Below are 57,671 nucleotides of genomic sequence, written 5' to 3' on the forward strand. Positions count from 1 at the left end.
ATCGCAGGTGGCGTCGAAAGTATGTCTCGTGCACCTTTTGTCATGGGTAAATCAGAAACAGCTTATGGCCGTAGCCAGAAGATTGAAGACACCACCATGGGCTGGCGTTTTATCAATCCGAAGTTGAAAGCCATGTATGGTGTCGAAACCATGCCACAGACTGCAGAGAACGTGGCGCAACAATTTAATATTGATCGCGCAGATCAAGACCAGTTTGCCTTGGCGAGTCAACAGCGCACCGCAACCGCGCAAGCTCAAGGCTTTTTTACACATGAGATCATCCCAGTGAGCATTCCTCAGCGTAAGGGTGATCCAATTGTGGTGGACACGGATGAACATCCGCGTGCATCGACCACATTAGCAGGTTTGGCGAAACTGAAGCCAGTCGTCACAGCAGAAGGCACCGTCACAGCGGGAAACGCGTCAGGCATCAATGACGGTGCGGCTGCTGTACTGATCGCTTCGGAACAAGCGGTTGAACAGTACCGACTTAAACCGCGTGCCAAGATCATTGCCTCTACAGCTGTGGGAGTTGAACCGCGCATCATGGGCTTTGCTCCAGCACCTGCGATTAAGAAATTGCTGAAACAAGCCAATCTCAGCATTGAACAAATGGATGTGATTGAGCTGAATGAAGCCTTTGCAGCACAGGCACTTGCCGTCACGCGTGATCTGGGTCTGGCGGATGACACGACACAAGTGAATCCAAACGGTGGCGCAATTGCTATTGGTCATCCACTCGGTGCATCGGGCGCACGCTTAGTCACGACGGCTCTAAACCAGTTAGAACAAACCGGAGGGACTTATGCCTTATGTTCAATGTGTATTGGTGTCGGTCAAGGTATTGCAATGATTATTCAGCGGGTTTAAAGCAGAGTTAAGGATAGCGATCATGAGCCAGTTATATGCCAGCTTATTTTACCAAAACGAGGTGACTGAAATTTTCAGTGACCGTGCGTTGGTGTCTTACATGATTGAGGCGGAAGTTGCCTTGGCACAAGCGCAGGCTCAGGTCGGTGTTATTTCAGAATCTGCGGCAACAGCAATTTCAAACATTGCAGCAACTGCAATTGATCAGGTTGACTTTGATGCATTAGCGATTGCAACAGGTTTGGCGGGCAATATCGCGATTCCTTTTGTGAAGCAATTGACTGCGATTGTGAAACAAAGCGATGAAAATGCTGCACGTTATGTGCATTGGGGCGCAACCAGTCAAGACATTTTAGATACAGCTTGTATTTTGCAATGTCGTGCTGCGCTACAACAGGTGGAAGCTTTAATTCAACAATGCTACCGCACTGCATTGACCCAGGCTGAACAATATCGTGCACAAGTGATGATTGGACGCACATGGTTGCAGCAAGGGTTGCCGATTACTTTGGGGCATAAATTCGCGCGTTGGGCTTCGGCATTTCATCGTGATTTAGCCCGTATTGAAGCCATGAAAGCGCGTGTTTTTACTGCGCAATTGGGTGGTGCGGTTGGTTCATTGGCTTCTTTGCAGCATCAAGGTACAGCAGTGGTTCAGGCATTTGCAGTACAGTTACAACTTTCTGTTCCAAGCTGTACTTGGCATGGCGAGCGTGATCGTATTGTTGAAGTGGCGAGTGTCCTCGCAATAGTGACGGGCAGTCTGGGCAAAATGGCGCGTGACTGGTCATTGATGATGCAAACTGAAATTGCAGAAGTGTTTGAGCCTGCAGCGAAAGGGCGTGGAGGATCATCGACGATGCCACACAAGCGTAATCCTGTTGCTGCGGCATCCGTTTTGGCAGCAGCCAATCGTGTACCTGTACTGATGTCGAGTTTGTACCAAAGCATGGTTCAGGAACATGAGCGTAGTCTAGGTGGATGGCATGCAGAATGGTTGGCATTGCCTGAAATTTTCCAACTCTGTGCGGGTGCTTTAGAACGGACTTTAGACGTATTACAAGGCATGCAAGTCAATGCTGAAAATATGCAACGCAATTTGGATTGCACGCAGGGTTTGATCATGGCGGAAGCTGTAATGATGGCATTGGCACCACACATCGGACGTTTACAGGCGCACCATGTGGTTGAAGCAGCATGTAAAACAGCCGTTGAAAAAGGTGTGCACTTAAAAGATGTGATTGCGGAATTGGATCAAGTCAAAGACTTGTTTAGCGCTGCTCAGATTTCAGAAATTTTTAAACCTGCGTCATATCTAGGCAATATTCAAGACCAGATTGATGCGGTGTTGCAAGAAGCAAAAGGAGAGGCAAAGTGAATATCACGATGACCAATCGTCAAGGCAAGACTTTATCTGTTGCAATCAGTGGGCAAGACCATGCACCTGTGATTGTATTTTCAAACTCATTGGGTACAGATAAAGGCATGTGGCAGCCACAAGTTGCTGCCTTCGAACAACAGTTCAAAGTCGTGACTTATGACACGCGTGGTCATGGTCATAGCGATGTGATTGAGCAGACCACTGTACAAAATCTTGCAGAAGATGTGATTGATATTCTGAACGGTTTAAACATTGAAAAAGCGCATTTTTGCGGGATTTCAATGGGCGGCATGACGGCTTTGTGGCTCGGTATTCACCATGCAGATCGTTTTCATAGCATCACTGTGGCGAATTCAGCAGCCAAAATTTGGACTGAAGAAGGTTGGAATGCGCGTGCAGATGCTGTGACAGCCAATGGCTTAGCAGATTTGGTCGCGACCACGCATACACGCTGGTTTAGTGAGCAGTTTGATTATCAACACGATGCTTTGGCGCAGCGCACCATTCAGTCTTTAGCGACTACACCAGCACTGGGCTATGCAGAATCTTGCCGAGCGCTCGCGCAAGCAGATCTATCTACTCAAATTCAACAGATTCAGATTCCAACTTTAGTAATTGCAGGCGCACTTGACCCAGTTACCACAGTAGCAGATGGCGTCTTTATGCAACAACAGATTCAAAAGAGTGAATTAGCGGTGATTGATGCATCGCATCTTTCCAATATTGAGCAACCTGAGCTGTTTAACCAAACTCTCAGTCAGTTCATTGGATCGATTCAATAGTTTAAGGATTTTTAAAAGGACTTTCAGCCCAAGGAGGCAGGTATGGCGTCTCAGGAATACGCTACTCAAAAAACGAGTATAGACGCACAAGCACTGATTAATGATGCACCGATTAGCAAATATCAGTGGTTGATCGCAATTGTATGTTTTCTCATTGTTTTTGTTGATGGTATTGATACTGCGGCAATGGGTTTTATTGCTCCAGCCTTGGCACAAGACTGGGGGATAGACCGCTCGCAACTGGGTCCAGTCATGAGTGCGGCTTTAGGTGGCATGATCATTGGTGCTCTAGTGTCTGGTCCAACCGCTGACCGCTTTGGGCGAAAGATTGTTTTAAGTGTTTCGATGCTGATTTTTGGTGGCTTTACTTTAGCATCAGCATATGCGGCTGATTTAAATACCTTGGTGGTACTGCGCTTTTTAACCGGTATTGGTTTGGGTGCAGCGATGCCGAATGCAACCACGCTATTTTCTGAATATTGCCCACAACGCTCTCGCTCGCTACTCGTGACTTGTATGTTCTGTGGTTACAACTTGGGGATGGCGACAGGTGGTTTCATCAGCAGTTGGTTGATCCCAACTTTTGGTTGGCACAGCTTATTTTTATTGGGCGGTTGGTCGCCACTGATATTGATGATCTTGGTGATTTTCTTCTTGCCAGAATCTTATCGTTTCTTGATTGTGAAAGGTCGTGATAGCGAAAAAGTTCGCAAAATTCTAACGCGTATTGCACCGACGCAAGTACAGGGTGTGACTGAGTTTCATGTACCTGAAGAAAAAACCGAAGGTGCAGAGAAGAAAGGTGTGTTTAGCATGCTGTTCTCTCAAAAATATGTCAAAGGTACAGTTTTATTGTGGCTAACTTACTTCATGGGTTTGGTGATGATTTATCTACTCACCAGTTGGTTACCAACCTTAATGCGTGAAACTGGCGCAACCATGGAACGTGCTGCATTTATTGGTGGTTTATTCCAGTTTGGCGGTGTACTCAGTGCTTTATTTATTGGCTGGGCAATGGACCGTTTCAATCCGAACCGCATTATTGCAGGCTTCTATTTTGTTGCTGGGATCTTTGCTTTTGCCGTTGGTCAGAGCTTAGCAAATCCAACCTTACTTGCCATTTTAGTGCTTTGTGCAGGTGTTGCAATTAATGGTGCACAGTCGGCAATGCCAGCATTGAGTGCTCGTTTTTATCCAACCCAATGCCGTGCAACAGGTGTGGCGTGGATGTCTGGGATTGGACGTTTTGGTGCGGTATTTGGTGCATGGATCGGCGCAGTTTTACTGGGTAATGACTGGTCATTTACTGCCATTTTAAGTCTGCTGTTAATTCCAGCAACAGCAGCAGCGGTCGCTATTTTTGTTAAATCACTGGTCGCACATACCGATGCGACCTAATTGAGGTTTCTCCCATGAATGATGAACAACGTTATGAACAAGGAATCACCGTACGCACTGAAGTGCTGGGTGAAAAGCATGTCGGTCGTTCACTTGAGAACTTGAATGATTTCAATGCTGACTTCCAAAACTTTATTAGCCGTTTTGCGTGGGGCGAAGTCTGGTCTAGACCAGGCATGCCGCGCCATACCCGTAGCTTAGTCACCATTGCTGTTTTATTAGCATTGGGCCGTGAAGACGAACTACGTATGCATTTACGTGCTTGTTTTAACAATGGTGTGACCAAAGACGATTTAAAAGAGTTGATTTTGCACTGTTCTCTGTATGCCGGTTTACCCGCAGCCAATGCAGCCATGCACATGGCAGAAGAAGTTTTCGAAGATTTGGGTATTGCCCCGCAAAAACTGAGCGAACAGCAGCTTAGCCAAGAACAAACGAATCAAGAGTAATGGAACAAGATTAAGAGGGACGTCACATGTCGCAACTTATTTTAGGTGCTTATGCACAACGCAATACCGATGATCATCCGCCAGCATATGCACCTGGCTATAAAACCAGTGTATTACGCTCGCCAAAAAATGCGTTGATTTCGATTGCAGAAACTTTAACTGAAGTGACTTCACCGCAGTTTAGTGCGGAGCAGTTTGGGCCTAAAGATAACGATTTGATTTTGAACTATGCCAAAGAAGGCCTGCCGATTGGCGAGCGTATTATTGTGTATGGTTATGTGCGTGATCAGTTTGGGCGTCCAGTTAAAAATGCTTTGCTCGAAGTGTGGCAAGCCAATGCTTCTGGTCGTTATCGTCATCCAAATGATCAGTTTATTGGTGCGATGGACCCGAACTTTGGCGGCTGTGGCCGCATGATGACGGATGCTAATGGCTATTTTGTGTTCCGTACCATTAAGCCGGGCCCGTACCCTTGGCGTAACCGTATTAATGAATGGCGTCCTGCGCATATCCATTTCTCTTTGATTGCTGATGGTTGGGCGCAACGTCTTATTTCTCAGTTCTACTTTGAAGGCGATACGCTAATTGATTCGTGTCCAATTATTAAAACCATTCCTTCGGAAGAACAACGTCGTGCATTGATTGCCTTGGAAGACAAGAGCAACTTCATTGAAGCAGACAGCCGTTGTTACCGCTTTGACATCACTTTACGTGGTCGTCGTGCGACTTATTTCGAAAATGATTTGACTTAATTCAGGGAGAACAACATGAACAATTGGAACTTTCAAGAATTGCATGAAACTCCATCTCAAACAGGTGGACCATACGTACACATTGGTTTGTTACCACAACAAGCCAACATTGAAGTCTTTGAAAATAACTTTAACAACCAGCTAGTTAAAGAAAATACTTTAGGCGAACGTATTCGCTTAGAAGGTCAAGTGTTCGACGGTTTAGGCTTGCCGTTACGTGATGTATTGATTGAAATCTGGCAGGCGGATGCCAACGGTGTGTATCCAAGTGCGGCTGATATTCAAGGCAAAGTGGTCGATCCGAACTTCCTCGGTTGGGGACGTACAGGCGCAGACTTCGAAACTGGTTTTTGGAGTTTCAATACCATTAAACCGGGTTCGGTTCCGGGACGTAAAGGGACAACTCAGGCACCGCATATTGCGCTGATCATCTTTGCTCGCGGAATTAACATTGGCTTAAACACACGTGTTTATTTTGATGATGAAGCAGAAGCGAATGCGCAAGACCCAGTGCTGAAAGGCATTGAGTGGGCACCGCGTCGTCAGACTTTAATTGCCAAGCGTGAAGAACGTGATGGCGAAGTGGTGTATCGCTTTGACATTCGTATTCAAGGTGAAGATGAAACGGTCTTCTTAGACATCTAATTGTCAGAATTGGCAAGCGCAGCTATTTGATTGCTGCTCTTGCTGCAATGATCCAAGTTTATACGTGGTGATGGTATGACCCATTTCATTCATCCCACGTATGTTTACCATTGATGACAGAAGTCAGGCAATAGTTTGAAAATACAAGGAAATGTAATGATTACCATCAAAAAATTAGCAATGCAACTCTGCTTAAGCAGTGCTGTTTTAGCGGCAATGCCTACGGCATTTGCAGTCGAAATTGCCCCTGCGACACAACACTATATGGTGAAAAACCTCAATATTGGTGACTTACCTGTCAAAACCATTGTGCCGATTACTGCAAAGACAGCAGAGCAAGCGATTGCGCAAGCGCAAGTGATTGCTAGCAACTCAAACGCAGATGTGGCTGAGTTTCGCATCGACTTATTGGAATTTTCTGCCGACACTAAAAAAGTGATTGCACTGGGTCAGCAGTTGAATCAAATTTTAAAAGACAAACCGTTGATTGCGACCATTCGTACCCATAACGAAGGCGGGAAAATGACGGTGTCTGACCAAGACTATGAAAAGATTTATCGTGAATACCTGAAAAAGCCATTTATGCAATTGCTGGATATCGAAATGTTCCGTGATGCAGGCAGTGTAGCGAAATTAACCAAATTGGCACATGACAAGAACGTGTTGGTGATCATGTCAAATCATGATTTTGCCAAAACACCTGAGCAACAAGACATTGAAAACCGTCTGCTCAAACAAGATCAGATGGGTGCCGACATTCTAAAAATTGCGGTGATGCCAAAGTCAAAACAAGATGTCTTTACCCTTATGAATGCCACGTTGGCTGTGAGTCAAAAAAGTCAAAAACCACTTCTCACCATGTCGATGGGACAGTTGGGTACGATTTCTCGTGTCGCGACTGCCAACATGGGCGGCAGCCTAAGTTTCGGCATGATTGGTGAAGCCTCTGCACCGGGTCAAATTGATGTGACTCAACTTAAACAGTTGCTGAAAACAGTACAACCGACCCCTTAATGCACTGTGTTATTCATCTTCAAGGATAGAAAAGGATTTAAAATATGAAACCATCAATTTTACGTTTGACCACATTGGTTTTGAGTTTAGCGGCATCAGGTTTGGTCAGTGCAGAAACTTATATTGTGGATCGCTATCAGGACGATAGTGCAAAAGGTTCACTGCGTTGGGCAATTGAACAATCTAATGCCAATGCGACACAAGAAAATGAAATCCAGATTCAGGCAGTCGGCAAAGCGCCTTATGTGATTAAGCTGAATCAAGCTTTACCGCCGATCAAATCTTCAGTGAAGATTATTGGGATGCAATGGGACAAAACGGGCGAGTTTATTGCGATTGATGGTTCAAACTATATTAAAGGTGAAGGTGCGAAAGCATGTCCGGGGGCAAACCCTGAACAGTACGGCACCAATGTCCGTACCACGACTTTGCCGGGTCTGGTTCTGCAAGATGTGAATGGTGTGACGCTAAAAGGTCTGGATATTCATCGTTTTTGTATTGGCGTTTTGGTGAATCGTTCAAGCAATAACTTGATTCAACATAACCGTATCAGTAATAACTACGGTGGCTCAGGCGTGATGTTGACGGGTGATGACGGTAAGGGCAATCCGACCTCGACCACCACCAATAACAACAAAGTCTTGAACAACTTGTTTGTCGATAATGGTGATGGTTTAGAGCTGACGCGTGGAGCGGCATTTAACCTTGTGGCCAACAACTTATTTACTTCAACCAAAGCCAATCCAGAGTCGTCTCAGGGTATTGAAATCCTGTGGGGCAATGACAATGCGGTGGTGGGGAATAAATTTGAAAACTACTCTGATGGTTTGCAAATTAACTGGGGTAAGCGCAATTACATCGCCTATAACGAACTGACCAACAATTCGATAGGCTTTAACCTCACGGGTGATGGCAACATTTTTGACAGCAATAAAGTGCATGGTAACCGTTTAGGGATAGCCATTCGTTCAGAAAAAGATGCCAATGCCCGTACCACCCTGACCAAAAACCTAATTTGGGGCAATGGCAAAGATATTAAACGCTGTGAAGCGGGTGGCTCGTGTGTACCTAATCAGCGTTTAGGTGCCATTGTGTTTGCTGTGCCTGCGCTTGAACATGCTGGCTTTGTCGGTTCTCGTGGTGGCGGCGTAGTCATTGAAGATGCCAAACTGCAAAAAACCTGTACACAGCCAAATGAACAAGGCTGTAATGCGATGCCAAACCAAAATATCCAAGCTCCACGTTTAAGCTATAGCAAAGGTCAAGTCACCGCTGTAGTTCAAGGGCAACCGAATCAGCGTTATCAGGTTGAATTCTTTGCCAATCATCAAGCGAATAGTCAAGAAGCTGAACAGTATTTAGGGACTCAAGTTGTGACAACCAATGCACAAGGTCAAGGTCGAGCAACGTGGAAAGCATTGAATGGTGCTGCAAGTGTGACAGCGAATGTGACCGACCATTTGGGTGCAACTTCTGAACTGAGTCCAGCCGTTCGCATTAAATAATAAAAACCGCATGGAAAGCTCACCTGAGTTGAGCTTTCCTCACTAAAAAGGATGTTTGGTATGCAACAACGATTATTAAGAATCGGCACACTTTCATTGGCATTATTTGGTTGCCAATTGGCTTCAGCCAATGAATTTTATTCAGCAGACCGTCAATGGTTATTCGGTGATTGGAATGGTGAGCGGAAGCTACTGGAAGATCAAGGCTATAAATTTACAGCTTCGATTATGAGCCAAGCAGCGACCAATTTGGCGGGTGGTTATAACGATGACAGAAGTTTTGACAATGCCGCGCAGCTCACACTGGGTGCTAATTTTGATTTAAATAAAATTGCAGGTTGGGAAAATACCACAGCCGGCTTAATGATTACCAAACGTGATGGTAACGCCCTAACGCTTGAACGAATTAAAGACCCTCGTGCCAGTACCTTGGGCAACAGCCAAGAAATTTATGGTCGTGGCAAAATTTGGCGCTTAACTCAGGCTTGGATCAAAACAGGATTTGACGACAACCGTGTCCAATTCAAAATTGGTCGTATGGGCATGTCTGATGACTTTAACAGCTCGCAATGTGAGTTTCAGAACTTACTTTTGTGTGGTGGGCAGTTAGGTAAGTCCATCGGTTCGATTTGGTATAACTGGCCTGTCAGCTTATGGGGCACCAATGTTAAATACCAATTTGCACCAGACTGGTCACTTGGCGCTGGCGTCTATGAAGTCAACCCAGACAATGTCAAAACAGACTCAGACAGTGATGGCTTTAACCTCGATATGGACAATGTCGAAGGGGCGACCATTCCAGTTGAACTGGCGTGGAAACCAAAACTTGCCACATTTAATGGCTTACCGGGTGAATATAAACTCGGTGCACTGTATTCCACAGCAGAAGCTAAAGATGTGGGTACATCAGGAGAAATCCACGATGGTAAATATAGTTTTTGGTTGAATGCTCAACAACAACTGACTCAACACGGGGCTGATCCGAAGCGCGGTTTATATATCAGTTTCAATGGGGTCATCAATGACCGAGACACGACCGCTGTAGAAAGTACACAACAACTGGCACTTTGGTACAAAGGTCCTTTTGATAGCCGTCCAAATGATTCCATCGGTTTTGGCTTAGCCAATTATGTAGTGAATGATCGTGCGACGGACAAGCAAATCTCCATCAATGAAGGTCGTGGTTATTACAGTTATGACGCGCTCGCCAGCGATTATGTCCCAATTCAACATGACGAACTCAATGTCGAGTTGAACTATACGTATCAATGGTCTCCTGCGGTGATGCTCAGACCCAACTTGCAATATATCTATCAACCTTCTGGGGTGAAAGAAGTAGATGACGCATGGGTGGCGGGCCTTAGCGTTAAGGTGAATTTTTAATCGTATTTGAAGTGGAAGAGTGTTTAAAATATCAGTGATGTGATTGCTGAATTTAAATGCTCTTTTTTTCATTGTTGAAGCAAGTTAATTGTGGATGCTCAAAGTTTGGATGTGGTGTGAATGATGCTCAAAACAAAGTAGGCGAGATCATTTAAAACACAGCATTTGGAGTAAAAAGTATGTCCGAAGCGCAATCTCAACCCATATTTAAAATATGGTGCTTTATATTAGGCTTAGCTTTATTGCTGACTGGCTTATTTTATTTAATCGGTGGTGGAAAACTGATCAGTTTAGGTGGTTCATGGTACTTCCTTATTGCAGGTTTATTGACCACCATTTCCGCAATATTTATTTTTAGAAAAAAAGCACTGGGTGTCTGGATTTTTGCACTGGTTTTTCTTGGAACCGTGGTTTGGGCACTGTTTGATGCAGGTTGGGATTTTTGGGCACTCCATTCACGTTTAATGTTTCCTGCGGGTTTATTTGCCGCACTGTGTTTTACCTTACCTGCTATTCGTAAGTACCAATTTCAAATTGCGCCTTCAGCACCCGCTTATGCCTTAGGTAGTTTAACGGTGTTAGGTATGCTCGGTGGTTTGTATGGCATGTTTATTCCACATCCAACGGTAAAAGCCAGTGGTGAAGAACTACCCCTAGTGCCTGTAACAGCTCAAACCCAACAAGTGAATTGGTCGCACTATGGTAATGATGCCGGTGGTAGTCGTTTTGCTGCGTTGGATCAGATCAACCGAAATAATGTATCTAAGTTAAAGGAAGCATGGCGCTTTCAAACAGGCGATATGACCACAGGTACGGGTAATGGTGCAGAAGACCAGCTCACCCCTTTACAGGTGGGCGATAAAGTCTTTTTATGTACACCGCATAACAACATCATTGCTTTAGATGCAGATACAGGTAAACAAGTCTGGAAGGCTGAAGTGAACTCTAAAGCGGATGCTTGGGAGCGTTGCCGTGGTGTGAGTTACTTTGACTCGACTCAAGCCTTGGTACAACCGACTTTAGCCGGTGCAAGTGCGGTGACAGCGGTGGCAAACAATACCGCATGTCCACGTCGTGTTTATACCAATACACCTGACGGTCGTTTAATTGCAGTCAATGCCGATACAGGCGAACGCTGTAAAGACTTTGGTGTCGATGGAACGGTGAACTTACTGGAGGGTCTAGGTGCGGGCACGCAAGCGCCTCGTTTTGAAGTGACTTCGGCGCCAACCATTGCAGGCACCAGTATCATCGTTGGAAGTCGTATTGCTGATAACTTTGCAGCGGATATGCCCGGTGGTGTGATTCGTGCTTATGATGTGATTACTGGGCAGCTACGCTGGGCTTTTGATCCACGTAACCCAAATCCAAACTATGTCCTGAAACCGGGTGAAATCTATAAACGTAGCTCGGCAAACTCTTGGGCGGCAATGTCCTATGACCCACAAATGAACACGGTGTTTTTACCGATGGGAAGTTCATCGGTCGATGTCTGGGGTGGAAACCGTCAACCTGTAGACCATAAGTACAATTCTTCTGTTTTGGCTTTGGATGCAACCACAGGTCAAGAGAAGTGGGTTTATCAAACCGTTCACAATGATCTTTGGGACTTCGATTTACCTATGCAGCCAAGCTTGGTCGATTTTCCGATGCAAAATGGGCAAACCAAACCTGCTGTTGTCATTGGCACCAAGTCAGGGCAGTTCTTTGTACTCGATCGTGTTACGGGTCAGCCATTGACTAAAGTCATTGAACAGCCTGTAAAAGCTGCAGATATTCCTGATGAGCAATACAGCGCAACTCAGCCACGTTCAGTTGAAATGCCACAAATTGGCAATCAAACTTTGACTGAATCGGACATGTGGGGTGCAACGCCATTTGACCAGTTGATGTGTCGTATTAACTTTAAATCGATGCGTTATGACGGTCTCTTTACTGCACCGGGTTCTGATATATCTTTAAGTTTTCCGGGTTCGTTGGGTGGGATGAACTGGGGCAGTATTGCATTTGACCCAACGCATCGTTATATGTTTGTCAACGACATGCGCCTAGGTTTGTGGATTCAGCTAATTAAACAAACGCCTGAAGACTTGAAACTTGAAGCCAGTGGTGGAGAGAAGGTCAACACAGGTATGGGCGCAGTGCCAATGAAAGGTACACCGTATAAAGTGAATAAAAACCGCTTTATGTCGGTATTGGGCATTCCATGCCAAAAACCACCTTTCGGAACCATGACGGCGATTGATATGAAAACCCGTCAAGTGGCTTGGCAGGTGCCTTTAGGTACGGTTGAAGATACTGGTCCAATGGGTATTAAAATGGGCTTAAAAGCGCCGATTGGTATGCCAACCATTGGTGGTCCAATGGCGACTCAAGGTGGTTTAGTGTTTTTTGCTGCAACACAAGACTTCTACTTGCGCGCCTTCAATTCATCTAATGGTGAAGAGTTATGGAAAGCGCGTTTACCCGTAGGTAGCCAAGGGACACCGATGAGCTACATTTCTCCAAAAACAGGCAAGCAATATGTGGTCATTTCCGCAGGTGGGGCGCGTCAGTCGCCTGATCATGGTGATTATGTGGTTGCGTATAGCTTAGCCGATTAAAACGTTTTATTGTATGGAAAGCCTGTCGAGATGATAGGCTTCCCATTTTTATGGTAATAACAAGCAAGGAAATATTGTGCGATTAACTTATTTGATGCATGCGCCTTTTAAACAAGCCTTATTGACTGCGGTTATTTTACAATCTATGCATGCTTATGCAGAAACGACAGAATATCAACTTCCTGTCATCACCGTCCAAGCGGTACATACCGATAGCGAGTTGTTATCGACTTCTGCATCCATTCAAAAAGTCCAAGCTGCTACAGTACAAAACAATGCCAATGTAAACCTATCGGAAGTTTTACAAGGGGTTGCAGGCTTACAAATTAATAACCGTGAAAACTATGCGCAAGACTTACAGATTTCGATGCGTGGCTTTGGCGCTCGTTCGACTTTTGGCGTGCGTGGCATTCGGATGTATGTCGATGGTATTCCTGCGACCATGCCTGATGGTCAAGGGCAAAGTTCCAATATTGACCTCAATAGTTTGGATCATATCGAAGTGCTGACAGGGCCATTTTCATCTTTATATGGTAACTCATCAGGGGGAACCATTTTGGCTGAGAGCAAAGAAGGACAAGGGAAAGACTCAATCCAATTGGGACTCAATGCAGGCAGCCATCATAAGCAACAAGCCAATATCCAATTACAAGGGGGTTCCGAACAGGCCAATCAACCCGCTTATGTGATTAGTTCTTCTTATTTTGATACCGATGGTTTTCGAGACCATAGTGCAGCACAAAAAGTACTGAATAATGCCAAACTGACGTGGAACTTAGAGGATGGCAGTAAAATCAACTGGGTGATGAACCGTGTCGATATTGATGCCGATGATCCACAAGGTCTTAGTCGTGAGCAGTGGAAAGCCAATCCGAAGCAAGTGAATGACCATACCAATACCTATAATGTGCGTAAAGAAATTGAACAAACCCAAACAGGACTGACGTGGACTAAGCCGCTGAATGACCAGCAAGAGTTGTATAGCATGTTCTATTTGGGCAACCGACAGGTCGTACAATATCAGTCGATTCCAAAGGGGCCACAAGAGAATGATCGCCATGCAGGTGGCGTGATTGATTTTGACCGAGATTACTATGGTGCAGACTTCCGTTGGACAGGAAAAGCACTTTTGCCGAATACAAGTTTGGTTGCTGGTGTGGCTTTAGACCGAATGGTTGAAGACCGTAAAGGCTATAAAAATTATGATAATAAAAGCAACTTTGGCGTGAAAGGTGATTTACGCCGTAATGAAAATAATACCCTGTGGAATTTAGATCCATATGTGCAGGCCTCATGGCAATTCTTACCCACGTGGCATCTTGATACAGGCTTACGCTATAGCAATGTACATTATGAGTCAGATGATCATTACATCATTGATAAAAATGGTGATGACAGTGGTTCAACGGATTATCAAAAATTATTGCCTTCTGTGGCTTTAGGCTGGGAAATTTTACCGGAACTTTATACCTATGCCAGTTATGGCAAAGGCTTTGAAACACCAACCTTTACTGAAATGGCTTATAACACTGATCCTTCGAAATCGGGTATGAATTTTGCGTTAAAAGCAGCAAGTAGTGATAACTATGAGCTGGGTCTAAAGTCGCAGAATCCATTCGGGCTCTTCACTTTTGCTATTTTCCAGACAGATACAGAAAACGATATAGTGACAGCGGGAACACGTGATGGTCGTGCGACTTTTCGTAATGCAGATCAAACCACACGACAAGGTTTAGAGCTTTCATGGCAACAAACGATTTGGAAAGAACTCAACATTCAATCTAGCTTTAGTTATATTGATGCTGAATTTGATAGTTATACAGCAGAAATAGCGAATCCAAATAACCCAACTACTCCATATGCAAAAGCAATTGATAAAGGAAATAAGATTCCCGGAATTGCTAAAAATCAAGCATTTACTCGTATTGCATGGCAACCTGAACAGGGCTTTCAAGCAGGCTTAGAAGCACGCTATATGGATAAAATTTATGTCGATGATATCAACTCAGATATTGCGCCAAGTTATACCGTTGTGGCTGCAAATGTCGGCTATTTATGGGTAAACCGTAACTGGAAAGTAAACAGCTATGCCCGAGTCGATAACCTGTTTGACCGTAACTATGTTGGCTCAGTGATTGTGAATGATGGCAATAGTCGCTTCTTTGAACCTGCCGATGGTCGAAACTTTAGCGTTGGCATGAGTGTGACTAAAGCCTTTTAATGGAAATGGTTTGGCTAGGCAAAAAATGCTGCATAGCCAAACCAGATGAATCGCGCCATACAACTGCAAAAGAGGCTTTTGTATGGCGCATAATCTATTTATGAATTGCTTTGATATTCCTGAATCACTTCCAGCGCAGCACGGAACGCCTCTTGAGTCGCAGGTGCGCCGCAATAAGGCAAACTGTGCAAAAGGACTTCTTGAATTTCTTCAACCGTTGCACCGTTATTCAACGCACCGCGAACGTGACCTTTCAGCTCAGTTGGACTCTTTTGTGCCGTCAAAAATGCAATGGTAATTAACGAGCGATATTTACGCGGTAAGACACCTTCACGTTGCCATGTTGAGCCCCAAGCATGTTCATTAATCCAGTCCTGCAAAGGTTGGGTGAAAGGTACAGTATTGTCCTGAGCACGTTTAACAAAAGATTCGCCCATGACTTCTGTGCGAACTTTTAAACCATTTTCATAATCTTGTTGTGACATGGAAACCTCTGAATGTGGAGTGCAAATATAGTAGCCGAGCGGTTTGGTTTTTCATCCGATATTTAGGTTGAAAAGATGTGCGCAGGAGTCATCCTTCAATATATTTGGAAGTATAGAGATACTCTTGATCAAGCTGATGATGGTTTTTATACTTGATTGAAAGGCTATAAAAATGCCTATTGGAACTGAAAACCTTTTTGATTGAACTCAATAACAAAGCAGCCGAAGCTGCTTTGAATGATATCGTTTTGTACTAAGCGGCTTTAAAATCACTGACAATCAGTGTTAAACCAGTCGCTTTCTGGATTTGTTCTAGGCTTACATCGCGTGCCAATTCAACCAGTTTCACACCTTCAGTAGTGATATCCATCACGCCTAAGTCAGTAATGATACGGCTGACGACAGCTTTACCCGTGAGTGGTAGGGTACATTGAGGCATGATTTTTGGTGTGCCATCTTTGGCACAGTGTTCCATCAGAACCACAACTTTTTGTACACCAGAAACCAAGTCCATTGCACCGCCCATGCCTTTGACTTTTTTACCCGGAATCATCCAGTTTGCCAAGTCGCCTGTTTCAGAGACTTCCATTGCACCTAAAATAGCAATATTGACATGTCCACCCCGAATCATGGCAAAAGATTCTGAGCTTGAGAAAAATGCAGCACCTTTACGTGCGGTGACGGTTTGTTTTCCTGCATTAATCAAGTCTGCATCGACTGCATCACGGGTTGGAAATTCATCAATGCCGAGTAAGCCATTTTCTGACTGTAACCAAACATTGATCCCTTCTGGCAGATAATTGGCCACTAAAGTCGGCAAGCCAATACCTAAGTTGACATAAAAACCATCTTCGAGTTCAAGGGCAGCACGCTGCGCCATTTCATTACGTGTCCAAGCCATGATTAAGCTTCCTCTGCTTTAATGGTCAGTTGTTCGATCTGCTTTTTGGGGGTGGCATTTAGCACAACACGGTTGATATAGATACCCGGTAAATGGATGTCATCTGGATCGATTTCACCAATTTCAACCACCTGTTCAACTTCGGCAATCGTGAATTTGCCTGCCATTGCACAGTCAGGGTTAAAGTTACGTGCTGTTTTACGGAATACCAAGTTACCGGCTTTATCGGCTTTGTAGGCTTTCACTAAAGCAATGTCCGCAGTGAGAGACATTTCTAAAATATGTGGACGACCATCAAAGTCGCGGGCTTCTTTGCCTTCGGCAATGAGGGTGCCTACACCTGTTTGGGTGAAAAATGCAGGAATACCTGCGCCGCCTGAACGTAGTTTTTCTGCGAGTGTACCTTGCGGGGTGAGCTCAACTTCAAGTTCACCATTGAGATACTGACGCTCAAACTCTTTGTTTTCACCGACATAAGAGGCAATCATTTTTTTAATTTGTTTGGTTTCTAATAATTTACCTAAACCAAAGCCATCCACACCTGCATTATTCGAAATACAGGTTAAACCTGTGACACCTGTATCTTTTAAGGCATCAATTAATGCTTCTGGAATACCACAGAGGCCAAAACCACCCACGGCAACGGTTTGATTATTGGCAACCACATCAGCCAATGCTTCGGCTGCATTTGCGACGACTTTATTCATCTTTTATTTCCTGATCTTCCTTGCTTGTTATTTTTTTAGCATTGCGCTGCACTTTTTAGAAATTGAATCTTTCTAACGTATAATAAGAAAAACTCATTAATGCAGAATATTTACGAAGAAAAATAGATAAAAGAATAGCCAAAGCTATGCAAATAATCGTACTGCTTATTTTGAACTATCAAGGTTTAGCTTCAGTTTCGCTTAGAGAAAGGGAGAACTTAGCTTAGAAATGATGCCAAAGTGTGGTTTCAATAAATTGGGATGAAATGTTAGACAGTTCATAATCTTTTTTATAAATAATGCCCACTGCGAGTTGTGCTTGATTGTCCTCAATTTCAACCAACACATTTTTTTCAAGGTCGATGAATTTTTGGAAATGCCGTGGAATAGCACTGACGCCCATACCATAGGCGACAAAGTGTGAAAGGGAACTGATTTGGTGACATTCGACTTTCAAATCCAACACCACTTGAAGCGCAGCACAATGTTCCTCAATCACATGCCGAATAATTGAGGGGTTTTGTAAGGTCACAAAAGGACAAGAGCAGAGTTCAAGCCATGTCACGCTTTTTTGTTTGGCTAAGACGTGGTGTTTGGGCAAGAGAGCCAAAAAGTCTTCATTGAATATAGGCTGAAAAATCAGTTGGTCATTGGCCTTGGGTTCAAAACAAATACCAATCTCAAAAATGCCTTCTTGAACCTTTTCAATGATTTTTTCATTGGTGATGTCATGGATTGAAAAACTGATGTTGGGATGCTGCTGTGCAAAATCATGCATCACTTCGGGGAGTACCGCATGGGTTGCAAAGGGCATTGAGGCAATATTTAAAGTGCCACGGTTGAGTTTAAAGCGCTGTTTGACATCTTTTTCCATATCCTCCCAGTTGGCCAAGAGCTTTTTGGCATAGGGAATGAGGGACTGACCTTCAAGGGTGATTTCTACCCGACGTGTGTTGCGTTTAAACAGTTTTCCACCGAGTTCTTCTTCTAATGTTTTAATGCTTAAGCTGAGAGCGGATTGGCTCAGACACAGCTCATTGGCTGCATTGGCATAATTAAGCGTACGTGCAAGGACCAAAAAGGCTTTTAATTGTTTGAGTGTCATGAGCTTCCCTGAGCAATGATGCAACACGATGTTGAATGAAAATGAACGTGTTGTTCTCAAATGGTTTACATAAAAAATACAACAGACGGTCAAAACAGATCAAGTGATGGAAGTGGATGTCATTTTTATCAAGTCGTCAAAGAAGTATAAGTCGAAGAGCATGATAGTGTGTAAAAATATGTTTTAACTGAATGAAAAATATAAAAAATAGTCATTTCGTGCGATTGTGAAATTTTACCTTTAACTTGATGCAATTAGTTTTATCAGTCTTACTAGGGCTTGGATATTAATCAATTTTTCTTCTTACTCAATGATTATTTTCAAACAATGCATGGGTTTATATGCATTATAGTCTGACCCATAAGCTGAAATATTAATGCTCTGATGGATAAATATAGTACATAGATCAGAGTGCAAATAGACATCTCGTCATGAGGGAAATAGACGGTCTATGAATGCGTATTCGGTCTTTCTACACAGGCTGATTGCACTGTGACTCAACTAGATTTGACATCATTCGCCATTAATATCACAGCACATCAAGACATATTTTCTTTAAGGATGGAGTAAAAAATATGTGGGATTTGGGTGTAATTTTATTGTCTCTTGGGCTACTGATGTATACAGCCTACAGAGGTTTTTCTGTCATTCTTATGGCACCAATTTGTGCCCTGTTGGCGGTTTTACTGATAAACCCTGCTAACGTTTTGCCTTTTTATTCAGGCGTATTTATGCCCAAAATGGTTGGGTTTATTAAAGATTATTTCTTGGTGTTTTTACTCGGTGCCATCTTCGGTAAAGTGGTTGAAATGTCAGGGATTGCAGAATCCATTGCCAAAACCATTGTGAACCTGATTGGTTCTAAAAATGCGATGTTAACTGTTGTACTTTTAGGGGCGATTTTAACCTATAGCGGCGTCAGTCTCTTTGTGGTGGTCTTTGCAGTTTATCCATTTGCAAATCAACTCTTTAGACAAGCCAACATTCCAAAGCGTTTGATTCCGGGAACCATTGCCCTTGGTGCATTTACCTTTACCATGGATGCCTTGCCGGGAACCCCGCAAATTCAAAACGTTATTCCGACGACCTTTTTTGGTACAGATATTTATGCAGCGCCTTTTCTTGGTTTGATTGGTGGTGTATTTGTTCTAGCAACGGGCCTGAGCTATTTGGAATGGCGTCGCCGTGTAGCTGCTCGAAATGGCGATGGTTATGCCACAGGTATTGAGCTGACAGAAGCCGAGCAACAACAACTTAAACAGAACTTAGATACAACCTCGAATGGTTCTACCGCGCGTCAATGGTTGGCTTTTGTACCTCTTATTTTAGTTGCTGTGACCAATAAGTATTTATCCACTGCAATTAAAGAATGGTATCCAAACGGTTTTGATTTCAATGCCATTGGACTTGCAGCTTACACTGTCGATGTTGCGAAAACCTCTGCCATTTGGGCCGTGGGTTTAGCCTTAATTGTGGGGATCATTGCGGCAATTTCATTTGACTTCCGTCGTGTCTATACGGGCTTCAAAGATGGCGTCAATGCCAGTATTGGCGGGTCTTTACTTGCCGTGATGAATACCGCATCTGAATATGGTTTTGGTGCGATTATTGCGGCCTTACCGGGCTTTGCGATTATTAGTCATGCATTGGGCAATACTTTTACCAATCCACTGGTCAATGGTGCGGTTACCACGACAGTCTTAGCGGGTGTGACGGGTTCAGCCTCTGGCGGTATGAGTATCGCTTTAAGTGCGATGGCTGATCAGTACAATGCTGCGATTTTAGCCATGGGAATTCCACCTGAAGTCATGCACCGTATTGTTGCGATGGCATCAGGCGGTATGGATACCTTACCGCATAACGGCGCCGTGATTACCTTGCTTGCTGTGACAGGTTTAACCCATAAACAATCGTATAAAGACATTTTTGCCATCACGATTATTAAAACCATCGCGGTATTTGTTGCTATTGCTGCCTTTACTTGGTTTGGTATTGTTTAAGACTTTGGAATGAAAAAAAGAAGCCAACGGAGTACATCATGAGTCAACTGTTAAAAGATAAAGTGGCATTTATTACAGGTTCAGCCAGTGGTATTGGACATGAAATTGCAAAGAAATTTGCCAGTGAAGGTGCCAAAGTTGTCATTTCTGATATGAATGCCCAGAAGTGTGCTGAAACTGTGGCGGCACTTCAAAAGCAAGGTTTTGAAGCATTGTCTGCGCCTTGCGATGTGACCGATGAAGAGGCATATAAAACAGCGATTGAACTGACTCAGAAAACCTATGGGCGGTTGGACATCCTCATTAATAATGCGGGTTTTCAGCATGTTGCAGTGATTGAAGACTTTCCAACCGCGGTCTATCAAAAGCTGATTAATGTCATGTTGGTGGGGTCGTTCATTGGCATTAAGTACGCATTTCCAATCATGAAAGCACAGCAGTTTGGTCGTGTGATTAATATGGCTTCGATTAATGGATTAATTGGATTTGCTGGCAAGGCTGGTTACAACAGTGCTAAGCACGGTGTGATTGGTTTGACCAAAGTGGCCGCTTTAGAGTGTGCGCGCGATGGCATCACCGTGAATGCTCTGTGTCCGGGCTATGTCGATACACCGTTGGTACGCGGTCAAATTCATGACTTGGCTAAAACCCGAAATGTCAGTGAACAAAGTGCATTAGAAGATGTGATTTTGGCGATGGTGCCGCAAAAACGCTTACTCAGTGTCGAAGAAATTGCGGATTATGCAATCTTCCTTGCCAGTGATAAGGCGGGCGGTGTAACGGGTCAAGCCGTGGTGATGGATGGTGGTTATACCGCGCAATAACTTAGCTCAGCACCCGTTTAAAAATTGAAAGCCTCGGATGTTCGCATCTGAGGCTTTTTTATAGCGAGAAGTTTTGCAGAAAGACCTAGGTTTAAATAAGTGGTGAGCTTGGTGAATGACTCGGTAAATATAGAGTTATAGACTGAAGATTTTCAAATCCTTTCTCTTTTTCTGATTTATAGTTCAAAGTTTTACTTAACAAGGATGAAGGGTTTAATGTAGATCAATTAAATCAAGAGATTAAGGATAAAATGGATGCATAACGACGATACAAATGAGCCCGAGAAATCACAAAATCAATAGGTACAGAGAACTCTCAGCACGGTATTCATTTGCTGATTGGGTATAAAAAACTAAATTTTAATAAAAATAACCAGTTTTAAATCAATAAAAAAAGATGGATTTTTATTTTTATCTTATTGAATGGATTATTCTTTTATTAAAGAGCATTGCAAATTACAGCTTCTGCCACACTTGATTTTCATCATCAAAAGACACCGTAAAATTAAAACGAGAATCTGCCGTTACCAAGTAACCAGTAGGTGTTTTCATGAGAACTTTGAGCACAGTGCCTTCTTCAAAGTTAATGGGTGGAAAGTCTTCTTTTGTCAGTGTGAGTGGTTTGATCAGTTCAAGTACTAGGGTTTCCATGTCATAGATCCAATAGTTTTTAATGAAAAGATAGTAGCATGAAGTCATTTTAAAATGTGCAAACTTCATTCTTTTATACATAAAATCAACAAGTAATCGTATGGTTGTCAGATAAATACCGTCATTGCACTCGCTTTAAATCCTAAGCAATTTTTCAGTTTGAAGCCCAAAAGTTGTAAGCAATAAAATATCATTTTAAATCTGAGGCCAAGTCCTTTCCTATTTTATAAGTTATTGAAAATAATTAATTTTGATTGCGATGTGACTGATCAAGTCGGAAAATAATGTCCTGAGCTCTTGTGAAGGGGCATACAAATCAAATAACGTATAACCCAATAAGGATAAGTAAAGTGTACAAACTTGCTGTAATGCGATTGTACTAAATTAAGAAATAAGGATTAGTATGCACGGATTGCATACCTGAAACATAAAAGGGATATATATCGTTCATGTTTAAGTCATTTTTCCCAAACCCTAGATGGTTCTTCATTTCGGTATTACTTTGGTCAGTGATTAATGTCGTACTGTGGTACACAGGGGGAAATACATGGGGAAGTGCCATAGGTTGGCCGCAAGGTTATGCAACGGCTGAACTGCCTATTGGAGTGAGCCGTTTTTGGTCTCCGTCTTTTCTGTGGTTCTATCTCTGGTTTTTTATAGCGACAACACTCTTTGCCTTATTTTGGCGTTTTGTCTCAGACAATAAATGGCAACGCTGGTCGATTTGGGGCTCCGCATTTATTCTGTTTAACATCTGGTTTGGTGTACAGGTCAGTGTTGCCATCAACGCATGGTATGGACCATTTTGGGATCTCATTCAAAGCATGCTTGGCAAAGGGGGGAGCATTAAAGACCTATATATGGGTACTTTAACTTTCTTGTATATTGCGATGGTTGCGGTCACTTTCGCAGTGATCAATGCCTTTTTCACCAGCCACTATGTATTTCGGTGGCGTACTGCAATGAATGAATACTACACCCAACACTGGGAAAAATTACGTCATATAGAAGGGGCATCACAACGTGTGCAAGAAGACACTATGCGCTTTGCTACTATTTTAGAAGATTTGGGCGTTGAGTTGATCAAGGCTGTGATGGTGTTGGTGGCTTTCTTACCAATTCTATTTGAGCTTTCAAAGCATGTTCCTGAATTGCCTATTGTGGGTGAAGTAAAGCATTCCCTAGTTTGGGCTTCTATTATTTGGGCTATTTTGGGTACGGTCTTGTTAATGGTAGTGGGAAGTAAACTACCAGGTTTAGAGTTTAATAATCAGAAGGTTGAAGCGGCTTACCGTAAAGAGTTGGTGTATGGGGAAGACCATGCAGACCGTGCCCAACCTGCAACATTGGTTGAATTGTTTAGCAGAGTAAGAAAGAATTATTTTAGACTTTATTTTCACTATGCTTATTTTAACTTAGTCGCGACATGGTATCGACAACTGGATATTTTATACAGTTTGGTGGTGTTATTTCCCGCAATTGCAGCAGGGAAAATGACTCTAGGTTTAATCAACCAAATTGGTAATGTGTTTGATAAAGTACGAGAGTCATTTCAATATCTAATTTTGTCATGGAAAACCATTATTGAACTGCTCTCAATTTATAAGCGTCTAAAAGCTTTTGAATCGACTTTGGATGACTAAATATTTTTGATGTATCTCACCTGCCTTTCACGGCAGGTTTTTTATGTGCTCAAGCATCGTTTTGTCTGTAACTTTTGTTGTGCGGTTCAAACTAAATTTATGAAATGTTGTTGAGGTTATCATAAAACAAAGCAGAATGATGTGTGCGTCAAGCTAAAATAAATAATAAAAACAGTTGTTTAAGTTTGTTATTTTATGAGCTTTCCGCTAATGTTTTTATGCGGGTGTTTAAGAGTAAAGTCGTAGTGAATTATAAAATTTTATGTGTATTTGGTGTTTTGGGGAGTGTGTTGCAGGGCTGTACCAGTCTGGGAAATATAGCACAAACAGCTTTTACAAATATTGCATCACCACAAGAACTAATCGTAGAACGAAAAATTAATGATACCGATAAAAACAGCAAAGAATACGTGTATCACACGGTAGGCGTAAAAAATGAAAAAGATATCGAAGCACTATATCCACGGAGCATGTTCAGTCAGTATTGCCAAGCACATGGTGGCCGTTTTAGTCAGACACAAAAAAGTAGTTTTAGCTTAGTGAAAGATCCGTGGGCGAAAAAATTACTTCGCACTTATAATAGTTTAAAACAGGGCACGGGTGCTTTTCGTTGCCAGCTCAATAATGGCGAACAGTGGTTGGTGAGTATTGAGGCCTTGTCTGAACGCAAACTGCCTAATTCAAATGATACTCGTGTAGTGAATCTACAAAGCAAAGTACTGACTGAGTCAGTACCACGAAGTATGACCCCTATTACGCCAAGCAAAAAAACGGTGACGAAGGCACCTGCGATCAAGGCAGAGGTGAAGAAAGAGGAAGAAAGCAAAAAAGAAGTAGAGCCTAAAAAAGAAAATAAAGTGGAAGTACCACCTAAGGCTGTCAAAGCTGTAGAAACACCGCAGCAGCAACAGGCCAAACTGTATGTGGCTGCACGCCGTGATATTAACAGTGGACGCAACCAAGTCGCTGCCTGTAACAGTGCACAACGCGCATATAACTATGGTCGTTTGCCGGGGTCGGATGCCTCAAATGTCTATACCGAATCGGGCATATTAGTTGCACGTTGTTTAACGGGTATTCCAAGCTATAGCAGTCGTTTTTCCAACCCTAAAGGGCAGGCAAAATATGTTTTGCAGAACTTAGCCAAAAACCATAACCATACAGGTGCTAAAAATATGCTCAAGCAAATGAAGTAAGATTTTCGGCTGTTTGCGACCGAACTTCATGTGAGCACCTCAACCTAAGGAATAACATCATGAGTAATGTCCAAACACCAGCCACATATTTTACTGCGCCTTTGCTGGATCAGACCGTGCAAGAAATAGACGTTGATATTTCAGCTCAGCCTTATTTTTACAACAATGGCGGAACACCCGAGTATTTAGCCGAAGTATCAACTGGTATTGAACTGATTCAAGTATCCTCAACTAACGCCCATATGAGTATGGGACATGTTTATAGTGTGCCTGAAGAAATTGCGACGATCCAAACCCATTGGGGAGAGCAGACCCAATTAGCGTTCGCAGGAAACTTTTTTGAGTTTATGCCACTCAAAGCCACGCCTGAAACAGCTGCTGCATTTGGTATGACTTTGGTGAAAGCTGGACAGGCGATAGAGGTGCAGGCCACGCAGAAAAAGTTGTCTCAAATTAAATATCAATATGGCATGTTGGCCGGTCATTTTTTCCCTTATGACCCAACTCAAATCAATCTAGACGCAAAAACCTTATACCCCTTTGTCGTCACAGACTTAGAGCATCATGACTTTCCGCATGTGTTTGCTTCGACCGATCCAAATCAATTGCCGTTGGTGATCTCAGCAGGACGATATTTTCCAAAAAACCAAAAAATTTACTTGGCTGATTTGTGGGTAGAACATGGTGACGCACTTTATATTCCTGAAATGCCGAAGCAAGTCGCTCCTGAATTTATCGATTTACACAATAATCGTAATGCTGCTTTAGCGTGTTGGAAGGGCGAAAGTAGTCAATCTACGATTCAGATGCATACTTTGCTTGACCCCAACGGTTATTTTTATTGGTTTTGGAATGGCTGTCCGACCATACACCCACAGCTCACTGCATTTGAAACTGTTGAGTTAGATAGGGAAATCGCTTGAATTGGGCGATTTAATTTTCTCCAACTACACGGTAATTTTACAGTTCCATAACAGGCTGATTGACGGGCTTTGTGATACAAAGAATGCAATTGTTGATTGGAGTTGAGTTTATGTCACAGCCTGTTTTAAGCGTTTTACGTGGTCGGTCTTCTGTTATTTTTCGTCATGCTTTTTTGGCAGCAGCCTTGTGTGGTTCAGTCCAAGTTGCAACGGCCAGTACCACAGTCGACCAACTGAGTAATTGTTTGGTGAAGTCAACGACAGCAACAGATAAAACCACCGTGTTGCAGTGGACGTTTGCGGCACTGGCTGCACATCCAGATCTGAAGGTATATAGCAATGTCACCGATACACAGCGGACACAGCTAGATAAAAACCTAGCACAGGTTTTACAACGTATTTTGGTAGAGCAATGTTCAGCGCAGACCAAAGCCGTGATTCAAGCCGAAGGCTTACAAGCGGTTGGAGACAGTTTTCAGGAACTTGGACAGATTACGGGTGAGGAAATTTTAAAGAACCCTGAAGTGAAAGGGCAGTTGCAAGGCGTACTGCGTTATGTGGATTTGAATAAATTGGTTACGACTTTTTTAACCCCAGAAATTTGGAATAAGTTGGGTGTAACGAGGTAGTTCGGTCTTTGAAGATTATGAATAGTGAGAGCGATTTATAAACTGAATCGAAAGCATTAATGTTATAAAAAAGCCATTAAAAGAGCTCCTTGAATCGAAGGAGCTTTTTTATTTTTGAATCTAAAGGTTGATAGGCCATCTCATAAAAGATTCATTTGAGGAACAACACAATTAAATCGTCACAGTCGCCCCTAAAGCTTGAATAAACTGTGCCATCCAAGCAGGGTGCGCAGGCCAAGCCGGCGCTGTGATCAAGTGCCCATCAGTTACAGCTTCAGTCACTTCAATGTTTGCATAAGTCCCACCTGCTAGTTTCACCTCGGCTGCGCAGGCAGGATAAGCTGAACAAGTACGACCTTTGAGTACATCGGCTGCCGCAAGAATTTGTGCACCATGACAAACCGCTGCAATTGGTTTTTTCGCAGCATCAAACTCACGTACGATCTCAAGGATACGTTCATTCATACGTAAGTATTCGGGCGCGCGACCACCGGGAATGACTAAGCCGACATAGTCCGCAGTGTGTACCGCTTCAAAGTTGTAGTTGATGGCAAAGTTATGACCGCGTTTTTCACTATAGGTTTGCTCGCCTTCAAAGTCATGAATAGCTGTGGCGATGCTTTCACCTTCATTTTTATCGGGGCAGACCGCGTGTACGGTATAACCAAGACCTGTTAGAAACTGAAAAGGCACCATCGTTTCATAGTCCTCGGCATAGTCACCGACGAGCATTAAAATTTGTTTTGACATTTTTAAACCCTCTTTATTGTTTGTATATATTTATGTTCAATTTTGATCTAAATTAGCACAGTTCAGATGGCATTTTTAAGTCATTCAGTGCTCTTTAGTCGTATAGCTGAGGTCATTTTTATAAAAAAGCCCCAAGTAATTGAGGCGTTATCACTGTCTGTAAAAGCTTGTTAAATCAATCAGTTTATATATTTATTGATATGCAATTTACTATGCTGACATGTTAATAGTTTAATGTGCAGGCTTTGCCCTGATATTCATAACGGTTGACATCATATTTTTGACCATTCCAGCGGTAAACAGCAAAACAAAATCCAGGGCCGCCATTTTCAATATCTGGCCAGCCGTCTTTTCCTTTGGTTTTTAGAAAAGTAGGGATACCCATATTTTCAAAAATGAGTTTCCATGTTCCGTTTTTTTGTTGAGCGACGATGTGATAGCCGACACCTGTATTGCCATAGCACATGGTGCTGTAGTCTGAAATGACCGCGTCTTTTAGCCCGTCACCATTTAAGTCTTTGTATGTGGTGATTTTACCTGTGTCGCAGCTACCTTCCCAGCCATGTTTGGTTTTTGAAAAGCCTGCGGCTTTAAATATTTGGTTAGCTTCTATGGTAGGAACATTGGGTTTGGTTTCTGCAAAGGCAGTGGTGCTGAAGAAGGCAAGGGTAGAAAGTGTGAGAATGGTTATTTTCATTTTTGTCCTTTGATTTCTTAAAGTGGTGAATGTTTTTAAAGTAATAGAATACGTTTAGTGTAGTAATTTGGGGGAATTAAAAACTACTTCATGTAGAAATCCTCTCCCTAGCCCTCTCCTTTATTAAAGGAGAGGGAACTTCGCGTACCAAATTAATCACATGACAAAGTTTCCTTTTTTTAAAGGTGAGAAGCGAAGCTTCGCAAGGAGAGGGATTCAGAAATCAAGCATAAAAAAGGACTTGGATAGTTGGATGCATCCAAAGTCTTCGAGTTTGCTGATTGAGAATATTTTTTAGTGACCATGTTTTCTTCAATGTTATGTCTTCGGAGGTTTTTTAGCTTTATATTTTAAATTTTAGGTAAAACTTAAGCTGTTAATTATTAGGAATAAACCAACCTTTATATAGTATTATTGATTGAAATTTATATAGCTTATTGATGATGAAAGATTTTATAAAAAAACATAATGCACTAGGTTGGGTACTTGGGATTTTAGGTACTTTAATTGTAGGTGGTTTAGGAAGTGGTGTTTGGGAAGTAGTATTGAAACCCATATTTAGCTTTCTTGGAAATGGAATTATTAATTTTTTAGTGCAGACTTCATCAAGTTTTAGTGATGAGATTTATCAAAGTATAGCTTTACGTAGTTTAGATAGATTTCAAGCTAAGACTTATAGTCTCATTGTGATGATGCTTGGCTTAGTAACCATTTTTATGTGCGTAATATTATTTTCGAAAGTAAAGAAGAAACTTGATGACGAGCGAGATGGAGTTGAATGTGAAGAAAAAGAGAAAAACTGGGTCTTAAGAAATCATAAAAACTTCTACATTTTTATGGTGTTTTATTTCTTATTAGGTTGTATTCCTTTCTTTATTTATACTTATGATGGCATTAAAACAAATTTTATTGCCAGAAAAGTAATTACTTTTGAGTATCTTTTAAAAATAAATAGTGATGTTATAAGTGAGTTTGATCTTAAAAAAATTGAATCTCAATTTGCGCAAATAAATAATGTTAATGACTACGAGAAAATCATAAGAAACTTGGAAAATATCGCTCAAAAAAATAATAAACATATAAATAAAAAACCGCTCTAAAGCGGATTTTTTATTCCAAAACTAATCAGACCAATCAATTTCTTCATCAAATCATTCACTTGGGTAGGGGGGAGCTTTACCCTTAGGCGCTTTCATCAAGCAAACTACAAAAGCATCGAACTGTTTTATTTTAACTTTACATACAAGTGCTTATGCCCATTTTCTAGAGTACGTTCATCACATTCGAAAATTTGCGGAAAGCCTTTAATTAAATCATTAAGGCGTTTAAATCCATAAGTTCTTGGATCAAAATCAGTTTTCATTAATTTTAGTTGAGAGCCTAAAGATGCAACAGTAATCCATTCAGCATCTTGATTATCAAAAACTTGCTGTATAGTGGATAAGGGGAGTTCAGTATTAGAATTGGAGGTTGTTATAGTTTTTGATTCTATTTTAGTAGTTTCTTTAGTTACTGTTTGGGTGTTTTTCTGTTGTTTAATTGGTTGAGGTATTGTTGCAACTTCTTCATCACTTAAGTTTTCCACATAAGTAAAATGTGAGCAAGCATTTTTAAAGGCATCAGGAGTTTGCATTTTTCCAAAACCGTAAACGGTTGCTCCTTGTTCTTTAATACGAATAGCTAAGGCAGTAAAATCGCTATCACTAGAAACTAGAGCAAAGCCATCAAAACGATTAGTATAGAGTAAATCCATCGCATCAATAATCATAAAGCCGTCAGTGGCATTTTTTCCTGTGGTATAAGCAAATTGTTGCATGGGTTTAATCGCTAAATCATTTATAGCTTGTTTCCAGCTACCATTTTGGCTAACAAAGTTCCCATAAATACGCCTTACTGTTGTTTCTCCGTATTTGGTAAGTTCATCTAAAATATTTTTTATATCCTTGGCTGATGCGTTATCTGCATCAATGAGTACTGCTAGTTTCGCTGTTTTTTCTTCAGAAATATTAAAAATAGTTTTTGATGCCATAACCTACTCGTAAAAAACCCCACATTTGTGAGGTTTTTATAACATGAAATCAACTAATTAGCGAATAAATCAACCAATCAATTTCTTCATCAATTCATTTACTTGCGCAGGGTTAGCTTTACCCTTAGACGCTTTCATTACTTGACCCACTAGACCATTGAAAGCTTTCTCTTTACCAGATTTAAACTCTTCAACCATCTTCTCATTGGCAGCAAGCACGTCTTTGATAATCGCTTCAATCGCACCCGTATCAGTTTCCTGCTTCAAACCTTTTTCCGCAATAATTTCGTCCGCAGTTTTGCCTTCATCCCACATAAAGCCGAATACTTGCTTCGCAATCTTGCCGCTAATGGTGTTATCCACGATACGTGCAACCATGCCACCCAGTTTTTCAGCCGAAACAGGAGAGTCTGCGAGTTCCAAGCCTGCTTTATTTAAAGCACCTGAGAATTCGCCCATCACCCAGTTTGCAGACACTTTACCTTGTGCAGCGCCGCCAGCAGCAGCCACAACCACTTCATAAAAGTCTGACATTTCACGGGTCAGTGTCAAGACATGCGCATCGTACTCAGTGACACCAAAGTCCGCTACGAAACGCTCACGACGTGCCGCAGGAAGCTCAGGCAACGCAGCACGAGCAGTTTCAATTTGCGCATCTGAAATAATCACAGGCAGCAAGTCAGGGTCTGGGAAGTAGCGATAGTCGTTCGCTTCTTCTTTCGAACGCATCGAACGTGTTTCCATCTTCACAGGGTCGAATAGACGCGTTTCTTGGTCAATCGTGCCATCCCATTCCAAAATTTCCATTTGGCGTTCAATTTCAACATTGATCGCTTGTTCAATGAAACGGAATGAGTTGAGGTTTTTCAACTCGCAACGTGTACCAAACGGTTGACCCGGACGACGTAACGACACGTTACAGTCAGCACGGAACGAACCTTCTGCCATGTTACCGTCAGAAATACCCAACCAACGCACTAAAGTGTGAATCGACTTGATATAAGCCACGGCTTCTTCAACCGAACGCATATCGGGTTCAGACACGATTTCAAGTAAAGGTGTACCTGCACGGTTGAGGTCGATGCCTGACATCCCTTCAAACTGGTCATGGATAGATTTACCTGCATCTTCCTCAAGGTGGGCACGCGTTACGCCAATGCGCTTCACCGTACCATCTTCAAGTTGAATGTCGATATGACCCAAGCCCACAATCGGGTTGTCCATCTGGCTAATTTGGTAGCCTTTTGGAGAGTCAGGGTAGAAGTAGTTTTTACGTGCAAAGACAGATGCTTGGTCAATATAAGCATCAATACCCAAACCAAAGCGAATGGCTAAATCGACCACTTCTTTGTTCAATACAGGCAGTACACCCGGCATTGCCAAGTCAACGAGGCTGGCTTGTGTGTTTGGGTCTTGACCAAATTCAGTCGAAGAACCTGAGAAGATTTTAGATTGGGTCGCAAGCTGAGTGTGAATCTCGATCCCGATCACGACTTCCCAACCATCAATCAATAATGATTTTGGTTTCTTTTGAGCTTGAGCCATTATGCATTCTCCTCAGCAATTGCCGCACGTTTCGTATGCCAATCCGTTGCTTGTTGGTACTGATGTACCACAGACAACAGTTGAGATTCTGACCAATAGTTACCAATCAGCTGTAAGCCTACAGGTAAGTTGTCTTTGTCAAAACCAACAGGTGCGTTAATCGCAGGAAGACCCGCAAGGTTAACCGCGATGGTGTAAATGTCACCTAAGTACATTTCAACTGGAGACAAGTTCGCGCCAATTTTATAAGCCGTGGTTGGTGCAGCAGGTGCAGCAATCACATCAACCGATTCAAATGCTTTTAAGAAGTCTTGTTGAATTAGACGACGGACTTTTTGTGCTTTCACGTAGTAAGCATCGTAGTAACCCGCAGACAACGCATATGTACCAATCAAGATACGACGTTGTACTTCTGCACCAAAACCTTCAGAACGTGAACGTTTGTATAAGTCCATCAGGTCAACAGGGTTCTCTGCACGGTAGCCATAACGTACGCCATCGTAACGAGACAAGTTTGATGATGCTTCAGCAGGCGCAATCAAGTAATAGGTCGGAACATAAGCTTCAGTCATGTTGAGATCAATCTCAACCAAGGTCGCGCCCATGTCTTCTAACTTTTTCAATGATTCTTCAACGCGTGCTTTTACGTCTGCGTCTAAACCAGCAACATTGAAGTATTGCTTTGGAATACCAATACGTAGACCTTGAATCGCTGTGCCGTTTAGGTTTGCCACATAGTCATCAACGTCTTTTTCAACCGATGTTGAGTCTTTCGCGTCATGACCTGCCATGACATTCATGAGGTAGGCACAGTCTTCAGCCGAACGCGCCATTGGCCCGCCCTGATCCAGTGATGATGCATAGGCAATCATCCCGAAGCGAGAGACACGGCCATAACTTGGCTTAAGGCCCGTTAAGCCACAGAACGATGCCGGTTGGCGAATTGAACCACCCGTGTCCGTACCTGTGGCAAATGGAGCAAGGTCTGCTGCAACCGCTGCCGCAGAACCGCCTGAAGAACCACCTGGCACATGACCTAAGTTCCAAGGGTTTGCTGTAGCGCCGTAGAATGAGTTCTCAGAGGTTGAACCCATTGCAAATTCGTCCATGTTCACTTTACCCAAAGTGACCAGACCAGCGGCTTTGCCTTTCGCTACAACGGTGGCGTCGTAAGGAGAGATAAAGTTATCCAACATTTTTGAGCCCGCAGTAGTTTTAATGCCTTGGGTACAAAAAATGTCTTTGTGTGCAATTGGCACGCCTGTCAATGCGGTTGCTGTGCCAGCTTTAATTGCAGCATCGGCAGCATCGGCTTGTGCAAGCGCTTGTTCTGCCGTCACGGTTACATAAGATTTAACTTGTGTATCCAGTTTTGCAATGCGCTTTAAATAATGTTCGGTCAGTTCGCGAGATGAAAATTTAGCCCCAGCTAAACCCTCAGAGAGTTCACGAATCGATAAGCGATGTAAATCTGTCATGAGAAATGTCTTTACGTTAATTTTTACAAAATAATGGTTTAACTGAATAGAAATTATTCAATCACGCGAGGAACAAGGTACAAACCGTCTTGCACTTGCGGTGCAATGGCTTGATATTCATCACGATGATTGGTTTCTGAAACCACATCTTCACGTAAGGGTTGTGGGTGATCAAATGGGCTTTTAAGCGGCTCAACACCATCGGTGTCGATGCCTTTTAAGGTTTCCATCATGCCTAAAATTTTATTTAGACTTTGAGCATATTCAGCAGATTGCGTATCATCTAGCGACAATCGAGCAAGATTGGCGATTGCTGAAACTGTTTGTGCATTTAAATCTGCAGAATGCTGTGCATCCGATGTAGACATAACATCACCTGAGTCAGTATTAAAAAATTTCAAAATATCGTGCGTTATAATAAGCGATTGACTTGTTCAAATCATCACATTTAGTTAAAGTTGCCACCTTGCGTCCACATAAAGTTTAATCGAGAACGTCTCCGTGATTCTAAAAAGACTAATTGGCTTGTTTTCGCCCGATCTAGCCATTGATTTAGGTACAGCAAATACACTTATTTATGCACCAGGACGAGGCATTATATTAAATGAACCGACAGTTGTGGCAATTCGTCACAGTGGTTCACAAAAAATCGTTGCCGCGGTAGGTCTTGATGCAAAGCAAATGCTGGGCCGTACACCTGCAAATATCTCTGCCATTCGTCCTATGAAGGATGGTGTGATTGCCGATTTTGAAGTGACTGAAACCATGCTGAACCAATTTATTGGTAAAGTACATGAAAAACGTCTGTTCCCACCTGCACCGCGTGTTGTGGTGTGTGTGCCTTGTAAATCAACTTTGGTTGAGCGTCGTGCTATTCGTGAAGCTGTATTTAATGCAGGCGCGCGTGATGTTCGTTTGATTGAAGAACCAATGGCTGCTGCAATTGGTGCGGGTATGCCAGTTGAACAAGCATGCGGATCAATGGTGGTCGATGTTGGTGGTGGTACAACTGAAATTGCGATTATTTCGCTTCAAGGTTGTGTCTATGCTGACTCACTACGTATTGGTGGTGATGTATTTGATGAACAAATCATTAACTACGTACGTAAAGCACATGGTTGCGTGATTGGTGAAACCACCGCTGAAATTATCAAGAAAGAAGTGGGTATGGCTTTACCAGAACCTGATTCTAAAACACTTGAAATTGAAGTTCGCGGCCGTAACCTTGCTGAAGGTGTGCCACGTGCGATCACTGTGACTTCGGACGAAATTACTCAAGCGATTTCTGATCCATTACAAAGTATTGTTTCAGCTGTGAAATCTGCACTTGAGCAAACGCCTCCTGAGCTGTCTTCAGACATCGCTGAGCGCGGTATAGTGTTGACAGGTGGTGGTGCATTACTACGTAACCTCGATAAACTTCTTGCGCAAGAAACAGGCTTACCTGTGGTGGTTGCAGAAGATCCTCTAACTTGTGTCACTCGTGGTGGTGGTAAAGTTTTAGAATTCTTCGATAATCCAAATCACGACATGTTATTTGTAGGCTAATAAAGGAATCGGCGGGTGCAAACAAATCTGTTTTCCAGACAACCGCCATCTTTTCGCTCATTTATCATTGCAGTGATCACATGCTTGGTCGTGCTGTTTTTTAACTGGCGCATGCCGCATGTGATTCAACCTGCAAGAGATGTCTTGTACGCCGCTTATAATCCAATTTATGCCGTAGCAAGTTATCCCGTGTTATCGCGAGAGTGGCTGAATCAACAAACCAAGTCTGAAGCTCAATTGCGCCGTGAAAATACCGCGATGCAAGCCGAGTTATTGCAGGCGCAGGTGCGTTTACAAAAATTATCTGAATTATCTGCGGAAAATACGCGTTTACGCGGTCTGTTAGATACCCCGTTGATCATTGATGGTCGTATGGAGATTGCAGAAGTCATTGGGACAGATGCCGATCCATTGCGCCATATTATTGTGGTAAACCGTGGTGCCAACAGTCAGTTAAAAGTCGGGCAAACTGTGCTCGATGACAAAGGTATTATGGGACAGATTATTAATGTCTATCCGCATAGTAGTCGTGTCATGTTGCTTTCAGATAAAGAACATTCTCTTTCGGTTCGCTTAGAGCGATCTGGAATGCGTGCCATTGTTTCAGGGACTGGAGATTTGGGTCATTTGAAAATGGAATACGTGCCGACCAGTGCCGAAATCAAAGTGGGTGAAAAAGTGTATAGCTCTGGTTTAGGTGAGCATTTTCCAGCAGGTTATCTGGTGGGCACCATTTCAAAAATCAGTCGTCATAATTCAGGCGAGTTTGCTCAAATTGATGTTGTTCCTGCTGCACAGTTAGCGGGTGGGCATCATGTCGTTGTGTTATTTTCCGATTCTTTAGCGATGGAGCAACCACATGCCGATCGCTAAACTTCGTGCTGCCAAACAGCGTGACCCCTTATTTCCGATCATTTTTTCAGTGATCATTGCTTCAGTGTTGATGGTTTATCCCTTGTCTTATGCGCTCTCTGGATGGCGTCCACTGTTTATGATGATGGTGATGCTGTTTTGGGTGCTGTGCCAGCCGACATGGAGCGGGATTTGGTTTGCCTTTGCAGTCGGGATTTTCACCGATTTACTGCTCGATGCACCTTTGGGTTTAAACGCACTCAGTTTTGTTCTGATTACTTTTGTGTCCCGTTTTTTAACGCGTGAACGTCGGATTATGACCTTTGCCAATATTTGGGTCATCGCGACCTTGGCTGTGGTCGCGCATCTGTTTATTACGTGGATCGCGCAAATTATGATTGGGGCACAGTTTTCCCTTGCACGTCATTGGCAACCGCTGTTGAGTAGTGTGCTGACTTTCCCGATGGTCTATTTCATCTTGAAGAAATGGCGCGTTTAATTTTAGCGTCCAGTTCGCCCCGTCGCCGCGAGCTGCTTGAGCAGCTCGGTCTAGTCTTTGATATCTATAGTCCAGATATTGATGAGTCTGTACAAGCAGGCGAGTCGGTAGCCGATTATGTAGAGCGGCTGGCATGTGCCAAAGCTGAGGCAGTACAGCTTCAATATCCTGATGCAATTGTGATTGCTGCGGATACCAGTTTAGGGGTCGACCAAGAGATTTTAGGCAAACCTGAATCTAAGCAGCATGCGTTTGAAATGTGGGAAAAAATTTCCGGGCGTAAGCATGATGTATATACTGCGGTTTGTGTCCGTACAAATAAGAAAATTTCAAGTATAGTAGTTCGTACTGAAGTCGAATTTCAGCATTTAAGCCCGAATGATATGGAAGCATATTGGGCTACATCTGAACCCATTGGCAAGGCGGGAGCCTATGCCATACAAGGCATTGCAGCACGTTATATTCCACGTATAGAGGGAAGCTATAGCAATGTCGTGGGGCTACCGTTGCATGAAACGGTACAGTTATTACAGGCAGTTAAGGCACTAAATTAACTGTCTCAAAAGATTTTTTATAATGTTTTGAGTTTGTTATGTCTGACGAGTTATTAATTAACGTCACGCCTATGGAATGTCGCGTCGCGTTAATTGAAAACGGCACGGTCAATGAATTATTTATTGAGCGTACGGTGAAACGTGGTTTAGTAGGCAATATTTATAAAGGTAAAGTGGTGCGTGTTCTTCCGGGAATGCAGGCTGCTTTTGTCGATATTGGACTGTCACGAACTGCTTTTTTACATATTAATGATATGGTTTGGTCACGTAATCAACCCACCCCGAATGTTTTTGAGCTCTTACAGCCGGGACAAATTCTTACCGTTCAAGTCATGAAAGATATGCTGGGAACCAAAGGGGCTCGGCTTTCAACCGACCTTTCCATTCCTTCGCGCTATTTAGTGATGATGCCTTATGGCAATCATACGGGTGTGTCTCAACGTATTGAGTCTGAAGCTGAACGTGATCGTTTACGTTCGATGATTGAGCGTATTCAAGCAGAACATAAACTTCCGGGTTCAGTGATTGTTCGTACCGCCGCTGATGGGATTGCGGAAGCTGCTATTGCACAAGATATGGCTTATTTGGCAAAACTTTGGGAATTTATTCAGCGCAAACAGATCAGTATTGCAGTGCCATCGTTAATTTTTGAAGAACTGCCTTTACCCCAACGTATTATTCGCGATCTTGCGAGTGAAAAGACCGCTAAAATTTCAGTCGACTCGCGTGAAATACATGGCAAGCTCCAAGAGTTCGTAGAAGAATTTGTCCCAAATATTAAAGAACGTCTCATTCACTATCCGGGTGAGCGCCCAATTTTTGACTTGTATAATGTCGAAGAAGATATTCAAAGAGCGCTGCAGACACGCGTTGCGTTGAAGTCTGGCGGTTATTTGATGATAGACCAGACTGAAGCTATGACCACTATTGATGTCAATACAGGGTCATATGTGGGTGGCCGCTCTTTAGAAGACACTGTGTTTAAAACCAATATGGAAGCGACACAGGTCATTGCGCGCCAGCTGAGACTACGCAATTTAGGCGGTATTATTATTATCGACTTTATTGACATGCAAGAGCAGGAGCATCGAACTGAGGTCATGACTCAGTTTGAACGGATGCTTGAGCAAGACCATGCGAAAACCAAAATTACGCAGGTTTCTGAGCTTGGTTTGGTCGAAATGACACGTAAAAGAACGCGTGAATCATTAGAGCACTTATTATGTGAATCTTGCCCGACCTGTCAGGGACGAGGTTATGTGAAAACAGCTGAGTCTGTATGTTACGAAATCTTTCGAGAAATCATGAGATATACACGTGCGTATCAATCTCAGACTGGCTTTACTGTCGTTGCACATCCATCCGTGATTGACCGCTTGTTAACTGCAGAAGCCCCAGCAGTCGCGGATTTAGAGCATTTCATTGGTCGTGTGATTAAATTTCAGGTGGAAAATTTATATACGCAAGAGCAATACGATATCATTCTGAGCTGAAATTGTAACAATATATGGTTAAATAGTTGTTACAACTGAAATTTTACTTTCGATCTTAGATTTTTAATACTAGAAACACGGAAATAGCCAAAGCTTATTCTCCCAAATAGGTTTAGCAAATGAGGTGTGATATGGGTGTTAGAGAAGCAATTATTCAACCTAGTTTGAAACATTTATTAGATGCGAAAGTAACGCATAATGCGTATATCGTGGATGATCAGGGTAAAGAAGTACAAATTACAACTGCCATGATTCGTACTGCATGTCATCAATTATTAAAACAATGTCGTAGCATTAAAAACTAAGGGGCTTATCGAAGCCCCTTAGTTTTATTGATTATTCTTGTATTTCTGATTCGTTTTGCGGCATCAACTGACCGCTTGCAACTTTGGGACTTCGCCCCCCACAATCGCTTCAAAGCGTTGAATCTCTTCTTCTAAGTGCGTGAGTAGATTCTGCATCTTCGGCAGTGCATTTCGACAAGCCGTCAAACCAACTTCAAGTTTATCTAAATAACTGGTCATAGTGATGTTGAGTGCCTGACCATCCAAAATGATTGAGGCAGGGTATAGCGCATCGAGTCGTGCCCCGTTCCAATACAATGGTTCACGTGGGCCAGGAACATTTGAAATCACCAGATTAAACGCTTGGCGCTTAGGCAGTAAGCCTGAGGCAATGTTGAGTCCAGCAGCACTATAAACAAACGCACTATAGTTTAGAATTTGGTTTGAGTTCATGCGTTTGAACTTTTCTTTGGCATTTTGCACACTGCGACGAACAATTGCGAGGCGCTCTAGTGGATCTTCTTTATGCGTGCCTAAATTTGCCAAAATCATGGTGATACGATTCGACATAGACGAATCATCATCGCGAACTGATGCAGGTACCATGGCTATTAAAGGCTTTTTAGGAAGTGCGTCTTGGGACAATAAATATTCACGCAGGGCACCTGAACAAATCGCCAGTACGATGTCATTAATCGTGACACCCAAACTTTTAGAAATATGACGTAAACGGTCAAACTCAAAAGACTGTGCTGCAAAACGGCGGGAGGAGCTAACCCGCTGGTTAAGAATAGAGCTGGGTGCTTGGAAGCTGGAAACATAATCAGGATTACGTCCCATATCTTTCATGACGGTTTGTGACAACTCATACATGACACGTGGTGTTGACTCAAGCTGGCCCATTACGCCATTCATTATTTTCTTAAAGCGACTAACATTCGGTTCTTTTAAACGCTTCGCACGAGGGCCTTCAACACACCATGGTGGTACAATACTTTTTGCGTTTGGATCTTGTGATAATGATTTTTCCACCAAACGCATACCCGCAATACCATCCACCATCGCATGGTGAATTTTGAAGTACATGGCAAAACGATTCCCTTCAATCCCTTCAATAATATGACAGGTCCATAACGGTTTAGCGCGGTCAATTAAACTACTGTGTTCCTGTGAAATGTAGGTGAGCAGTTCAAGAATACGACCCGGTTGTGGGAGTGCGATATGACGAAAATGGTGATCAAGATCAAACTCTTCATCTTCATCCCAAAATAAACCGTTGAGTTTGTTGTTAAATGGAGGAATAGGAATAGATTTGGAGTTACGAATATCTGCAACTAAATTTTGAATGAAGCTGGCAGGTGCATTTTCAGGGATTTGAAATAAGAATAGTCCACCGACATGCATGGGTTGTTGGCGTTTTTCAAGCGATAAAAAAATAAAGTCAATCGGATGTAATGGACGCATAGTCTGGATTGCCTCACTGCAATATCTGACCGCTCCTATGTGAGCAATCTTGTTAGAATTATAGAACTTAAACCTAGTATATCGATTTTTTTTAACAATGGGAGCGCTTTGTGTGTATCCATTGGTTGCGAAAAACCACTGCTTTGCAGTGGTTTTGGTCTTTACTTTTTCAAATTACCTGCATGCAGGCCACATTCTTTGTGTGTCGCTTCCTCCCACCACCAACGTCCTTCACGTTCATGTTGGTTTGGTAGCACTGGACGTGTACATGGTTCACAGCCGATAGAAATAAAACCGCGTTCATGTAATGGGTTATAAGGCACTTCCATCATGCGGATGTAGCTCCACACATCGGCACTGGACCAGTTGGCAAGAGGATTGTATTTAATCAACTGTTTGCCTTCACCTGAAAATCCTACATCTGCTTGAACAACTGGAATTTCAGTTCGTGTGCCGGGACTTTGGTCTTTACGTTGACCCGTAATCCAACCATCTAAAGTCGCCAATTTTTTACGTAAAGGCTGAACTTTACGGATACCACAACACTCTTTATGATCATCTTGATAAAAGCTGAATAAACCTTTTTCATTGACCAGTTGTTGAACGGCATCTGCTTCTGGGAAACAAATTTCGATATTAATGTTGTAGTGTTTACGTACAGTCTCGATAAATTGATAGGTTTCTGCATGTAAACGTCCAGTGTCTAAGCTAAAGACACGAAAGGGTTTACCTAAGTTAGCAGCCATATCAATAAGTACGACATCTTCTGCACCTGAAAACGAGATGGCAATTTCACCCGTTTGATTTAGTGCGAGTGCTAAAATTTCACTTGGCGATTTATCAGCATATTCAGCTGCGAGAGCATCAACAAGATCAATAGTTGGAATGGTTGTCATGAGTATCCTGGCAATAGGCTTGGAATCTAACAAGACCTATATTACGTTATTTGCTGCGTATTTTAATAGAGTTGAAATAAGCCACTTATCACTAAAAAATAAATGCTTATGAAAAAAATAGATTTAAAAAACATCAATGAATTAGACAAATATTAAGCTATGATAGTTCAAAATTTTTCCACGTAAATAAAAGGGAGTATTCATGGAAGTTGTTTGCCTTGATCTAGAAGGGGTGTTAGTTCCAGAGATTTGGATTAACTTTGCTAAAAAAACAGGCATTAAAGCGCTTGAAGCAACCACACGTGATATTCCTGATTATGATGTGCTCATGACACAGCGTTTGAATATATTAAAAGAACATGGTTTAGGCTTAAATGATATTCAAGAAGTCATTGCTGAGATGGGCCCATTTCCAGGCGCAAAAGAATTTGTTGAATGGTTACGTACACATTTTCAGCTGATTATTTTGTCAGACACTTTCTATGAGTTTGCACACCCATTAATGAAACAACTGGGCTGGCCAACGATTTTTTGCCATAAGTTAGAAACTGATGAAAAGGGTATGATTACAGCCTATAAGCTGCGCCAACCTGACCAAAAACGTGAAGCAGTTAAAGGATTGCATGGACTAAATTACCGTGTGATTGCCGCAGGTGATTCTTATAATGACACGACTATGTTAGGTGAAGCGGATAAAGGTTTTTTGTTTGATGCACCAGAAAATGTGATTAAAGAGTTCCCGCAATTCCCTGCAATTCATGGTTATGAAGCTTTAAAAGAGGCAATTCGTAATGCTTCAGTTCGTGATATCCCGGCTTAAAACTAACAAGCCATATCCACGAAAATAAAAAGGCGCATCTCAATAGATGCGCCTTTTTATTGGATCTGATGCTACGGTTTAGAATTTATAACCAAATTTTAAACCATAAGCGATAGCATCATTATCGCTAAAGTCGCCAACAACTGTACCGCCAGTTTGAGCTTTTGCATCACCCAACCAGAAGTATTTTACACCTGCTTGTACGAAGTAGTTTTCGGCTGGGCTGTATTGACCGCCTAAACCTATGCTCCAGAAGCCTTCAACAGGGCCTAAAGTGGTTACAGGGTTACCGGCACCAGAATCCCAACCTACAGATGCAGAACCAGACCATTTGCTAGTAAATTTATGACCTACACCAACGGTTGCAGAAATTTGATCATCTGAGTAGTCAATTAAATTTTGAGCTTTACCTTTAGCGAGTTTACTGGCACTTGCTAAAGCTGCTGGGCTTACGGCAAACTGATCCCAATGTACCCAACGTACATTAGCAAAAGCTAAAGTATCTTTTGCAATACCTGTTTGGAAATCAAGGTTCACAGATTGTGGTGTAACCACTTCTGTTTGGCTTGTCACAGAACGTAGATCAATACCGTATGATGGAATATAGATATTTGATGTTTCAGTTGTATCTAATTCATGTTTAATTTCAGAACGGTAAGTAACAGCAGCTTTTAGTGCAATTTCAGGGATTTGGTAAGCTGCACCAGCTAACCAACCAACCGCATCATCTTCTTTTAGGTCAATGTTGTAGCCAGAAAGTAATGAGTAGGCTGTACCGCGTAAAGATACATTACCTTTAACTGTTTGGTAAACAGGACCTGCGTAGATGTTCCAGTTTTCGGTTGGCTGGTAACCTACAATTAATGAAAGATTATTGGTGCGTACTTTTACACTTGTTCCTTCAGTACCATCACCAAAAGCGCCTAGATCTGATGAATATTGTGAGTCAGCACCATAAGGTTGGTCATAAAGTAAACCGAAAGAAAAATGGTCGGTTGCTTGAACTTTAAGTGCAGCAGATGGGAAATAATAGTCATCCGCCATGTCAGTAACAGTTGCGCCGTTATTGCTTTTGCCACTTACACTTGGGTCGAGCACACTAATCGATGCTTCTGCATAATTTCCAGATTGTAGAAATGGCAGAATAGATTGACCTGAACGATCAAGACCTGCAGCAAATACTGAAGTTGTTGGGATTAAGCTGAGCAAAATAGCAGAGCGAAGAGCTGTAAGCTTCATAGGGAACATTCCTTGTTGTAGCTTTATGTAAGTGATTGGCACGAAAAGTAACATAAATACAAAAAGAGTAAATGCTCAACTACGGTTGTAAAATGAACTGAAAAGTTAAAAATTGTACTTGTGTAGAGTAAAAACACTAAAAAAAAATATTAATTTTATGATTTATATGGATTTATTTTTAGATGCTGAGTGGCTGATTGAATATTATGCAAAATGTTTAAGTGTTTATTTGTTGCTCAAATGAATCACAAGTGTATAAAAAAGAGCGTAGATGTCATTGTTGAAAATGAAAAAACCATCTTTGCAGATGGTTTTTTCAGCATCGAGAATTAGAACTTGTAACCGATTTTTAAGCCATAAGCTAAAGCATCGTTGCCTTCAAATTCTGCAACATAGTTTGCAGTATCGAATTGAGCACCAGACTGAGCTTTAGCATCGCCTAACCAGAAGTATTTTACACCACCAGCGATAAAGGTTGCAGGTGTTGGGCTATATTGAACACCTAGGCCTACGTTCCAGTAACCTTCGGTTGGGCCTAGTGTAGTTACAGGGTTACCTGCACCAGAGTCCCATCCTACAGAAACGTTACCTGCCCATTGGTCATTTAATTTACGACCCACGCCTACATTTGCTGACCATTGGTCATCTGTATAAGCGACTAAATCAAAACCATCTGGTTTTCCAACAGCTGGTCCAGCAAGTTTTGATGCTACGCCGAACGCATAAGGACGGATAGCGAAATCTTTCCAGTTCACCCACCGTACATTAGCAAATGCAACTGTATTTGCCATGATCCCTGTTTGGAAATCTAGGTTAACAGATTGAGGAGTGGTAATATCTGTCTCACCAGTAGCATTCGCTCCAGCTAAGGCAGGGTTATTCATAACAGCTGTAAGTTGACCTGTACCAACTGATGATTCATCTACTGCGACACTATGTTCAACTTCAGAACGATATGTAATCGAAGCTTTTAAAGCAATTTCAGGAATTTGATATGCAAAACCAGCTAACCAACCAGCAGCAGAATCTTCTTTAATGCTAGCGTTATAACCACCAAAAGCTGCAGCTCCGCCATATGCAGCACCACGAAGTTTTACATTTCCTTTAATAGTTTGGTATACGCCACCACCATAAATGTTAAAATTTTCAGTAGGTTGATAGCCTAAAATTACAGCAAGGTTTTGAGTGTCAACTTCAACTTCCGTATTACCAAGCGTTGGACTTGTAAAACCTACAGTTGATTTGTACTCAGCATCAGCACCAAATGGTTGATCGTAAATTAAACCAAAAGAAAAATTCTTTGTTGGTTGTAATTTTAGTGCAGCACTTGGGAAATAATAATCTCCAGCCATATCTCCAGTTTTTTGACTGCCTAAGGCTGCGATCGTTTTACCAGATACATCTGGATCTAATACAGAAATACCTGCTTCAAAGTAATTACCAGGTTGCAAGAATGCAGAGATTGACTGACCTGAACGATCTAGAGCAGCGGCAAATGCCCCCGTCATTGGTACAGTTGCTAAAATCATTGCTGTCGTTAATGTCTTTAATTTCATTCTACGTCTTTCCTTGAGGTGCAAATGCAAATGTTTGTTGCTCATTTTGTGTTTATGTTTTTTGGCTTTTGGAGAAGTCGGTTAACCGAAATCATTTGTTACTCCGTGTCACAAAAATAGCACAATTAAAATAAGAGTAAATGCTCTAGACATAACTAATCAGTTCAAAAAGTGATCACAATAGAGTTTTTATACTAAAAAAACATATTTTTTAAACTTAAGTTAATGAAAAATATAAATATATAATTTGAAATATAAAATTTATTTTTTGGTTAAAAATTACCCAATTAAGCGTAAACATAAATCCTTTTTGCGATGCGTATCACTGTTTTTCTTTGCTGTTTTATAATACAAAATTATATTTTTTAAATCATTTATCGATTATTTTTATATAAGATCAAGTTATTGCTTTTTACATGATTAATATTGTCTACAGCAGCAATGATAATTGTTGCGGAAATATTGCGCTGTGTTATAAAAAATATATAAAAGTTGAATCAAATATTAAGAGCAAAAATCCTTAGTTTTAAATATAGATGAATGAAGACAGATGGTCATTAAGCGGTGTAATCAGCACTCTATCTTGGCTTAAATAAGTTATCGTTTTGTTATACCGTTAAAAGCATAATTTATTAAAAAAGTGAGAGTTTTAGTTCGCTATCGCTCTACTGTGAACCATAAATGATTAGAAGGATGGGCTTTGTTGTACAAGCCTATTCTTAAAGCCATCTTTAGCAATATAATTTCCGAATGAAGAAGCCAGCACTTAAAATTGACCGTATAAGCAATTGCTCCTCATATAACCGAGTTCTCATTAATCGTGGAAATATTGCCATTTGGTTTGATCTTGAAACTCAGAGGTATGCTCATTATTGAACAAAGTAACAAAACCAGAAGTTAAACAATGTGGCTTCGACTTTTGTCTCTTAACTCGGTTGGAGGAACGCCAAACCAACTTTTAAAGTTGCGACTAAAAATAGATAACTCTGCATAGCCCAACTGTAGAGCAATATCCGTCAAATTCACATTGCCTGCATCAAGCATACGAAGCGCTTCTTTCTTTCGGACATTTTCAAGTATATCTCGATAGGTTGTTCCTTGCATTTTTAAAACGCGCTGAAGCTTTTTCGGATGCATGCCCATACAGAGTGCGATATTTTCAATGCTGCAGTCTCCTGTTGCCATCAGCATGCGGACTGAACTCTCTATCAGTGCCGTATTATCTTCAGTTTTGGTACTGCTTTGTGTTTCAAGCTGTTGTACGATCAGTTGATTGATGGCATCTTCATTAAAATTATAGGGTTTATAGTTTAAAAAGCTTGCAGGAAAATAAAGCGCATCCTCATCGGTTTCAAATTCCACTGGACATGAAAAGTGATCCTGAAAAGTTTGAGCCCCTTTTTGCGGTGTTTTTTGCTTGAAGTAAATTTTTTCTGCATGCCACTGTGGGCCAATCAAATCTTTTAAAATATTTGCGACAAGGCAAATGGCCAGTTGTGATTTTTGTGGTACATCGGTGTTGTATTCACTTAATCGAACAAAGTTCAACTTACAGAGTAGAGCATTATGTTGCGAGACGTGGAAGACAATGCCTTCAGCATGTAAATAGACATACTTTTGCGCCACGCTTAAGGCTTCAAGTATGCTCGTTTGTCGGGACATGTAGACGCCAATCAAACCGATTGTGCTAATATTTTGGAGTGCGCCGAGTTTTAAACCGAAGCAATCATCCTGACAGGCTAAGGCCGCTTTTTCCAATAAATTTAAATAATGATCATAATGAATAAATGAATCTGGATCACGGAGTAAAGCAGGTAAAATCCCGATCTCTTTCAAGATTTCTATAGGGTTGATGCCATAACTACGGACTAAGTCTTCAAAACCGCCGAGGCTGGCTGCACGAATATAACTTCCCATCACAACATTCCGTGTTGTCCTAAAAGATCAATTTAGTGTCCTAAAAAGTCAAGCATAATTCAAGCCATTTGTTAAAGTAGGATAAGAGATTATCTCAACCAACATAGAAAAGAAGTATTAAATCACCATTTTTAGCCGTGAAAGGAAAAGCATATGCAACTTACGGTTCAGCCTCATGTCGACCAAGCAGTAATAGAACAGACACTACATGATTGTTTTCAATTGCAGCGCAAAAGCTTTCATCAACAAGGCATTGAAACGATTGCCCAACGCAAGCAACATTTACTGAATTTAAAAGCGCTGATTAATGATCACCGTGAAGCAATTATTGAAGCCCTGAATCGCGATTATGGCAATCGTTCACGCCATGAAACCTTACTGGCAGAAATTATTACGGTCACAGATGATATTAACGGCAGCATCAAACACTTGAAACAGTGGACTAAAGTACAAAAACGGCATGTTGATCATAGTCTGTATTTTGGTGCAAAGAACCGTGTAATTCCTCAGCCACTGGGGGTGATTGGAATTATTGTGCCGTGGAATTTTCCCATCAATTTGATGTTTTCACAGTTGTCAGCCGTGTTTGCTGCGGGAAATACGGCTATGGTTAAAATGTCTGAAAATTCAAGACATTTGGCTGAATTGCTGATGGAGTTAAGCCCCAAATACTTTAAAGCGGAAAAATTACAGATTTTCGATGAGACGGGTGAAGTGGGCATCGCATTTTCAAAACTGCCGTTTGATCACTTGATGTTTACTGGCTCTGGTGCGACAGGGCGTAAAGTCATGGCTGCTGCTGCACAAAACTTGACGCCAGTGACTCTGGAGCTGGGTGGTAAATCTCCTGCGGTGATAGACCCTGAATATCCTATTGAGAAAGCTGTAGAACGCATTATGTTTGTGAAACAGTTTAATGCGGGACAAATTTGTACCAATGTCGATTATTTATTTGTACATGAGTCGAAGTTACAAGCGTTTATTCAAGCGTCAGCAGCGTGGGTTCAGGAACATGTGCCTGATATTCATAGCAAAGATTATACTTCTGTGATTGATGAGCGCGCATTTCAGCGCTTAGTACATAGCTTGGCAGATGCTGAAGCCAAAGGGGCCAGTTTGATTAATTTAAATCAGCAAGAGCCTGATGCTGCGACACGAAAATTTCCACTGACTTTGGTGTTGAACAGTAATGATGAGATGGAAATTGATACGCGTGAAACCTTTGGCCCGATCTTGATGGTCAAAACCTACCAGAAGCCTGAAGAGGTAGTGGACTATATTGTGCAGCGTGATCGTCCATTGGCCTTTTATCCATTTAGCAATAACAAAAGCCTAGTCGAATTTTATATCAGCCGAGTTATGTCGGGTGGTGTTTCGGTCAATGATGCCTTATTTCATGTCGGGCAGCATGACTTACCATTTGGTGGGGTTGGTGCGAGCGGGATGGGGCACTATCATGGCTATGAAGGCTTTTTGACTTTTTCTAAAATGCGCCCTGTATTTTATCAAGCGGGTTTTTCTAGTTTGAAGTTTCTCGCGCCACCGTATGGAAAATTTGCTAATTGGCTGCTGAATTTATTGATTCGGATGAAGTCATAAGCGCTTAAATTTTAAAACCTCAAAATCACTTTTCACTTCAAGATGGATATTTTGAAGTGAGGGGGTTGGCGTATTTAAAAACAGAAAAATAAGACTATTAAAGGAGTTAATAGGATGAATAATAAAGATTTTGATTATGATCAAATCGTGATTGGCTCAGGCTTTGGTGGATCGGTCAGTGCTTTACGCCTCAGTGAAAAAGGCTATAAAGTCCTGATTTTGGAGAAAGGCTTACGCCGTGAAGACAAGGATTTTCCAACCACCAATTTAGACACCAAAAACTATTTGTGGCGTCCTGAACTGGGATTCAGAGGTACGATGCAATTTACTTTCACCAGTAAAACCACCATTTTGCATGGGGTAGGCGTTGGTGGGGGCTCACAAATTTATGCCAATGTACATTTAATTCCACCTGATGCAGTTTTTGAGTCCGAGGCATGGACCAAGATTCGTAAAGACTGGAAAGAAACATTAAAGCCGTTTTATGGTCTCGCTCAACGCATGTTAGGTACAGCGAATAATACTTATACCAATATTGCAGACGACATGTTAAAAGAAGTTGCGAGTGAAATTGGATATGCAAACTCCTTTAAAACGGTGAATACGGGGGTCTTCTTTTCACAAGTAGCTGGTCTGGAAGGTCAATTAGCGAAAGACCCGTATTTTAATGGAGAGGGGCCAGATCGTAACTCCTGTATTTATTGTGGCGCTTGTATGTTGGGGTGTCGCAGTAATGCCAAAAATACCCTCATGAAAAATTACTTGTATTTTGCTGAACGTAATGGAGTTGAAATTCGTCCAAGTTCTGAAGTGGTGAAAATTACACCATTGAATGAAGATGGTAGCGCAGGTTACGAAGTAATAGTCAAAGAAACCCTTGGGAAACAAGTTCGTCAGTATAGTTTGCACAGTCGTGGGGTAGTGTTATCTGCAGGGGTGATGGGTACGGTACCGATGTTGTTAAAAATGCGTGATCAGCATAAGACTTTACCCAATATTTCTTCATTGCTGGGACAGGAAGTTCGGACGAATTCGGAAACCCTGACCACAGTGAACAACACAGGAAAAAAATTGGATGATGGGGTGGCAATCAGCTCTTTTATTTCGGTCGATGCAGATACCAATATCGAGGTCACACGTTTCCCTGAAGGTGCAGATGCTTCATGGATTTATATTCCATATGTGCCGATGGTGACTGGTCAGGGCTTTATGCGCTTTATGAAGTTTGTGTTCAATACACTGTTACATCCCTTAAAAACCTTTAAAGTACTGCGTTATAAGGGTAAAGCCAAAGATTCGATCATTTTATTGGTGATGCAAAAATCTGAAGCATTCATTCATTTTGAATGGCGTAGAAAGTGGTATCGACTGTTCAAAAATAGTATCACTGCCGTGCAAAAAGCAGGGGACACGCCACTCACCGTTTCATTCCCAGCGGCTGAAGAAGCCACTAAAATGATTGCACAAAAGTTAGGTGGAGAACCGGGTTCTGCACTTACTGAAATTTTACTGGGAACGCCAACGACAGCACATATTATGAGTGGTGTCGCGATGGGCAATGACAAGTCGAATGGCGTTGTGGACTTCACTGGTCAAGTCTTTGGTTATCAAAATTTACGCGTATTAGATGGTTCGATTGTACCTGGAAATTTAGGTGTGAATCCCTCACTAACCATTACCGCACTGTCTGAATTTGCGATGAGTCAAATCCCAGTGTTCTCCGCAGAGCGGGCAGCAAAGATTCAGCGTATTGAATTTAGTCAGCCTTTGGACGGACAGGTGTCTGACTTGAAGGGTACTGGTGATTTAGCCAGTGCATTAAGTAATGCTTAAAAAAGTGGATATGGTTTGGGCTGGTGATGGTGCCTAATACGGCAAATTTGACATCCGAAGCAATACAATCTTGAGATCATTATCCCTCTAACGCTGTATGACAGTGTTAGAGGGCGTTGCTGATTTTATGGGCTATAATTCAGAAATTCCTAAGCTAAGAAGAGAGCGGAAAGCTGTCTTACCTTTTTACCGATTAATTGGGGGGCATTACTGAGTCTATTCATAGACCCAAAAGCCATAGTTTATTTTTTCTTGTTATAAAATATGACTAGTAAAATCAAAATAATAACTAAGATCAAAGTAATCATGACTGTTTCCATAGTTTGACCTCTAAATCTTATATTTTATCTAATTTTAACATGCTCATTCGATCACTATATATTCAAAATAGATCATTTTTTATTCTTTAAATATGGGTTTGCATATATATGATTATTCATATATAAATATATGTAAAGATTCCATTGAGTTTGAGTAAATGACTGCTACTCCAAAAGTGAAGATCTATCACAATCCTGAATGTGGTACATCACGTAATACATTGGCATTAATTCGTAATGCCAATATTGAACCTGAAGTGATTGAGTACCTTGTAACACCTCCATCTAAAAATGAACTGATTCAAATGGTCTCGGATGCAGGTTTAACGGTGAGAGAAGCGATTCGTAAAAATGTTGCTCCATATACAGAATTGGGAATTGATCAAGAGGATTGGACTGAAGATCAATTGCTTAACTTTATGCTTCAGTATCCAATTTTGATTAACCGCCCATTCGTGGTGACTGAACTAGGAACTCGTTTAAGTCGTCCGTCAGAACTGGTTTTAGAAATTCTGCCACTCCCACAAAAGGGTGCTTTCACTAAAGAAGATGGTGAACAAGTGTTGGATGCAAATGGACAGCGATTAAAATAAATATGTACTGGGTATCTGTAAGTATTGCTATATCTAGAGGTTTGAGTAGGTGAAAGTATGGATCAAATCAATTTTTTTAAATGTTTAGCTGATGAAACGCGATTCAATATCGTCATGTTGGTTCTTGGAAATAATGAACAGTGTGTTTGTGATTTGACTGAAAAACTACAACTCAGCCAACCTAAGATTTCGCGGCATTTAGCCTTACTGCGTTCTTCAGGTCTTTTACAAGATCGACGTCAAGGGCAATGGGTCTATTACAGTCTCAATCCTAATTTACCCACTTGGTGCGTAGACGTCTTAAATACCCTCAAAAATGCTGACTTACAGCCCCAAATTGAACGCCCTTTTTCGCAAATAAAGAGTTATTGCGAGTAGAACAATATGAAATTTCTTTTTTTATGCACAGGAAATAGCTGTCGCAGTATTTTGTCCGAAGTGTTGTTTAATAGTCGTGCCCTAGAGGGTTGGAAAGCCTATAGAGCAGGCAGCCAGCCATCTGGACAGGTGCATCCATTGACCATTGAAACTCTAGAAAATCTTGCTCTTTCAACAGATGGCTTGTGGAGTAAAACCATTGATGAATGCGAACAATACCAACCTGACGTGGTGATTACGGTTTGTGATTCAGCCGCTCAGGAAGCTTGCCCACTTTATTTAGGTGGAGCAATCAAGGCACATTGGGGCTTGGCTGATCTATCACATTTAGTCTTGTCGAAAGAAGAAAAACTCAAAGCCTTCCAAGTCACTGTGGATCATATCAACCGTCGCTTAGATGCTTTATGGACATTCGATACAACACATACGTCTCGCCTAGATTTGATTGCGGCAATCCATCAAATTTCGCAGATTAAATGAGATCATCATGGCTCAACAAAAATTATCCTTTTTAGATCGTAACCTCACGCTATGGATTTTTATTGCGATGGGGTTCGGAATAGCGATAGGTGTGTTCTTTCCACAAGCCTCAGTGGCATTGGATAAAATGAGTGTAGATTCCGTTAATATTCCAATTGCGATTGGTTTGATTCTGATGATGTATCCACCATTAGCAAAAGTAGACTATGCAGCTTTGCCACAGGTGTTTAAAGATAAGAAAACGCTGACGCTATCCTTAGTACAAAACTGGCTCATCGCACCTGTTCTGATGTTTGCATTAGCCATCATTTTTCTACACAGCTATCCTGAATACATGACAGGCTTAATCTTGATAGGACTGGCTCGTTGTATTGCCATGGTCTTGGTTTGGAATGGTTTAGCCTGTGGGGATAACCAATATGTTGCTGCATTGGTGGCCTTTAACAGTATCTTCCAGATCTTATTCTTCAGTACTTATGCTTGGCTATTCTTAACCTTCTTGCCACCTTATTTTGGTGTTGCAGGACAGGTAATCAATGTCGATTTTTGGACTATTACCCATGCAGTACTGGTGTATTTGGGAATTCCATTTTTCCTTGGCTTTATGACGCGATTCACTCTAGTAAAAGCTAAAGGTCTGGATTGGTATCAACATGTCTTCTTACCTAAGATCAGTCCACTGAGTTTGTTGGCGTTATTGTTCACGATTGTGGCGATGTTTAGCCTGAAAGGAAACGACGTGGTGAGCTTGCCACTCGATGTCTTGCGTATTGCGATTCCACTGACCATTTACTTTATCGTGATGTTCTTCATCAGCTTCTTTATGAGCAAGTGGATGGGGAATGACTATCCTAAAACCACAGCTATTTCTTTTACAGCTGCGGGAAATAACTTTGAATTGGCGCTGGCTGTCGCGATTGCAACCTTTGGTTTGGCTTCACCTGTCGCATTCACGACTGTGATTGGCCCATTGGTTGAAGTACCAGTGTTGATTGCTTTAGTCAGTGTGTCTTTGTGGCTTAGAAAAAAGTTTTTTAAAGAAGAGGTGTAATTTCTATGACTCTCCCAAATGTAGATATGAATCTTCTCGATCAACCGACTTTAGAAAAAGTACAAGCTAAAGAGCTGGATCATCCACCACGTATTTTGTTGCTCTATGGCTCTAACCGTGAGCGTTCATACAGCCGATTAGCGGTGATGGAAGCTGGGCGTATTTTGGAGCAGTTTGGTGCTGAAGTAAAAATCTTTCATCCTAAGGGCTTGCCTTTACCTGAAGATGCGGACACTGAGCATCCCAAAGTTAAAGAGTTGCATGACCTACTCGCATGGGCAGAAGGGATGGTATGGTGTTCGCCGGAACGTCATGGCTCCATGAGTTCAATTTTTAAATCACAAATTGATTGGATTCCATTGGCAGGTGGTGCGATTCGTGCAACCCAAGGCAAGACTTTGGCGCTCATGCAAGTCAGTGGTGGATCGCAGTCTTTTAACAGCTTAAACCAGATGCGTATTTTAGGCCGTTGGATGCGGATGATCACCATTCCAAACCAATCGTCTATTCCCAAAGCTTTTTTAGAGTTTGAAGAAGATGGCAGGATGAAACCTTCAGCTTTTTATGATCGAATTGTCGATGTCATGGAGGAGCTGTATAAATTCACGCTACTGACGCGTGGGCAAAGTCAGTACCTCACAGACCGTTATTCAGAGCGAAAAGAGTCGGCAGAAGAATTATCTAAGCGTGTTAATCAACGGAGTTTATAAACTCTAGATGATCAAAGATGTTGAAAAGTAGCTTGTGCAATTGAAAAGCCCAATTACAGATTTGATCAGTTTTTAAAAGTCACTTAGTTTGTTGAATAGACTGGGCTTTTTTAATTATGAATATGGTTTCACTATAGCAAATGGGAGAGTGGCTTTGGCACAACTACAAGCAGAAGTCGATGTGGTTATTATTGGTGGTGGTCAGTCGGCACTTGCTACAGCTTATTTTCTCAAACGTAAAAAAGTTCCATTTGTGATTTTAGATGATCAATCGCAAGCTGGCGGTGCATGGCTGCATGCATGGCAGTCGCTACGTCTTTTTTCACCGCATACATGGAGTTCGTTGTCGGGTTGGATGATGCCAACGACTGAACACACCTACCCAACGCGAAATGAAGTGATCGAATATTTGTCGGCATACGAGCAACGCTATCAATTTCCGACCATTCGGCCAGTCCATGTCGATCATATTGAACAAAAAGATGGCTATTTAGATGTGTATGCTAGAGATCAATATTGGCGGGCAAAGGCTGTGGTCAGTGCAACAGGTACATGGAGCCAGCCTCATATTCCTAATGATATTGGACGTGAAAAATTTAAAGGAATACAGCTTCATTCAGCGGACTATGTCAATGCAGCGCCTTTTAAAAATAAGAAAGTCATCGTTGTCGGTGGTGGTAACTCAGGCGCACAAATTCTTGCCGAAGTTTCAAAAGTGGCAGAAACGACTTGGGTCACGATGACAGCACCAGCATTTTTATCAGATGATGTGGATGGGCGGGTCTTGTTTCTTCGTGCAACGGAGCGTTTAAAAGCACAACAGGAAGGTCGGAGTTTGGAACAGCTCGCAGGTGGGTTGGGAGATATTGTCATGATTGACAGTGTCAAAGAGGCAAGAACACGAGGAGTTTTGCACAGTCGAGAGCCTTTTGTAGCATTTGCTGAGCATTCGGTTATTTGGGCTGATGGTTCAACACAAGTGGTAGATGCTGTCATTTGGTGTACAGGATTTAACCCTGCACTTAATCATTTAAGAGGTCTTAGTGTGGTAGAGCCTGATCAAACGGTTGCTGTTCATAATGGGCGTTCAATGAAACTAAATAATTTATGGTTGGTTGGCTATGGTGAATGGACAGGCATGGCATCGGCGACTTTAATTGGAGTGTCCAGAACAGCAAGAGCTGCGGCTGATGAAATTGCTGCCTACTTGACTGGTGCTTAAACCTATAAGTTTAAAGGGATGCATAGACAGGTTTCATGCATGAACGATTCGATTTGATTCGATACGGAGGAGGACGGAAATAGAATTCGCCGTGAAGCAAATGGAAAGCAATTATTGATGATTGATAGGAGATTTAAGGTGCTCTAAATAGCTAATTAAAATAAGAAAACCTATCTATTTAAATCAGAAAAGCAGCCGAAGCTGCTTTGCGTTTTTTTATCATCGTTGAAGTTGCCTCTAAGGCATTCACCATCAGCACAACTTCCGCCAGACTTAAGCGTCTACTTTGGCGGTACGAGAGTTATGGCTTAATTCATCTGCATGTAGGAAATGCGTATGCTGCGGCGCGCGTTTGGTTTTGCTCCATTCTTCCAGCATGTCATATTTCATTTGTTCAGTAATCATGGCAATTTTTTGTGGCGCTTTTTCATCGTCATAGGCCAGTTCCAAACGATGGCCATTTGGATCAAAGAAATAAATTGAGTGGAAAATACCATGATTGGTAATGCCCAAGACCTCTATGCCATTGGCTTCTAGATGTTCTTTCGCATCAATCAGTGCCTGACGGTCTTTGACTTTGAGTGCAATGTGCTGCACCCATTTTGGGGTGTTTTCATCGCGGCCCATTTCAGGCTGGGTTGGCAGCTCAAAGAAAGCCAGCACATTGCCGTTTCCTGCATCTAGGAAGAGGTGCATATAGGGATCAAAGGCTTTGGTTGAAGGGACATGGTCTTCAGCAAAAGCGAGAATGAAATCCATATTTAGATTTTTTTTGTACCATTCCACCGTTTCTTTGGCATCTTTACAACGATAGGCCACGTGGTGAATTTTTTCAATTTGAATGGTCATTTTTATATCCTTATAAAAAACTTAAGCGGCTTCAGGTTGCATTTCAGGTGCAGCGTGTTGAAATTCTTCTAAAGTGTTGCAATGGGTGTAGATCGAACAAATTTTTGGATAGTCCGATAAATCAAGATTAAAACGTAGCGCGTTATAGACTTGTGGAATCAGGCAGCAATCCGCTAGGGTCGGCTGACTGCCGAAACAGAATTTGCCATTTGACTGTTCCAGTTGTGCTTCAAGGGCTTTAAAGCCCGTTAAAACCCAGTGTTTATACCAAGCTGTTTTCTGCTCATCACTTATTTCCAATGTACCCGTCAGATACTGAAGTACCCGTAGGTTGTTGAGTGGGTGGATGTCGCAGGCGATACTTAAACTAAATGCACGGATCAAAGCACGCTGCTGCAAGTCTTGAGGGAGCAGGGCCGTATCTGGGAATTTTTCTTCTAAATATTCAAGAATACTTAGCGATTGGGTCAGAACAAACTCCTGCTCTGCCCATGTGGGCACCAGCTCACTCGCATTGATCTGACGGTAGCTTTCACTATGCTGCTCGCCGCCATTATTGACTAAGTGTACAGGTACATGTTCAGCGGCCAGACCTTTTAAATTCAAGGCAATACGAACTCGGTAAGCCGCAGAACTACGAAAATAAGTATACAGTTTCATCGGCAACATCCTAGGCTGCAATTATTGGGTAAAACCAAAATCCACTGCTGGCAGAATTTTGCCGCTGACTTCACCAAAGCCAATTCGCAAATCATCTTTTTCACAATAGCCTTTCATAATGATGGTATCGCCGTCTTGAATGAAGTTACGCTGTTCGCCATTTGATAGCGTTAAAGGTTTGGTGGCATTCCATGTGATTTCGAGTAATGAACCATAAGAATCTGGGGTTGGTCCTGAAATGGTCCCTGAACCCATCAAATCACCGACCTGTAAGTTACAGCCCGCAATCGTATGATGTGTCAGCTGCTGAGCCATGGACCAGTACATATATTTAAAGTTGGTTGTGCAGATTACATCGCTCTGGTCGTCATTCTCAGGCTGAATTTCAACCGAAAGATGAATGTCATAGCTGTTGCTGCTGTTGTCTTCACGCAGATAAGCCAAAGGTTTCGGTTCTTGTTCAGGTGAACTGGTTTTAAATGGCTCAAGTGCTTCCAGAGTCACAATCCACGGTGAAATAGACGACGCAAAAGTTTTGGCATTAAACGGACCAAGTGGCACGTATTCCCATTGTTGCAAGTCACGAGCAGACCAGTCATTAAACAGCACCATACCGAAAATATGATCCCAAGCGTTTTCAATTGAAACAGGCTGACCCAGCTGACTTGATTTACCTACGATAAAGCCAGTTTCCAGTTCAAAGTCGAGTTTACGACAAGCAGAAAATACAGGACGTTCTGAATCTGGCAGCTTGATTTGTCCTGATGGACGGACAATGTCAGTGCCGCTCACAATGACCGAGCTGGCACGTCCGTTATAACCAACAGGGAGTTCTGACCAGTTGGGCAGCAGCGCATTTTTCGGGTCGCGGAACATGCAACCGACATTGGTGGCATGTTCTTTAGACGAATAGAAATCGGTATAGCCTGGGATGTGTACAGGCATATGCATTTTGACATCTGATTGTTTGAAGAAAACCTGATCACGCAGAGCCTGATTGTCACGAAGTTCAGGATTATCTGCGGACAACAAAGCTTGTAATTCTGCGCGGACCTTAGACCAATTGGCTTTACCCGAATCAATAAACAAATTCAGTGTAGGTTTATTAAAGACCGGTTTGCCATCTGGCAGTTTGCAAAAACCATGTGCTTCCAGTACTGCCAGATCAATCACCCATTCTCCCAATGCTACGCCGGCACGGGCCTGAGAATTGTGCTTTTCACTAAAAATGCCATAAGGCAGGTTTTCTAGCGGGAAATCTGAGTGTGCAGCGATTTCAACAAATGACTTCAAGCGTTTGCTCATGGATATTGATCCTTTCCGTGGAAAATTTAAGTTCTAAATAGAATCATACTTATATTTTAAAATTACGCAATAAATAATTTATTTATGAATAGTGTAAATTGTTGAGCTATACTACTCTGAATGAGAGAGTCAGGTTTAGATGGCTCACATTTTTGATTTAAGTAGTACAATTCACCAATGGAGTTATGACAACTAATGCAGCTAGCAGGGTAAAGCGATGAGTGTTGAGGAAGAAAAAATACAGGGAGGGGTTCAGTCTCTGGAAGTTGGATTAACCGTATTAGATGCATTAACTGCACATAATGCACCGATGATGTTAAAAGAGCTGTCCGAAGTTTTATCCATGCATCCAGCCAAAGTACACCGTTATGTGGTGAGTTTGATTCGTAAAGGCTATGCTCAGCAATTAACTGATGGGCGTTATAGTCTAGGTGAGCGCGCACATGCTTTTGGGGTGAATGCACTCAAACGAACAGATATGTTGGAATTAAGCCAGCGTTATATTCAGGACATTCAGCAACATCTGAATTGCAGTATTCATGTCAGTAAATGGTTTGCCGATGGCGCGGTCGTGGTTCAGTCTCTAGAATCTAACCATGTCTTTAATATTATTACCCGAGTCGGTTCACGCATGCCGCTGCTGAAATCTGCGACAGGGCGCTTGCATGCCTGCTATCAGTCTGAGCACATCATCAAGCCATTATTGGAAAAAGAATGGGAAAGTAGCGTTAAGTCAGAGCAGTATCCTGCAAATTGGGAAGATTTTTTAGAGCTGAAAGCGAAAATCCTGAGTCAAGGTTATGCTTCAGTCACAGGAGATATGATGGCTGGGATCAATGCGATTAGTATTCCAGTCTTTAATTTCACGCAGCAACTGGATCATGTCATTACTTGTATTGGCACAGAAGATCAGTTACCCGAAGGACAAATGCAGCAAGCAACTGATTATGTTCTTGGCGTACAGCGTCAGATCGATGCTTTAT

54 protein-coding genes and 1 pseudogene (1 of these 55 only partly in view) are annotated in these 57,671 nt (G+C 42.0%); 36 read left to right on the plus strand and 19 right to left on the minus strand.

The window, feature by feature from the left end:
* The 12 genes from PTT44_RS11010 to PTT44_RS11065 all read left to right on the plus strand — a co-directional run.
* Positions 1 to 870, plus strand: an 870-nt coding sequence (locus PTT44_RS11010) for an acetyl-CoA C-acyltransferase (RefSeq protein ID WP_273795645.1), incomplete at its 5' end; no start/stop codon positions are given.
* 22 nt (positions 871 to 892) lie between these two features.
* Positions 893 to 2,248 carry a 3-carboxy-cis,cis-muconate cycloisomerase gene (gene pcaB / locus PTT44_RS11015; RefSeq protein ID WP_168158436.1) on the plus strand — a complete coding sequence of 452 codons (1,356 nt, stop codon included), beginning with the start codon at positions 893 to 895 and terminating at the stop codon, positions 2,246 to 2,248.
* 8 nt (positions 2,249 to 2,256) lie between these two features.
* Complete coding sequence (gene pcaD, locus PTT44_RS11020; protein ID WP_171527515.1) at positions 2,257 to 3,033, plus strand: 3-oxoadipate enol-lactonase; 777 nt, start codon at positions 2,257 to 2,259, stop codon at positions 3,031 to 3,033.
* Positions 3,034 to 3,075: 42 nt separating this feature from the next.
* Entirely contained in the window at positions 3,076 to 4,431 is a 1,356-nt protein-coding gene (locus PTT44_RS11025) for an MFS transporter (protein WP_168158434.1), read from the plus strand.
* A 14-nt stretch (positions 4,432 to 4,445) separates the two neighbouring features.
* The gene (gene pcaC / locus PTT44_RS11030) at positions 4,446 to 4,880 is read left to right on the plus strand and encodes a 4-carboxymuconolactone decarboxylase (RefSeq protein WP_168158433.1); all 435 of its coding nucleotides are present in this window, start codon (positions 4,446 to 4,448) and stop codon (positions 4,878 to 4,880) included.
* 26 nt (positions 4,881 to 4,906) lie between these two features.
* The gene (pcaH, locus tag PTT44_RS11035) at positions 4,907 to 5,632 is read left to right on the plus strand and encodes a protocatechuate 3,4-dioxygenase subunit beta (protein WP_168158432.1); all 726 of its coding nucleotides are present in this window, start codon (positions 4,907 to 4,909) and stop codon (positions 5,630 to 5,632) included.
* A 15-nt stretch (positions 5,633 to 5,647) separates the two neighbouring features.
* Complete coding sequence (gene pcaG, locus PTT44_RS11040; protein WP_168158431.1) at positions 5,648 to 6,277, plus strand: protocatechuate 3,4-dioxygenase subunit alpha; 630 nt, start codon at positions 5,648 to 5,650, stop codon at positions 6,275 to 6,277.
* Positions 6,278 to 6,433: 156 nt separating this feature from the next.
* Entirely contained in the window at positions 6,434 to 7,291 is an 858-nt protein-coding gene (gene aroD / locus PTT44_RS11045) for a type I 3-dehydroquinate dehydratase (RefSeq protein ID WP_168158430.1), read from the plus strand.
* Positions 7,292 to 7,335: 44 nt separating this feature from the next.
* Complete coding sequence (locus tag PTT44_RS11050; protein WP_168158429.1) at positions 7,336 to 8,796, plus strand: NosD domain-containing protein; 1,461 nt, start codon at positions 7,336 to 7,338, stop codon at positions 8,794 to 8,796.
* A gap of 60 nt (positions 8,797 to 8,856) precedes the next feature.
* Entirely contained in the window at positions 8,857 to 10,179 is a 1,323-nt protein-coding gene (locus PTT44_RS11055) for a carbohydrate porin (RefSeq protein WP_168158428.1), read from the plus strand.
* Positions 10,180 to 10,358: 179 nt separating this feature from the next.
* The gene (locus PTT44_RS11060; RefSeq protein ID WP_168158427.1) at positions 10,359 to 12,782 is read left to right on the plus strand and encodes a glucose/quinate/shikimate family membrane-bound PQQ-dependent dehydrogenase; all 2,424 of its coding nucleotides are present in this window, start codon (positions 10,359 to 10,361) and stop codon (positions 12,780 to 12,782) included.
* A gap of 94 nt (positions 12,783 to 12,876) precedes the next feature.
* Complete coding sequence (locus PTT44_RS11065) at positions 12,877 to 15,003, plus strand: TonB-dependent receptor (protein ID WP_273795656.1); 2,127 nt, start codon at positions 12,877 to 12,879, stop codon at positions 15,001 to 15,003.
* 98 nt (positions 15,004 to 15,101) lie between these two features.
* On the opposite strand, the gene PTT44_RS11070 is transcribed toward PTT44_RS11065, so the two are convergent.
* The 4 genes from PTT44_RS11070 to PTT44_RS11085 all read right to left on the minus strand — a co-directional run bounded on the left by PTT44_RS11070 (position 15,102) and on the right by PTT44_RS11085 (position 18,201).
* Positions 15,102 to 15,488 carry a carboxymuconolactone decarboxylase family protein gene (locus PTT44_RS11070; RefSeq protein WP_004981378.1) on the minus strand — a complete coding sequence of 129 codons (387 nt, stop codon included), beginning with the start codon at positions 15,486 to 15,488 and terminating at the stop codon, positions 15,102 to 15,104.
* A gap of 253 nt (positions 15,489 to 15,741) precedes the next feature.
* A complete protein-coding gene (locus PTT44_RS11075) occupies positions 15,742 to 16,389 on the minus strand; it encodes a CoA transferase subunit B (protein WP_168158426.1) in 648 nt (215 codons plus the stop codon).
* 2 nt (positions 16,390 to 16,391) lie between these two features.
* A complete protein-coding gene (locus PTT44_RS11080; protein WP_168158425.1) occupies positions 16,392 to 17,096 on the minus strand; it encodes a CoA transferase subunit A in 705 nt (234 codons plus the stop codon).
* 223 nt (positions 17,097 to 17,319) lie between these two features.
* Entirely contained in the window at positions 17,320 to 18,201 is an 882-nt protein-coding gene (locus PTT44_RS11085) for a LysR family transcriptional regulator (protein ID WP_168158424.1), read from the minus strand.
* A 575-nt stretch (positions 18,202 to 18,776) separates the two neighbouring features.
* Between PTT44_RS11085 and PTT44_RS11090 the strand changes: the two genes are divergently transcribed.
* Positions 18,777 to 20,201, plus strand: a complete 1,425-nt coding sequence (locus tag PTT44_RS11090) for a GntP family permease (RefSeq protein WP_078426036.1) — start codon at positions 18,777 to 18,779, stop codon at positions 20,199 to 20,201.
* Positions 20,202 to 20,239: 38 nt separating this feature from the next.
* The gene (locus tag PTT44_RS11095; RefSeq protein ID WP_148826550.1) at positions 20,240 to 21,025 is read left to right on the plus strand and encodes a 3-hydroxybutyrate dehydrogenase; all 786 of its coding nucleotides are present in this window, start codon (positions 20,240 to 20,242) and stop codon (positions 21,023 to 21,025) included.
* Positions 21,026 to 21,481: 456 nt separating this feature from the next.
* Here the strand turns inward: PTT44_RS11095 and PTT44_RS11100 are convergent, their stop codons facing one another.
* Entirely contained in the window at positions 21,482 to 21,676 is a 195-nt protein-coding gene (locus PTT44_RS11100; RefSeq protein WP_004694700.1) for a hypothetical protein, read from the minus strand.
* Between the two features lie 449 nt (positions 21,677 to 22,125).
* Between PTT44_RS11100 and sbmA the strand changes: the two genes are divergently transcribed.
* The 4 genes from sbmA to PTT44_RS11120 all read left to right on the plus strand — a co-directional run bounded on the left by sbmA (position 22,126) and on the right by PTT44_RS11120 (position 26,067).
* Positions 22,126 to 23,319: a peptide antibiotic transporter SbmA gene (sbmA, locus tag PTT44_RS11105; protein WP_168158423.1), complete on the plus strand. Its 1,194-nt coding sequence runs from the start codon at positions 22,126 to 22,128 to the stop codon at positions 23,317 to 23,319.
* A gap of 143 nt (positions 23,320 to 23,462) precedes the next feature.
* Positions 23,463 to 24,515 carry a hypothetical protein gene (locus PTT44_RS11110; protein ID WP_168158422.1) on the plus strand — a complete coding sequence of 351 codons (1,053 nt, stop codon included), beginning with the start codon at positions 23,463 to 23,465 and terminating at the stop codon, positions 24,513 to 24,515.
* A 59-nt stretch (positions 24,516 to 24,574) separates the two neighbouring features.
* Positions 24,575 to 25,438, plus strand: a complete 864-nt coding sequence (locus PTT44_RS11115; protein WP_168158421.1) for a hypothetical protein — start codon at positions 24,575 to 24,577, stop codon at positions 25,436 to 25,438.
* A 110-nt stretch (positions 25,439 to 25,548) separates the two neighbouring features.
* Positions 25,549 to 26,067: a hypothetical protein gene (locus PTT44_RS11120; protein WP_168158420.1), complete on the plus strand. Its 519-nt coding sequence runs from the start codon at positions 25,549 to 25,551 to the stop codon at positions 26,065 to 26,067.
* A gap of 171 nt (positions 26,068 to 26,238) precedes the next feature.
* Here the strand turns inward: PTT44_RS11120 and PTT44_RS11125 are convergent, their stop codons facing one another.
* Positions 26,239 to 26,817 carry a DJ-1/PfpI family protein gene (locus PTT44_RS11125; protein ID WP_168158419.1) on the minus strand — a complete coding sequence of 193 codons (579 nt, stop codon included), beginning with the start codon at positions 26,815 to 26,817 and terminating at the stop codon, positions 26,239 to 26,241.
* 223 nt (positions 26,818 to 27,040) lie between these two features.
* The gene (locus PTT44_RS11130; protein ID WP_168158418.1) at positions 27,041 to 27,514 is read right to left on the minus strand and encodes a hypothetical protein; all 474 of its coding nucleotides are present in this window, start codon (positions 27,512 to 27,514) and stop codon (positions 27,041 to 27,043) included.
* Between the two features lie 440 nt (positions 27,515 to 27,954).
* Between PTT44_RS11130 and PTT44_RS11135 the strand changes: the two genes are divergently transcribed.
* On the plus strand, positions 27,955 to 28,614 hold the full coding sequence (locus tag PTT44_RS11135) for a hypothetical protein (protein ID WP_058952200.1): 660 nt from the start codon (positions 27,955 to 27,957) through the stop codon (positions 28,612 to 28,614).
* A gap of 125 nt (positions 28,615 to 28,739) precedes the next feature.
* Here the strand turns inward: PTT44_RS11135 and PTT44_RS11140 are convergent, their stop codons facing one another.
* The 4 genes from PTT44_RS11140 to gatC form a co-directional block, all read right to left on the minus strand.
* On the minus strand, positions 28,740 to 29,543 hold the full coding sequence (locus tag PTT44_RS11140) for an NYN domain-containing protein (RefSeq protein WP_058952199.1): 804 nt from the start codon (positions 29,541 to 29,543) through the stop codon (positions 28,740 to 28,742).
* A gap of 69 nt (positions 29,544 to 29,612) precedes the next feature.
* Positions 29,613 to 31,088, minus strand: a complete 1,476-nt coding sequence (gatB, locus tag PTT44_RS11145; RefSeq protein WP_168158417.1) for an Asp-tRNA(Asn)/Glu-tRNA(Gln) amidotransferase subunit GatB — start codon at positions 31,086 to 31,088, stop codon at positions 29,613 to 29,615.
* Entirely contained in the window at positions 31,088 to 32,566 is a 1,479-nt protein-coding gene (gene gatA, locus PTT44_RS11150) for an Asp-tRNA(Asn)/Glu-tRNA(Gln) amidotransferase subunit GatA (RefSeq protein WP_168158416.1), read from the minus strand. The genes gatB and gatA overlap by 1 nt, the downstream gene beginning before the upstream one ends.
* A gap of 53 nt (positions 32,567 to 32,619) precedes the next feature.
* The gene (gene gatC / locus PTT44_RS11155) at positions 32,620 to 32,934 is read right to left on the minus strand and encodes an Asp-tRNA(Asn)/Glu-tRNA(Gln) amidotransferase subunit GatC (RefSeq protein ID WP_004694671.1); all 315 of its coding nucleotides are present in this window, start codon (positions 32,932 to 32,934) and stop codon (positions 32,620 to 32,622) included.
* Positions 32,935 to 33,067: 133 nt separating this feature from the next.
* Here gatC and PTT44_RS11160 point away from each other — a divergent pair, with 133 nt between their 5' ends.
* From PTT44_RS11160 to PTT44_RS11185, 6 genes are all read left to right on the plus strand, one after another.
* A complete protein-coding gene (locus PTT44_RS11160; protein WP_087527717.1) occupies positions 33,068 to 34,114 on the plus strand; it encodes a rod shape-determining protein in 1,047 nt (348 codons plus the stop codon).
* Positions 34,115 to 34,129: 15 nt separating this feature from the next.
* Entirely contained in the window at positions 34,130 to 34,987 is an 858-nt protein-coding gene (gene mreC / locus PTT44_RS11165; protein WP_004694667.1) for a rod shape-determining protein MreC, read from the plus strand.
* Positions 34,974 to 35,465, plus strand: a complete 492-nt coding sequence (mreD, locus tag PTT44_RS11170; RefSeq protein WP_004694666.1) for a rod shape-determining protein MreD — start codon at positions 34,974 to 34,976, stop codon at positions 35,463 to 35,465. The genes mreC and mreD overlap by 14 nt, the downstream gene beginning before the upstream one ends.
* The gene (locus PTT44_RS11175) at positions 35,453 to 36,019 is read left to right on the plus strand and encodes a Maf family nucleotide pyrophosphatase (RefSeq protein ID WP_168158415.1); all 567 of its coding nucleotides are present in this window, start codon (positions 35,453 to 35,455) and stop codon (positions 36,017 to 36,019) included. Before mreD ends, PTT44_RS11175 begins: the two co-directional genes overlap by 13 nt.
* 38 nt (positions 36,020 to 36,057) lie before the next feature.
* Complete coding sequence (gene rng, locus PTT44_RS11180) at positions 36,058 to 37,512, plus strand: ribonuclease G (protein ID WP_004981336.1); 1,455 nt, start codon at positions 36,058 to 36,060, stop codon at positions 37,510 to 37,512.
* A gap of 131 nt (positions 37,513 to 37,643) precedes the next feature.
* Positions 37,644 to 37,817 (plus strand): PA1571 family protein, encoded by a 174-nt coding sequence (locus PTT44_RS11185; protein WP_162841312.1) that lies wholly within the window; start codon positions 37,644 to 37,646, stop codon positions 37,815 to 37,817.
* Positions 37,818 to 37,880: 63 nt separating this feature from the next.
* Here PTT44_RS11185 and PTT44_RS11190 read toward each other — a convergent pair whose 3' ends face one another.
* Complete coding sequence (locus PTT44_RS11190; protein WP_168158414.1) at positions 37,881 to 39,260, minus strand: WS/DGAT/MGAT family O-acyltransferase; 1,380 nt, start codon at positions 39,258 to 39,260, stop codon at positions 37,881 to 37,883.
* Between the two features lie 161 nt (positions 39,261 to 39,421).
* Positions 39,422 to 40,156, minus strand: a complete 735-nt coding sequence (locus PTT44_RS11195; RefSeq protein ID WP_004694654.1) for a phosphoadenylyl-sulfate reductase — start codon at positions 40,154 to 40,156, stop codon at positions 39,422 to 39,424.
* Between the two features lie 202 nt (positions 40,157 to 40,358).
* Between PTT44_RS11195 and thrH the strand changes: the two genes are divergently transcribed.
* Positions 40,359 to 40,976: a bifunctional phosphoserine phosphatase/homoserine phosphotransferase ThrH gene (thrH, locus tag PTT44_RS11200; protein WP_078426022.1), complete on the plus strand. Its 618-nt coding sequence runs from the start codon at positions 40,359 to 40,361 to the stop codon at positions 40,974 to 40,976.
* 78 nt (positions 40,977 to 41,054) lie between these two features.
* Here thrH and PTT44_RS11205 read toward each other — a convergent pair whose 3' ends face one another.
* Both PTT44_RS11205 and PTT44_RS11210 read right to left on the minus strand, forming a co-directional pair.
* Positions 41,055 to 42,215: an OmpP1/FadL family transporter gene (locus tag PTT44_RS11205; RefSeq protein ID WP_168158413.1), complete on the minus strand. Its 1,161-nt coding sequence runs from the start codon at positions 42,213 to 42,215 to the stop codon at positions 41,055 to 41,057.
* A 329-nt stretch (positions 42,216 to 42,544) separates the two neighbouring features.
* On the minus strand, positions 42,545 to 43,771 hold the full coding sequence (locus PTT44_RS11210; RefSeq protein ID WP_168158412.1) for an outer membrane protein transport protein: 1,227 nt from the start codon (positions 43,769 to 43,771) through the stop codon (positions 42,545 to 42,547).
* A gap of 750 nt (positions 43,772 to 44,521) precedes the next feature.
* Here PTT44_RS11210 and PTT44_RS11215 point away from each other — a divergent pair.
* Positions 44,522 to 44,638, plus strand: a pseudogene (locus tag PTT44_RS11215) (IS5/IS1182 family transposase); the annotation flags it as partial.
* A gap of 30 nt (positions 44,639 to 44,668) precedes the next feature.
* Here the strand turns inward: PTT44_RS11215 and PTT44_RS11220 are convergent.
* Positions 44,669 to 45,688, minus strand: coding sequence for an AraC family transcriptional regulator (locus PTT44_RS11220; RefSeq protein WP_168158411.1), 1,020 nt, complete (start codon positions 45,686 to 45,688; stop codon positions 44,669 to 44,671).
* A gap of 153 nt (positions 45,689 to 45,841) precedes the next feature.
* Between PTT44_RS11220 and PTT44_RS11225 the strand changes: the two genes are divergently transcribed.
* The 8 genes from PTT44_RS11225 (at position 45,842) to PTT44_RS11260 (ending at position 53,874) form a co-directional block, all read left to right on the plus strand.
* Positions 45,842 to 47,287 (plus strand): coniferyl aldehyde dehydrogenase, encoded by a 1,446-nt coding sequence (locus PTT44_RS11225; RefSeq protein ID WP_168158410.1) that lies wholly within the window; start codon positions 45,842 to 45,844, stop codon positions 47,285 to 47,287.
* Positions 47,288 to 47,401: 114 nt separating this feature from the next.
* Entirely contained in the window at positions 47,402 to 49,120 is a 1,719-nt protein-coding gene (locus PTT44_RS11230) for a GMC oxidoreductase (protein ID WP_168158409.1), read from the plus strand.
* A gap of 478 nt (positions 49,121 to 49,598) precedes the next feature.
* Complete coding sequence (arsC, locus tag PTT44_RS11235; protein WP_062034394.1) at positions 49,599 to 50,033, plus strand: arsenate reductase (glutaredoxin); 435 nt, start codon at positions 49,599 to 49,601, stop codon at positions 50,031 to 50,033.
* A 57-nt stretch (positions 50,034 to 50,090) separates the two neighbouring features.
* A complete protein-coding gene (locus PTT44_RS11240; protein WP_062034393.1) occupies positions 50,091 to 50,411 on the plus strand; it encodes a metalloregulator ArsR/SmtB family transcription factor in 321 nt (106 codons plus the stop codon).
* A 6-nt stretch (positions 50,412 to 50,417) separates the two neighbouring features.
* A complete protein-coding gene (locus tag PTT44_RS11245) occupies positions 50,418 to 50,891 on the plus strand; it encodes an arsenate reductase ArsC (protein WP_062034392.1) in 474 nt (157 codons plus the stop codon).
* Between the two features lie 7 nt (positions 50,892 to 50,898).
* Positions 50,899 to 51,942: an ACR3 family arsenite efflux transporter gene (gene arsB, locus PTT44_RS11250; RefSeq protein ID WP_168158408.1), complete on the plus strand. Its 1,044-nt coding sequence runs from the start codon at positions 50,899 to 50,901 to the stop codon at positions 51,940 to 51,942.
* Between the two features lie 5 nt (positions 51,943 to 51,947).
* On the plus strand, positions 51,948 to 52,652 hold the full coding sequence (arsH, locus tag PTT44_RS11255; protein WP_114836886.1) for an arsenical resistance protein ArsH: 705 nt from the start codon (positions 51,948 to 51,950) through the stop codon (positions 52,650 to 52,652).
* A gap of 154 nt (positions 52,653 to 52,806) precedes the next feature.
* Positions 52,807 to 53,874, plus strand: coding sequence for an ArsO family NAD(P)H-dependent flavin-containing monooxygenase (locus PTT44_RS11260; protein ID WP_168158407.1), 1,068 nt, complete (start codon positions 52,807 to 52,809; stop codon positions 53,872 to 53,874).
* Positions 53,875 to 54,147: 273 nt separating this feature from the next.
* Here PTT44_RS11260 and PTT44_RS11265 read toward each other — a convergent pair whose 3' ends face one another.
* Genes PTT44_RS11265 through fahA form a run of 3 tightly spaced genes read right to left on the minus strand, consistent with a single transcriptional unit; the run spans position 54,148 to position 56,688 of the window.
* Positions 54,148 to 54,723, minus strand: coding sequence for a VOC family protein (locus PTT44_RS11265; protein WP_005005954.1), 576 nt, complete (start codon positions 54,721 to 54,723; stop codon positions 54,148 to 54,150).
* 21 nt (positions 54,724 to 54,744) lie between these two features.
* Positions 54,745 to 55,383, minus strand: coding sequence for a maleylacetoacetate isomerase (maiA, locus tag PTT44_RS11270; RefSeq protein WP_168158406.1), 639 nt, complete (start codon positions 55,381 to 55,383; stop codon positions 54,745 to 54,747).
* Positions 55,384 to 55,404: 21 nt separating this feature from the next.
* Entirely contained in the window at positions 55,405 to 56,688 is a 1,284-nt protein-coding gene (fahA, locus tag PTT44_RS11275; protein ID WP_168158405.1) for a fumarylacetoacetase, read from the minus strand.
* Between the two features lie 217 nt (positions 56,689 to 56,905).
* Here fahA and PTT44_RS11280 point away from each other — a divergent pair, with 217 nt between their 5' ends.
* Positions 56,906 to 57,671, plus strand: partial view of an IclR family transcriptional regulator gene (locus PTT44_RS11280; RefSeq protein WP_168158404.1) — the 5' portion only. It continues 23 nt past the right edge of the window; the window shows 766 of its 789 coding nt (coding positions 1–766); its start codon is at positions 56,906 to 56,908; its stop codon lies off the right edge, out of view.

Origin of the sequence: Acinetobacter sp. Gutcm_16, assembly GCF_028649355.1 — a bacterium.
Lineage (GTDB): Bacteria > Pseudomonadota > Gammaproteobacteria > Pseudomonadales > Moraxellaceae > Acinetobacter > Acinetobacter johnsonii.

What these genes read in the sequence shown, in the direction of transcription:
- pcaC (WP_168158433.1), top strand. Translation starts at nt 4,446, where the DNA reads ATGAATGATGAACAACGTTATGAACAAGGAATCACCGTACGCACTGAA.
- PTT44_RS11245 (WP_062034392.1), top strand. Translation starts at nt 50,418, where the DNA reads ATGAAATTTCTTTTTTTATGCACAGGAAATAGCTGTCGCAGTATTTTG.
- PTT44_RS11195 (WP_004694654.1), bottom strand. Translation starts at nt 40,156, where the DNA reads ATGACAACCATTCCAACTATTGATCTTGTTGATGCTCTCGCAGCTGAA.
- pcaD (WP_171527515.1), top strand. Translation starts at nt 2,257, where the DNA reads ATGACCAATCGTCAAGGCAAGACTTTATCTGTTGCAATCAGTGGGCAA.
- fahA (WP_168158405.1), bottom strand. Translation starts at nt 56,688, where the DNA reads ATGAGCAAACGCTTGAAGTCATTTGTTGAAATCGCTGCACACTCAGAT.
- rng (WP_004981336.1), top strand. Translation starts at nt 36,058, where the DNA reads ATGTCTGACGAGTTATTAATTAACGTCACGCCTATGGAATGTCGCGTC.
- sbmA (WP_168158423.1), top strand. Translation starts at nt 22,126, where the DNA reads ATGTTTAAGTCATTTTTCCCAAACCCTAGATGGTTCTTCATTTCGGTA.
- gatA (WP_168158416.1), bottom strand. Translation starts at nt 32,566, where the DNA reads ATGACAGATTTACATCGCTTATCGATTCGTGAACTCTCTGAGGGTTTA.
- PTT44_RS11190 (WP_168158414.1), bottom strand. Translation starts at nt 39,260, where the DNA reads ATGCGTCCATTACATCCGATTGACTTTATTTTTTTATCGCTTGAAAAA.
- PTT44_RS11125 (WP_168158419.1), bottom strand. Translation starts at nt 26,817, where the DNA reads ATGTCAAAACAAATTTTAATGCTCGTCGGTGACTATGCCGAGGACTAT.
- PTT44_RS11075 (WP_168158426.1), bottom strand. Translation starts at nt 16,389, where the DNA reads ATGGCTTGGACACGTAATGAAATGGCGCAGCGTGCTGCCCTTGAACTC.
- PTT44_RS11090 (WP_078426036.1), top strand. Translation starts at nt 18,777, where the DNA reads ATGTGGGATTTGGGTGTAATTTTATTGTCTCTTGGGCTACTGATGTAT.
- PTT44_RS11185 (WP_162841312.1), top strand. Translation starts at nt 37,644, where the DNA reads ATGGGTGTTAGAGAAGCAATTATTCAACCTAGTTTGAAACATTTATTA.
- PTT44_RS11205 (WP_168158413.1), bottom strand. Translation starts at nt 42,215, where the DNA reads ATGAAGCTTACAGCTCTTCGCTCTGCTATTTTGCTCAGCTTAATCCCA.
- PTT44_RS11100 (WP_004694700.1), bottom strand. Translation starts at nt 21,676, where the DNA reads ATGGAAACCCTAGTACTTGAACTGATCAAACCACTCACACTGACAAAA.
- pcaH (WP_168158432.1), top strand. Translation starts at nt 4,907, where the DNA reads ATGTCGCAACTTATTTTAGGTGCTTATGCACAACGCAATACCGATGAT.
- PTT44_RS11025 (WP_168158434.1), top strand. Translation starts at nt 3,076, where the DNA reads ATGGCGTCTCAGGAATACGCTACTCAAAAAACGAGTATAGACGCACAA.
- PTT44_RS11210 (WP_168158412.1), bottom strand. Translation starts at nt 43,771, where the DNA reads ATGAAATTAAAGACATTAACGACAGCAATGATTTTAGCAACTGTACCA.
- PTT44_RS11050 (WP_168158429.1), top strand. Translation starts at nt 7,336, where the DNA reads ATGAAACCATCAATTTTACGTTTGACCACATTGGTTTTGAGTTTAGCG.
- PTT44_RS11140 (WP_058952199.1), bottom strand. Translation starts at nt 29,543, where the DNA reads ATGGCATCAAAAACTATTTTTAATATTTCTGAAGAAAAAACAGCGAAA.
- PTT44_RS11120 (WP_168158420.1), top strand. Translation starts at nt 25,549, where the DNA reads ATGTCACAGCCTGTTTTAAGCGTTTTACGTGGTCGGTCTTCTGTTATT.
- aroD (WP_168158430.1), top strand. Translation starts at nt 6,434, where the DNA reads ATGATTACCATCAAAAAATTAGCAATGCAACTCTGCTTAAGCAGTGCT.
- PTT44_RS11055 (WP_168158428.1), top strand. Translation starts at nt 8,857, where the DNA reads ATGCAACAACGATTATTAAGAATCGGCACACTTTCATTGGCATTATTT.
- PTT44_RS11240 (WP_062034393.1), top strand. Translation starts at nt 50,091, where the DNA reads ATGGATCAAATCAATTTTTTTAAATGTTTAGCTGATGAAACGCGATTC.
- PTT44_RS11135 (WP_058952200.1), top strand. Translation starts at nt 27,955, where the DNA reads ATGATGAAAGATTTTATAAAAAAACATAATGCACTAGGTTGGGTACTT.
- mreD (WP_004694666.1), top strand. Translation starts at nt 34,974, where the DNA reads ATGCCGATCGCTAAACTTCGTGCTGCCAAACAGCGTGACCCCTTATTT.
- PTT44_RS11115 (WP_168158421.1), top strand. Translation starts at nt 24,575, where the DNA reads ATGAGTAATGTCCAAACACCAGCCACATATTTTACTGCGCCTTTGCTG.
- PTT44_RS11230 (WP_168158409.1), top strand. Translation starts at nt 47,402, where the DNA reads ATGAATAATAAAGATTTTGATTATGATCAAATCGTGATTGGCTCAGGC.
- pcaB (WP_168158436.1), top strand. Translation starts at nt 893, where the DNA reads ATGAGCCAGTTATATGCCAGCTTATTTTACCAAAACGAGGTGACTGAA.
- PTT44_RS11225 (WP_168158410.1), top strand. Translation starts at nt 45,842, where the DNA reads ATGCAACTTACGGTTCAGCCTCATGTCGACCAAGCAGTAATAGAACAG.
- arsC (WP_062034394.1), top strand. Translation starts at nt 49,599, where the DNA reads ATGACTGCTACTCCAAAAGTGAAGATCTATCACAATCCTGAATGTGGT.
- PTT44_RS11220 (WP_168158411.1), bottom strand. Translation starts at nt 45,688, where the DNA reads ATGGGAAGTTATATTCGTGCAGCCAGCCTCGGCGGTTTTGAAGACTTA.
- PTT44_RS11065 (WP_273795656.1), top strand. Translation starts at nt 12,877, where the DNA reads ATGCATGCGCCTTTTAAACAAGCCTTATTGACTGCGGTTATTTTACAA.
- PTT44_RS11130 (WP_168158418.1), bottom strand. Translation starts at nt 27,514, where the DNA reads ATGAAAATAACCATTCTCACACTTTCTACCCTTGCCTTCTTCAGCACC.
- arsH (WP_114836886.1), top strand. Translation starts at nt 51,948, where the DNA reads ATGACTCTCCCAAATGTAGATATGAATCTTCTCGATCAACCGACTTTA.
- pcaG (WP_168158431.1), top strand. Translation starts at nt 5,648, where the DNA reads ATGAACAATTGGAACTTTCAAGAATTGCATGAAACTCCATCTCAAACA.
- PTT44_RS11080 (WP_168158425.1), bottom strand. Translation starts at nt 17,096, where the DNA reads ATGAATAAAGTCGTCGCAAATGCAGCCGAAGCATTGGCTGATGTGGTT.
- PTT44_RS11265 (WP_005005954.1), bottom strand. Translation starts at nt 54,723, where the DNA reads ATGACCATTCAAATTGAAAAAATTCACCACGTGGCCTATCGTTGTAAA.
- PTT44_RS11175 (WP_168158415.1), top strand. Translation starts at nt 35,453, where the DNA reads ATGGCGCGTTTAATTTTAGCGTCCAGTTCGCCCCGTCGCCGCGAGCTG.
- gatC (WP_004694671.1), bottom strand. Translation starts at nt 32,934, where the DNA reads ATGTCTACATCGGATGCACAGCATTCTGCAGATTTAAATGCACAAACA.
- PTT44_RS11085 (WP_168158424.1), bottom strand. Translation starts at nt 18,201, where the DNA reads ATGACACTCAAACAATTAAAAGCCTTTTTGGTCCTTGCACGTACGCTT.
- arsB (WP_168158408.1), top strand. Translation starts at nt 50,899, where the DNA reads ATGGCTCAACAAAAATTATCCTTTTTAGATCGTAACCTCACGCTATGG.
- PTT44_RS11060 (WP_168158427.1), top strand. Translation starts at nt 10,359, where the DNA reads ATGTCCGAAGCGCAATCTCAACCCATATTTAAAATATGGTGCTTTATA.
- PTT44_RS11095 (WP_148826550.1), top strand. Translation starts at nt 20,240, where the DNA reads ATGAGTCAACTGTTAAAAGATAAAGTGGCATTTATTACAGGTTCAGCC.
- thrH (WP_078426022.1), top strand. Translation starts at nt 40,359, where the DNA reads ATGGAAGTTGTTTGCCTTGATCTAGAAGGGGTGTTAGTTCCAGAGATT.
- PTT44_RS11070 (WP_004981378.1), bottom strand. Translation starts at nt 15,488, where the DNA reads ATGTCACAACAAGATTATGAAAATGGTTTAAAAGTTCGCACAGAAGTC.
- gatB (WP_168158417.1), bottom strand. Translation starts at nt 31,088, where the DNA reads ATGGCTCAAGCTCAAAAGAAACCAAAATCATTATTGATTGATGGTTGG.
- maiA (WP_168158406.1), bottom strand. Translation starts at nt 55,383, where the DNA reads ATGAAACTGTATACTTATTTTCGTAGTTCTGCGGCTTACCGAGTTCGT.